This is a genomic window from Mesorhizobium sp. M0601, from assembly GCF_040320845.1.
GTDB lineage: Bacteria > Pseudomonadota > Alphaproteobacteria > Rhizobiales > Rhizobiaceae > Mesorhizobium.
Window position 1 is genome coordinate 56510 of record NZ_JAMYQK010000009.1, and the last position, 56651, is coordinate 113160.

Annotated in this window: 53 protein-coding genes and 1 tRNA gene (2 of these 54 running past the window's edge); 27 read left to right on the top strand and 27 right to left on the bottom strand. The window is 63.2% G+C overall.

The window, feature by feature from the left end; translation table 11 throughout:
- The 3 genes in view from NKI41_RS11410 to NKI41_RS11420 are tightly spaced (at most 2 nt apart) and all read right to left on the bottom strand, a layout consistent with a single transcriptional unit that may run on beyond the window.
- On the bottom strand, positions 1–99 hold the 5' portion of the coding sequence (locus NKI41_RS11410; RefSeq protein ID WP_352683028.1) for an ABC transporter ATP-binding protein. Its footprint begins 900 nt before the window's first position; 99 of the gene's 999 nt are visible here — the first part of the coding sequence; it begins with the start codon at positions 97–99; the stop codon falls past the left edge of the window.
- 2 nt (positions 100–101) lie between these two features.
- Positions 102–1100 carry an ABC transporter permease gene (locus NKI41_RS11415; RefSeq protein ID WP_352683030.1) on the bottom strand — a complete coding sequence of 333 codons (999 nt, stop codon included), beginning with the start codon at positions 1098–1100 and terminating at the stop codon, positions 102–104.
- Positions 1100–2086, bottom strand: coding sequence for an ABC transporter permease (locus tag NKI41_RS11420; protein WP_352683032.1), 987 nt, complete (start codon positions 2084–2086; stop codon positions 1100–1102). Before NKI41_RS11420 ends, NKI41_RS11415 begins: the two co-directional genes overlap by 1 nt.
- Before the next feature lie 314 nt (positions 2087–2400).
- Here NKI41_RS11420 and NKI41_RS11425 point away from each other — a divergent pair, with 314 nt between their 5' ends.
- The 5 genes from NKI41_RS11425 (at position 2401) to NKI41_RS11445 (ending at position 8794) form a co-directional block, all read left to right on the top strand.
- Positions 2401–4011 carry an ABC transporter substrate-binding protein gene (locus tag NKI41_RS11425; RefSeq protein WP_352683034.1) on the top strand — a complete coding sequence of 537 codons (1611 nt, stop codon included), beginning with the start codon at positions 2401–2403 and terminating at the stop codon, positions 4009–4011.
- 60 nt (positions 4012–4071) lie between these two features.
- The gene (locus tag NKI41_RS11430) at positions 4072–5256 is read left to right on the top strand and encodes an LLM class flavin-dependent oxidoreductase (RefSeq protein ID WP_352471360.1); all 1185 of its coding nucleotides are present in this window, start codon (positions 4072–4074) and stop codon (positions 5254–5256) included.
- A gap of 9 nt (positions 5257–5265) precedes the next feature.
- Positions 5266–6303, top strand: coding sequence for an ABC transporter substrate-binding protein (locus NKI41_RS11435; RefSeq protein WP_352683036.1), 1038 nt, complete (start codon positions 5266–5268; stop codon positions 6301–6303).
- A 46-nt stretch (positions 6304–6349) separates the two neighbouring features.
- Positions 6350–7528 (top strand): acyl-CoA dehydrogenase family protein, encoded by a 1179-nt coding sequence (locus tag NKI41_RS11440; RefSeq protein ID WP_352683037.1) that lies wholly within the window; start codon positions 6350–6352, stop codon positions 7526–7528.
- A 93-nt stretch (positions 7529–7621) separates the two neighbouring features.
- Positions 7622–8794, top strand: coding sequence for an FAD-dependent oxidoreductase (locus NKI41_RS11445; RefSeq protein ID WP_352683039.1), 1173 nt, complete (start codon positions 7622–7624; stop codon positions 8792–8794).
- A 36-nt stretch (positions 8795–8830) separates the two neighbouring features.
- On the opposite strand, the gene NKI41_RS11450 is transcribed toward NKI41_RS11445, so the two are convergent.
- Together NKI41_RS11450 and NKI41_RS11455 are read right to left on the bottom strand one after the other, a co-directional pair.
- Positions 8831–9922, bottom strand: coding sequence for a rhodanese-like domain-containing protein (locus NKI41_RS11450; protein WP_352540164.1), 1092 nt, complete (start codon positions 9920–9922; stop codon positions 8831–8833).
- A complete protein-coding gene (locus NKI41_RS11455; RefSeq protein ID WP_502893705.1) occupies positions 9919–11280 on the bottom strand; it encodes an LLM class flavin-dependent oxidoreductase in 1362 nt (453 codons plus the stop codon). The genes NKI41_RS11450 and NKI41_RS11455 overlap by 4 nt, the downstream gene beginning before the upstream one ends.
- A 181-nt stretch (positions 11281–11461) precedes the next feature.
- Between NKI41_RS11455 and NKI41_RS11460 the strand changes: the two genes are divergently transcribed.
- The gene (locus tag NKI41_RS11460) at positions 11462–12901 is read left to right on the top strand and encodes an FAD/NAD(P)-binding protein (protein ID WP_352683041.1); all 1440 of its coding nucleotides are present in this window, start codon (positions 11462–11464) and stop codon (positions 12899–12901) included.
- Between the two features lie 80 nt (positions 12902–12981).
- On the opposite strand, the gene NKI41_RS11465 is transcribed toward NKI41_RS11460, so the two are convergent.
- Positions 12982–14577, bottom strand: coding sequence for an ABC transporter substrate-binding protein (locus NKI41_RS11465; RefSeq protein WP_352683043.1), 1596 nt, complete (start codon positions 14575–14577; stop codon positions 12982–12984).
- Positions 14578–14673: 96 nt separating this feature from the next.
- On the bottom strand, positions 14674–16269 hold the full coding sequence (locus NKI41_RS11470) for an ABC transporter substrate-binding protein (RefSeq protein WP_352683045.1): 1596 nt from the start codon (positions 16267–16269) through the stop codon (positions 14674–14676).
- Between the two features lie 342 nt (positions 16270–16611).
- Between NKI41_RS11470 and gcvA the strand changes: the two genes are divergently transcribed.
- On the top strand, positions 16612–17622 hold the full coding sequence (gene gcvA, locus NKI41_RS11475; RefSeq protein WP_352471368.1) for a transcriptional regulator GcvA: 1011 nt from the start codon (positions 16612–16614) through the stop codon (positions 17620–17622).
- A gap of 31 nt (positions 17623–17653) precedes the next feature.
- On the opposite strand, the gene NKI41_RS11480 is transcribed toward gcvA, so the two are convergent.
- The 9 genes from NKI41_RS11480 to NKI41_RS11520 form a co-directional block, all read right to left on the bottom strand.
- Positions 17654–18514, bottom strand: coding sequence for an NADPH-dependent oxidoreductase (locus NKI41_RS11480; RefSeq protein ID WP_352471369.1), 861 nt, complete (start codon positions 18512–18514; stop codon positions 17654–17656).
- Between the two features lie 68 nt (positions 18515–18582).
- On the bottom strand, positions 18583–19659 hold the full coding sequence (locus NKI41_RS11485; protein WP_352683048.1) for an LLM class flavin-dependent oxidoreductase: 1077 nt from the start codon (positions 19657–19659) through the stop codon (positions 18583–18585).
- Positions 19660–19732: 73 nt separating this feature from the next.
- Positions 19733–21088 carry an LLM class flavin-dependent oxidoreductase gene (locus NKI41_RS11490; protein ID WP_352683050.1) on the bottom strand — a complete coding sequence of 452 codons (1356 nt, stop codon included), beginning with the start codon at positions 21086–21088 and terminating at the stop codon, positions 19733–19735.
- Positions 21085–22266, bottom strand: a complete 1182-nt coding sequence (locus tag NKI41_RS11495) for an acyl-CoA dehydrogenase family protein (protein WP_352471374.1) — start codon at positions 22264–22266, stop codon at positions 21085–21087. Before NKI41_RS11495 ends, NKI41_RS11490 begins: the two co-directional genes overlap by 4 nt.
- Before the next feature lie 4 nt (positions 22267–22270).
- Positions 22271–22612 (bottom strand): DUF3088 domain-containing protein, encoded by a 342-nt coding sequence (locus NKI41_RS11500; protein WP_352683052.1) that lies wholly within the window; start codon positions 22610–22612, stop codon positions 22271–22273.
- A 7-nt stretch (positions 22613–22619) separates the two neighbouring features.
- Complete coding sequence (locus NKI41_RS11505) at positions 22620–23975, bottom strand: LLM class flavin-dependent oxidoreductase (RefSeq protein WP_352683054.1); 1356 nt, start codon at positions 23973–23975, stop codon at positions 22620–22622.
- Between the two features lie 13 nt (positions 23976–23988).
- A complete protein-coding gene (locus NKI41_RS11510) occupies positions 23989–25164 on the bottom strand; it encodes an acyl-CoA dehydrogenase family protein (protein WP_352683057.1) in 1176 nt (391 codons plus the stop codon).
- Positions 25165–25188: 24 nt separating this feature from the next.
- Positions 25189–26655, bottom strand: a complete 1467-nt coding sequence (locus tag NKI41_RS11515) for a SidA/IucD/PvdA family monooxygenase (RefSeq protein WP_352683059.1) — start codon at positions 26653–26655, stop codon at positions 25189–25191.
- A gap of 615 nt (positions 26656–27270) precedes the next feature.
- A tRNA-Leu gene (locus NKI41_RS11520) sits at positions 27271–27355 on the bottom strand.
- Positions 27356–27811: 456 nt separating this feature from the next.
- Between NKI41_RS11520 and NKI41_RS11525 the strand changes: the two genes are divergently transcribed.
- Entirely contained in the window at positions 27812–28399 is a 588-nt protein-coding gene (locus tag NKI41_RS11525; protein WP_352471381.1) for a YqaA family protein, read from the top strand.
- Between the two features lie 29 nt (positions 28400–28428).
- Positions 28429–28947 (top strand): disulfide bond formation protein B, encoded by a 519-nt coding sequence (locus tag NKI41_RS11530; protein ID WP_352471383.1) that lies wholly within the window; start codon positions 28429–28431, stop codon positions 28945–28947.
- A gap of 151 nt (positions 28948–29098) precedes the next feature.
- On the opposite strand, the gene NKI41_RS11535 is transcribed toward NKI41_RS11530, so the two are convergent.
- Positions 29099–29656 (bottom strand): HNH endonuclease, encoded by a 558-nt coding sequence (locus NKI41_RS11535; protein WP_023677956.1) that lies wholly within the window; start codon positions 29654–29656, stop codon positions 29099–29101.
- Positions 29657–29785: 129 nt separating this feature from the next.
- The gene (locus NKI41_RS11540) at positions 29786–30427 is read right to left on the bottom strand and encodes a DNA-3-methyladenine glycosylase family protein (RefSeq protein ID WP_352471385.1); all 642 of its coding nucleotides are present in this window, start codon (positions 30425–30427) and stop codon (positions 29786–29788) included.
- Positions 30428–30549: 122 nt separating this feature from the next.
- Here NKI41_RS11540 and gluQRS point away from each other — a divergent pair, with 122 nt between their 5' ends.
- Complete coding sequence (gene gluQRS, locus NKI41_RS11545) at positions 30550–31425, top strand: tRNA glutamyl-Q(34) synthetase GluQRS (RefSeq protein ID WP_352471387.1); 876 nt, start codon at positions 30550–30552, stop codon at positions 31423–31425.
- A 127-nt stretch (positions 31426–31552) separates the two neighbouring features.
- The gene (locus tag NKI41_RS11550) at positions 31553–32443 is read left to right on the top strand and encodes a DMT family transporter (RefSeq protein WP_352471389.1); all 891 of its coding nucleotides are present in this window, start codon (positions 31553–31555) and stop codon (positions 32441–32443) included.
- On the opposite strand, the gene NKI41_RS11555 is transcribed toward NKI41_RS11550, so the two are convergent.
- Positions 32410–33264, bottom strand: coding sequence for a YihY/virulence factor BrkB family protein (locus NKI41_RS11555; protein ID WP_292656768.1), 855 nt, complete (start codon positions 33262–33264; stop codon positions 32410–32412). The genes NKI41_RS11550 and NKI41_RS11555 overlap by 34 nt on opposite strands.
- A 57-nt stretch (positions 33265–33321) precedes the next feature.
- On the opposite strand from NKI41_RS11555, the gene NKI41_RS11560 reads away from it, so the two are divergent.
- The 7 genes from NKI41_RS11560 (at position 33322) to NKI41_RS11590 (ending at position 38876) form a co-directional block, all read left to right on the top strand.
- A complete protein-coding gene (locus NKI41_RS11560) occupies positions 33322–34188 on the top strand; it encodes an SDR family oxidoreductase (protein ID WP_352471390.1) in 867 nt (288 codons plus the stop codon).
- Between the two features lie 23 nt (positions 34189–34211).
- The gene (locus tag NKI41_RS11565; protein ID WP_023677950.1) at positions 34212–34403 is read left to right on the top strand and encodes a twin transmembrane helix small protein; all 192 of its coding nucleotides are present in this window, start codon (positions 34212–34214) and stop codon (positions 34401–34403) included.
- Positions 34404–34428: 25 nt separating this feature from the next.
- Entirely contained in the window at positions 34429–35010 is a 582-nt protein-coding gene (locus tag NKI41_RS11570; RefSeq protein WP_352615986.1) for a cob(I)yrinic acid a,c-diamide adenosyltransferase, read from the top strand.
- A 25-nt stretch (positions 35011–35035) separates the two neighbouring features.
- On the top strand, positions 35036–35839 hold the full coding sequence (locus NKI41_RS11575; protein WP_352540182.1) for a rhomboid family intramembrane serine protease: 804 nt from the start codon (positions 35036–35038) through the stop codon (positions 35837–35839).
- Positions 35840–36047: 208 nt separating this feature from the next.
- The gene (locus NKI41_RS11580; RefSeq protein ID WP_352615988.1) at positions 36048–36797 is read left to right on the top strand and encodes an electron transfer flavoprotein subunit beta/FixA family protein; all 750 of its coding nucleotides are present in this window, start codon (positions 36048–36050) and stop codon (positions 36795–36797) included.
- Between the two features lie 156 nt (positions 36798–36953).
- Complete coding sequence (locus NKI41_RS11585; RefSeq protein WP_023677946.1) at positions 36954–37883, top strand: electron transfer flavoprotein subunit alpha/FixB family protein; 930 nt, start codon at positions 36954–36956, stop codon at positions 37881–37883.
- Between the two features lie 114 nt (positions 37884–37997).
- Positions 37998–38876, top strand: a complete 879-nt coding sequence (locus NKI41_RS11590; RefSeq protein ID WP_023677945.1) for a 3-hydroxybutyryl-CoA dehydrogenase — start codon at positions 37998–38000, stop codon at positions 38874–38876.
- An 8-nt stretch (positions 38877–38884) separates the two neighbouring features.
- On the opposite strand, the gene NKI41_RS11595 is transcribed toward NKI41_RS11590, so the two are convergent.
- Positions 38885–39523: an NrsF family protein gene (locus NKI41_RS11595; RefSeq protein ID WP_352683061.1), complete on the bottom strand. Its 639-nt coding sequence runs from the start codon at positions 39521–39523 to the stop codon at positions 38885–38887.
- Position 39524: 1 nt separating this feature from the next.
- Positions 39525–40067: a sigma-70 family RNA polymerase sigma factor gene (locus NKI41_RS11600; protein WP_023677943.1), complete on the bottom strand. Its 543-nt coding sequence runs from the start codon at positions 40065–40067 to the stop codon at positions 39525–39527.
- Between the two features lie 201 nt (positions 40068–40268).
- Between NKI41_RS11600 and NKI41_RS11605 the strand changes: the two genes are divergently transcribed.
- The 3 genes from NKI41_RS11605 (at position 40269) to NKI41_RS11615 (ending at position 44108) form a co-directional block, all read left to right on the top strand.
- Positions 40269–41276 carry an iron ABC transporter substrate-binding protein gene (locus NKI41_RS11605; protein WP_352683063.1) on the top strand — a complete coding sequence of 336 codons (1008 nt, stop codon included), beginning with the start codon at positions 40269–40271 and terminating at the stop codon, positions 41274–41276.
- 169 nt (positions 41277–41445) lie between these two features.
- Positions 41446–43029, top strand: coding sequence for an ABC transporter permease (locus NKI41_RS11610; protein ID WP_352683065.1), 1584 nt, complete (start codon positions 41446–41448; stop codon positions 43027–43029).
- Positions 43026–44108 (top strand): ABC transporter ATP-binding protein, encoded by a 1083-nt coding sequence (locus NKI41_RS11615; RefSeq protein ID WP_023677939.1) that lies wholly within the window; start codon positions 43026–43028, stop codon positions 44106–44108. The genes NKI41_RS11610 and NKI41_RS11615 overlap by 4 nt, the downstream gene beginning before the upstream one ends.
- Positions 44109–44130: 22 nt before the next feature.
- Here the strand turns inward: NKI41_RS11615 and ugpC are convergent, their stop codons facing one another.
- The 4 genes from ugpC to ugpB form a co-directional block, all read right to left on the bottom strand.
- Complete coding sequence (gene ugpC / locus NKI41_RS11620; RefSeq protein WP_352452447.1) at positions 44131–45198, bottom strand: sn-glycerol-3-phosphate ABC transporter ATP-binding protein UgpC; 1068 nt, start codon at positions 45196–45198, stop codon at positions 44131–44133.
- Positions 45199–45205: 7 nt separating this feature from the next.
- The gene (gene ugpE, locus NKI41_RS11625; protein WP_352616000.1) at positions 45206–46054 is read right to left on the bottom strand and encodes a sn-glycerol-3-phosphate ABC transporter permease UgpE; all 849 of its coding nucleotides are present in this window, start codon (positions 46052–46054) and stop codon (positions 45206–45208) included.
- Between the two features lie 8 nt (positions 46055–46062).
- On the bottom strand, positions 46063–46947 hold the full coding sequence (gene ugpA / locus NKI41_RS11630) for a sn-glycerol-3-phosphate ABC transporter permease UgpA (RefSeq protein WP_352683133.1): 885 nt from the start codon (positions 46945–46947) through the stop codon (positions 46063–46065).
- 81 nt (positions 46948–47028) lie between these two features.
- Positions 47029–48339, bottom strand: a complete 1311-nt coding sequence (gene ugpB / locus NKI41_RS11635; protein ID WP_352683067.1) for a sn-glycerol-3-phosphate ABC transporter substrate-binding protein UgpB — start codon at positions 48337–48339, stop codon at positions 47029–47031.
- 294 nt (positions 48340–48633) lie between these two features.
- On the opposite strand from ugpB, the gene NKI41_RS11640 reads away from it, so the two are divergent.
- Positions 48634–51066, top strand: a complete 2433-nt coding sequence (locus NKI41_RS11640; protein ID WP_352540335.1) for a bifunctional diguanylate cyclase/phosphodiesterase — start codon at positions 48634–48636, stop codon at positions 51064–51066.
- 2 nt (positions 51067–51068) lie between these two features.
- Here NKI41_RS11640 and tlpA read toward each other — a convergent pair whose 3' ends face one another.
- Complete coding sequence (gene tlpA / locus NKI41_RS11645; protein ID WP_023677933.1) at positions 51069–51752, bottom strand: thiol:disulfide interchange protein TlpA; 684 nt, start codon at positions 51750–51752, stop codon at positions 51069–51071.
- Positions 51753–51787: 35 nt separating this feature from the next.
- Between tlpA and argH the strand changes: the two genes are divergently transcribed.
- The 3 genes from argH (at position 51788) to lysA (ending at position 54750) form a co-directional block, all read left to right on the top strand.
- On the top strand, positions 51788–53188 hold the full coding sequence (argH, locus tag NKI41_RS11650; protein ID WP_352540187.1) for an argininosuccinate lyase: 1401 nt from the start codon (positions 51788–51790) through the stop codon (positions 53186–53188).
- Between the two features lie 71 nt (positions 53189–53259).
- Entirely contained in the window at positions 53260–53466 is a 207-nt protein-coding gene (gene lptM, locus NKI41_RS11655; RefSeq protein ID WP_352540188.1) for an LPS translocon maturation chaperone LptM, read from the top strand.
- A gap of 15 nt (positions 53467–53481) precedes the next feature.
- Positions 53482–54750, top strand: coding sequence for a diaminopimelate decarboxylase (gene lysA, locus NKI41_RS11660; RefSeq protein ID WP_352540189.1), 1269 nt, complete (start codon positions 53482–53484; stop codon positions 54748–54750).
- Positions 54751–54760: 10 nt separating this feature from the next.
- On the opposite strand, the gene NKI41_RS11665 is transcribed toward lysA, so the two are convergent.
- On the bottom strand, positions 54761–55063 hold the full coding sequence (locus tag NKI41_RS11665; protein ID WP_352471409.1) for an ArsR/SmtB family transcription factor: 303 nt from the start codon (positions 55061–55063) through the stop codon (positions 54761–54763).
- Positions 55064–55113: 50 nt separating this feature from the next.
- Here NKI41_RS11665 and NKI41_RS11670 point away from each other — a divergent pair, with 50 nt between their 5' ends.
- Both NKI41_RS11670 and NKI41_RS11675 read left to right on the top strand, forming a co-directional pair.
- Positions 55114–56055 carry a threonine/serine dehydratase gene (locus NKI41_RS11670; protein ID WP_352540190.1) on the top strand — a complete coding sequence of 314 codons (942 nt, stop codon included), beginning with the start codon at positions 55114–55116 and terminating at the stop codon, positions 56053–56055.
- A 212-nt stretch (positions 56056–56267) separates the two neighbouring features.
- Positions 56268–56651 carry the beginning of a TIGR02302 family protein gene (locus tag NKI41_RS11675; RefSeq protein ID WP_352683070.1) on the top strand. Its footprint extends 2232 nt past the window's final position, so 384 of the gene's 2616 nt are visible here — the first part of the coding sequence; it begins with the start codon at positions 56268–56270; its stop codon lies off the right edge, out of view.

A 56651-nucleotide genomic window follows, 5' to 3' on the forward strand; every position in this document is an offset into this window, starting at 1 on the left:
CGTCTCGCCCTCACCGACCTCGAAGCTCAGCCGGCTGACCGGCTCGGTGGTCGGGAAGCGAACCGTCAGATTGTCGATCCTGAGCAAAGGAGCCGCCATCTCTATCGCTCCTGTGAGAAGCGCGGGTTGAGCGCGTCGTTGAGGCCGTCACCGATCAGGTTCAGCGCCAGCACGGTAAAGACGATCGCCAGTCCCGGAAGCGCTGTCAGATACCAAGCGGTGCGGATCAATTCCCTGCCCGCTCCGATCATCGAGCCCCAGCTGACGACGTTGGGATCGCCGAGGCCCATGAAGGACAGCGCCGATTCCATCAGGATCGCGGTCGCCACCATCACCGACGAGGTCACGATCAACGGCGGCAGCGCATTGGGCAGGATCTCGCGGAAGATAATGCGGGCATGGCCGTAGCCGAGGCTGCGGGCGGCCATGACGAAATCCTTCTCGCGGATGGCCCGGAATTCGGCGCGGGTCAACCGCGCCACCGTCGGCCAGGTGATGACGGCGATCGCCACTGTCACGACAGGCGCGGTCGGCTGCGCGATCGCCACCATGACGACCAGTAGCACGAAGCTCGGTATGGTCTGAAAGATCTCGATCAGGCGCACCAGCAGGTCGTCGATCCAGCCGCCGAAGTAGCCGGCGGCGGCGCCGACCAGGATGCCGAAGCTGAGGCCGAGCGCGGTCGCCACCAGGCCGACGAACAGTGAAATCCGCGCGCCATGCAGAATGCCGGAAAGCACATCGCGGCCCATGGAGTCCGTGCCCAGCGGGAAGGCTGGGTTCTGGCCCGGCCACAGGAAGGGCCGCGCCACCATCGATAGCGGATCGGCCGGATAGAGGACTGGTGCCAGCAGTGCGGCCAGCACGACCAGTGACAGGAACACAACGCCGAACATGGCGTTGGGATTGCGCAGGAAAACCTTCAGCGCACGCCCGCCAGCGGCTATCGGCACCGACGCTGCCGAAGCGGAGCGTGCGTCGGGCGCGTGGAGATTGCTCCAGCTCTTTGCCTCGGGCTCAGGCGGTGCCGCAGGCCCGCGGGCATCGGCATGGAGACGGCGGGAACGGGCATCGCCCGCGGCGAAATCGGTGGAAGCCATCAGCGTACTCCGATGCGGGGATCGAGCCAGGCGTGCAGAAGATCGACGGTCGCGTTGGCGATGATGACCAGCAGCGACGACAACAGCAGGATGCCGAGCAGCACGGTGAAATCGCGGCCCATGACCGCTTCGAAGGCGAGACGCCCGAGGCCGGGCCAGGAATAGACAGTCTCGACAACCACGGCGCCGCCGAGCATGCCGCCGACATGCATGCCGGCCATGGTGGTAATGGGGATCAGCGCGTTGCGCAGGACATGGCGAATGGTGATGAAGGCCGGCGGCAGGCCCTTGGCTGCGGCGGTGCGCACGTAGTCCTGCGACTGGACCTCCAGCATCGCCGCTCGTGTCAGCCGCGCATAGATCGCCACGTAGAACAGCGCCAGCGACAGTGCCGGCAGGATCATGTAGCGCGCCCTGTCCCAGAGCCCGGCAAGGCCGGTCAGGTTGCTGCCGATGGTTCCCGAGCCGCCGCTCGGCAGCCAGCCGAGCTTGACCGAAAACAGCACGATCAGCATCAAGCCGATCCAGAAACCCGGGATTGAATAGAACAGCAGCGAAATAACGGAGAGCACACGATCCGGCAGGCGCCCGGCAAACACCGCCATCACCGATCCAAGGGCGAGGCCGAGCACAATGGCGACGGCCAGAGCCACCGCCATCAGCACTAGCGTGCCGGGCAGCCGCTGGCCGATCAGGTCGGCGACCGGCATGCCGTAGCGCGGCGAAAAGCCGAGGCTGAAATGCGCCAGATTGTAGAGATAGTTGAACAGCTGGACGAGAAGCGGATTGTCGAGCCCGAAGCGCTGGCGAAGCGCCGCCATCGTTTCGACAGTGGCCGAGCCAGCCTCGCCGGCCATGACATCGGCGGCATCGCCGGGCGCGAGCTGCAGCAGGAAGAAGTTCAGGATGACGATGCCCAGAACGGTCGGCACCGCCTGGATGGCGGTGCGCCGGAAGGTTCTGCCAATGCGCGTCAGGGTCGACATCGTTTTCGCTATCCCGGCTGTGGCTGACGATGCGGGTTTGCTGTTTCCCGGAAAGTTCCGCGCTTTTTAGTTGACAAGATTTATAGACATTGTCAAACCTGATTTAAGAAATTTTATCCTGCAAATGGCTTCATTGCAGAATAGAATTTTATTTCATACTACAAACTTAGCTGTTTGAAGTATGAAATCTTAAGCGCGGGAGCAGGTCGGCCAAATCTTTTCGCAAACGGGCCCGCTCTTGGAACGACGGATTTTTAGCCTGGTGGCCGACGATCGGCCGATCGGGTCCGGCAGCAAAAAAGGACCAGGACGCTATGTCTCATTTCCTCAGTCCGAACCGCCGCAGGTTCCTCGGCATCTCGGCGGCCGCGCTCGGAGCGACCCTGTTGCCTGCATCGCGCAGCGCCTACGCCGCCGAGCCGAAACAGGGTGGAACGGCGACGCTGGTGCTCTCGGCTGAGCCGCCTGTGCTGACGACCATCGCCCACACGGCATTCAATTCGGTCTACGTCTCGGCAAAGACCACCGAGGGCCTGCTGACCTATTATTTGGATCTCACGCCGCGCCCATCCCTGGCCAGACAATGGTCAGTCAGTGGCGATGGGCTGCAATACACCTTCAAGCTGCGCGAAGGCGTGAAGTGGCATGATGGCCAGCCGTTCACCGCCGCCGACGTCGCCTATTCGATCACCACGATCAGAGAGGTTCATCCGCGCGGCCGCAACACCTTCCTCAACCTTGTAGACATCCAGACGCCGGATCCGCTGACCGTAACGCTGGTTCTGTCGAGGCCGGCGCCTTACCTGATCACGGCCCTGGCTGCGGCCGAAACGCCAATCGTGCCGAAGCACCTCTATGACGGCACAAAGGCAGCCGAAAATCCGGTCAACGTCGCTCCGGTCGGCACCGGCCCGTTCGTCTTCAAAGAATGGGTGCGCGGCAGCCACATCGTTTACGAACGCAATCCTGACTACTGGGACGCACCGCGCCCCTATCTCGACCGGTTGATCGTGCGCTTCATCCCGGACGCTTCGGCGCGCGCGCTGGCGCTGGAGACCGGCGAGATCGATCTGGCGCCGGCAACGCCGATTCCGTACAGCGATTTGCAGCGTTTTGAGACGCTGCCGCATATCGGCTTCGAGAAGCAGGGCTACCAATATTCCAATGGCATCAGCCGGGTCGAATTCAACCTGGAGAAAGCCTATTTCCAGGATGTTCGCGTCCGCCGTGCCTTCGCCCATGTCATCGACCGCAACGTCATCCGCGAGACGATCAACTATGGCTATGGCGAAACCATTCCAGGCCCGATCAACCCCAATCTGAAGAAGTGGTTCGTCGCCGACCTGAAGACCTATCCGGTCGACACGGCCGCCGCCGATAAACTGCTCGATGAAGCAGGCTTGCCGCGCGACGCCAACGGTACCCGGCTCAAGCTTGTCCACGACTATGTCCCGAGCGGCGAAACCTACAAGCGCGGCGCCGATTACATCAAGCAGGCATTGGCCGCGGTCGGGATCGAGGTCACCGTGCGCAGCCAGGATTTCGCCACCTACACCAAGCGCATCTACACCGACCGCGACTTCGACTTCACCTTCAACGGCATGAGCAATCTGTTCGACCCGACGGTAGGCGTACAGCGCCTCTACTGGTCGAAAAATTTCAAACCCGGCGTGCCGTTCTCCAACGGTTCGAAATACAGCAATGCCAAGGTCGACGAACTTCTTGAAGCGGCCGCCGTCGAGGTCGACCACGAAAAGCGCTTCGAGCAATGGGCCGCGATCCAGCAGATCCTTGTCGAGGACCTGCCCGATATCGGCATCGTCAGCCAACCGGAAATCACCCTCTACAACAGGCGCATAGCCGGTCACACGGTGGGCGCCGAGGGCAATGCCGGCTCCCTCGCAACCGCCCATATCGTCGCCTGAGCCCTGACCCGTGCGCGGTCCTTCGCACGGGTTCCCTTCCTCCACCCGAGAAAGTTCGCCATGACGCTCGCCCACAAGCCTGGTTCCATCGTCGGCACGCCCTTCTTCAAGGCGCCGACCGACTATCCGGACAGCCCGCTGTCGAAAGCGCTTCAGCAGCCGGTGCTGCTCGGGCTATTCTTGCCGATCCAGGCCGGTGGCTGGACCAACTCGACCTTGCCGCGCTCGACCGACTGGCGCTTCGACTACAATCGCGACCTGACGTTGAAGGCCGAGGAGCTTGGCTTCGACCTCGTCTTCGCGCTCAGCCAGTGGCTGCCCAAGGGCGGTTATGGCGGTGTCTTCAACGGCCAGGCGCTGGACAGTTTCGTCTCCGTCGCGGCCATGGCCGCGATCACCAAGAAGATCATGCTGATCTCGACCATGCATGTTCTCTACGGCCCGTGGCACCCGCTGCATCTGGCGAAATTCGGCGCCACACTCGACCACATCTCCGGCGGCCGCTGGGGCATCAACGTCGTCACCGGCCATCGCGCCGTCGAACATGAAATGTTCGGCTGGAACCGCATCGAGCACGACCGCCGCTATGAACTCGCCGCCGAGTTCGTCGAAGTGCTGCAGCGACTGTGGCAGGACGACGAGAATTTCTCATTCTCCGGAGAATCGAGCTGGAAGCTCAATGGCGGCTTCGTCACGCCCAAGCCGAATTATGGACGGCCGATCCTGGTCAATGCCACCGGCTCCGACGCCGGCATTTCCTTTGCCGGCCGTTATTCCGACATCGTCTTCGTCACCAGCCCGGCCGGCTCCGACATCGCCAGCGCGCTGGAAGCGCTGCCGGCGCATACGAAGAAGGTGAAGGACGCAGCCCTCGGCGTCGGCCGCACCGTGCGCACGCTGCTCAACCCGCTGGTCATCAGCAGGCCGACCGAGAAGGAGGCCTGGGCGGTCGCCGATGAGATCGTCGCCCATGCCGACAGCCGCACGCCGAAAGGCTTCCAGACCTTCAACAGCGATGCCCAGGCCTGGAAAGGACGCGAGGGCCGCGACGATCCCTACGCCAAGGTCGGCGGCAACATTTATCTCATCGGCACGCCCGAACAGATCGTCGACCAGTTCGTCAAGTTGAAGGACGCCGGCATTGACGGCCTGCAGCTGTCCTTCTTCGATTTCAAGCCTGACCTCGAATTCTTCGGCGAGAACATCCTGCCGCTGATGAAGCAGGCCGGCCTGCGCAACACCTAAGGAGCCATCATGACCGCGACTGCGATCTCCGAAATCTGGTACACACGCTGCCCGGTGCCGACGCCTGTCGGGCTCGCCGCACAGCTCGGGCTTCTCGACGAGACCTTTCGCAAGGAGGGGATTGAATTGAAGTCGATCATCGATTCGCCCAATCGCGACATCCGCCAGAGCCATTTCAACCACACGCTCGACTGGTCGTTCCGCCACGGCGGCAACGTGCCGCCGATCCGCGCGCGGTCCGAAGGGCGCAAGACGCGTCTCGTCGGCATCACCTGGACCGACGAATTCCAGGCAATCATCGCCCTGCCCGGTTCCGGCATCAGGACAATCCAGGACCTGAAAGGCCGTCGCTTCGGCATCGCCCGGCGCCCCGAGGGAATCGTCGACTTCATGCGAGCGACGGCGTTGAAGGGACTGGTCTCGGCGCTCTCGCTCGAGGGCCTTGGCTATGGCGACGTCGAGATCGTCGACATAGCGCTGGCCGACAGCGTGCTCGACAGCCAGGAAGGACCGTCGCTGTTCGGCCTCAAGCGCAAGCAGGCCTATGGCGAGGAAGCCGCAGCCCTGATCCGCGGCGAGGTCGACGCCATCTATGTCAAGGGCACGGCCGGCATCAATGTCGCCAATCTGATCGGCGCCATCCAGGTCGTGGAATTCGGCTTCCACCCCGACCCGAACATCCGCATCAATTCCGGTTCGCCGCGCGTGCTGACCGTCGATGAACTGCTGGCGGAACAACGCCCCGATCTGGTCGCGCGACTGATCGAGACCATCCTGCGCGCCAGTGCCTGGGCCGAGGCGCATCCGGAAGAGACGCAGCGCTTTGTTGCCCGCGAAGCCGGGGCCACCGAGGAACAGGTGCTGGCCGCCAATGGCCCGGATGTCCATAAGCATCTCGGCCTCGGACTGCAGCCTGAGCTCGTCGCAGCGGTTTCCCACTACAAGAATTTCCTGCGCGACTGGGGCTTCCTCGCCGGCGATTTCGACGTCGAGGCCTGGGTCGATCGCCGGCCGCTCGATCTGGTGAACATTCGCGCCGCCGCCTGAGAGAAAGCCAACGTCAATTGCCGAGTTTCCGCAACTCCTCGAGAAAGTGGCCGGCCTTGCCGACGACTTCGCGCTGACCGCCGCGCATCACGACGCGACCGGGGAATTCCCATTCGCCAATTTCGACCGGCTTCACCAGGCGGGGCTGCTTGGCCTGGTCACGGTGCGCGAACATGGCGGCTTCGGTGGCGGGCTGACGGAAGCACAGGCGGTGATCGCCGAGATTGGCCGTGGCGAGCCGTCGACGGCGCTGGTGCTGGCCATGCACTACAACAGCCAGTATGCGATGCGGAAATCCGGAAAATGGCCGCGCCATCTGGTTCAGCGGATTGTCGAGGCCGGCCGTCTTGGCCCTGCTTTGATCAACGCCGCCCAAGCCGAGCCGCGGATTGGCTCGCCCGCCCATGGCAAGCCGCCCGAAACCATTGCCCGGCGCGACGGCAATGTCTGGCGGATATCCGGCCACAAGAACTACGTCACCGGCATTCCTATTCTGAAATGGGTGAACTTGCTGGCGCTGACCGACGAGCCGCAGCCCCGCCTGGCTTCATTCCTGGTGCCGACCGACGCGCCTGGATTGCGTGTCGAAAAGACATGGAACGCCGCCGGCATGCGGGCGACGGCCAGCGACGACATCATTCTGGATAATGTTGCGGTTCCTGCCGAAGACATCACCGAGGCGCAGCCGGCATCCGAGCCGCTGAGGCGCGAGGAAGGCGCGACGGCGTTCTTCTTTTCGCTGATCGGCGCTGTCTACCACGGTGCCGCCCGTGCTGCCCGTGACCGGCTTGTCTCCTTTGTCAGCACGCACGCGCCGGCAAGTCTTGGTGCGCCGCTGTCGACCGTGCCGCACATCCAGGCAGGGCTCGGTGAGATCGAGGTCAGGCTTGCGAGCAGCACGCGGCTGCTGCGTTCGCTCGCCGAAGATGTCGACGCCGGCCGGCCTGTGGGCACCGACGGCATGACGGTCAGGCATGTCGTCATCGACAATGCCGTTGCCGTCACCTCGCTGGCGCTGGAGCTTGCCGGCAATCCAGGCCTTAACAGAGATTTCCAGCTTGAGCGCCACCACCGTGATGCGCTGACCGCCCGTTCCCACGCACCGCAGAACCACATGATCCGCACGATCGCCGCCAAGGCGACGCTCAGCCGCCATATCGCCCGGCAGTTGGCCGAGACGCCGGCTATTGCCGCGGGCAAGCCCAAGCTCGCGGCGGTCGGTTGAGCGCCATGACAACAGAACATGTCGAAGTCGCCATCATCGGCGGAGGCCCCGGCGGCCTGACACTGGCGCAAGGCCTGAAGAAGAACGGCATCAGTGTCGGTCTTCGAGAAGGACCGCGCCCGCACCGACTATGTCCAGGGTTTTCGTCTGCGCATCCGCCAGCGCGGCATCGATTCCCTGATCGCCAATTTGCCGCCGGAACTCTACGACGCTTTTGTCGCCACGCTCGGCCAGGCGCCGGATCGCAACATCCTGCTCGACGAGAATTTCAACATCCTGGGCGAGGATGCCTGGGGCGGCGGCAACGCGCCGGGCGAGGCCGACGACACGCATATCGAAAAATCGGTAAGCCGTATCACGCTGCGCCAGGTGCTGTTGTCCGGCCTCGACGGCATCATGCGCTATGGCAAGGTCTTCTCTCGCTACGACGAGCAGCCGGATGGTTCGGTCGTCGCGCATTTCGAGGACGGCTCGGCAATCCATGCCGACGTGCTGGTCGGTGCCGACGGCGCCCGCTCGCGGGTGCGCCAGCAACTGGTACCGCATGCGCGAAGCTTCGACACCGGCGTCAGGCGTCTGGCCGGCAAGATGACGCTGCATGCCGCAGCCCTTCACCAGATCTCGCCGCTGCTACTCGACTACAATGCCGGCGTCAGGCCAACCGAAGGTCATGGGCTTATGGTCACCAGCCACAGGGTCAATGTCGACGCATTCCGAAAGCATGGACTGATCGGGCTGGACGACGCCACCCACAAGGATTTTTCCGGCTTCCATTTCAACAACACCACCAGCTATGTCTGGTGGAACACCGCCTATGAAAAGGACGAACTTGCCACAGACGACGCGCTGGCAAAGCTCTCCGGTTCAGAACTGATTGACCTGCTGATCTCGAAGATCGCCCACTGGCACCCGGAAATCCTCAACCTCATCCGCTACACCGACCCATCGACGGTGGCGCTGCTTCATGTCCACAGCTCCGAACCTGTCGATCCCTGGCCGACGAAACCGGTGACGCTGCTTGGCGATGCCATCCACGCCATGACCTATTTTCGCGCGCTTGGCGGCAACACCGCGATCTACGACGCCGGGCTGCTGGTGCCAGAGCTGGTGGCCGCCAAACGCGGCGACAAGCCGCTTCTCCAGGCGCTGTCGGAGTATGAGGCCAAGATGCTGGAGCACGGCGCCAAAGCCGTGCGGTCTTCGCTGACGGCGATGCAGAAGAACGTGCTGGCGGGCCGTCGCCGCCAATCGGAAGCCGCCGAATAGTGGCCCCCGAAAAAATCGCCTGACAGTGCTCCTGCCCTACGCCGCTTCCACCAGGCTGGTCGACTGGAAGTCGTACAAGAGGATCGCGATCTCGAAGCCGCGCCGCTGCAGCCAATGCGCCGTCGTCGCCGCGCGGACACCGAGCAGATCGTCGATCAGCACGACGCGGGCGCCGCGCACGGCGATGGTGCGATAGGCGACACCGAGCAACTGCCCGCCCTCAGACGCGATCGACCCCGGAATATGCGCTTCGGCGAACTCGTCGGGCGTGCGCACGTCAAGCAGGTAGGTCGTCCGCGTTTCGTCCTTCGCCCAGTTTGCGGCCGTGGCCGCATTGATGCGGGGAAAGCTGTCGCCTTCGGCAAGCTTTGCGATGTGCTCCCCGGCGAAACGCTTGGCATCCTCGCTTGCCGGACCATAGATTGCGGTCTTGCCGGTTTCGAGTGCAAGACCGGCCTCGCGCCATGCCCTGGTGCCGTCGTGCAGATAGGCGACCCGGTTGGGCACGCCGGCATCGATCAGTGTCTGCGCCCCGATGATGGCGCGCGGCAGGCCGGCGCAGGAGACGACAACCTGCGTCTCCGGTGAACGCACCAGGTCGGCGAAGCGTAGCACCAGCTCGGCGCCCGGCACGCTGATGGCGCCCGGCACATGGTCCTTTTCGAACTCCGCCACCGTGCGGCTGTCGAGCACCACCACGTCGGCGCCTCGGCCTCTGAGCACCGCGAGCTCTTCAACGCTGACGACCGGGGTCCCCTTCTCGTCGCGGATCGCCAGCGAAAAATCGACGCCCGGCGTATCGAAGGTCGGCAGGTCTTCAACGCCGCTTTGCGTCCATTCCGGAATTCCACCGTTCAGCGAAAACAGCTGGGTACGGCCATACCCCACCAGTCGTTCGATAAGTTGCTCGGCAACGCCGCTGCCGTCGTCCGCCAGCACGGTGCGCACCGATTTGCGCGGGATGAAGCGGTCGATCTCGGCCTCGACCTGAGCCGCGGGCAGGTTGGTGGCGAACAGCGGCGATGCGTATCCGACAGTCGCGCTGTCGCGAATGTCTAGCACCGCCAGTTCTTCGCCATCCGCCAGCCATTGGCGAAACATTTTCGAATCGATCGTCCTGTCGCTCATGATGCTTTCCTCTCTTGCTGTTCAGCGGCGCCACGGATCGGACGCGCAAGGCCGAGGTTCTCGCGCAACGTCCCGCCTTCGTAAGCAGTCCGGAACAGACGCCGCCGCTGCAGCTCCGGAATGACGAGGTCGACAAAATCGGTGAGGCCCGTCGGCAGGATCGGCGGCATGACGTTGAAGCCGTCCGCCGCGCCACCGGCGAACCACTCCTCCATCATGTCGGCCACATCCTTTGGCGTGCCGACGATCTGGAAATGGCCGCGCGCGCCGGCAACGGCGAGATACAATTGGCGGATGGTCAGGTTCCGGCTCGCGGCCAATTCGGAAACGACTTTCAGGCGGCTCTTCACGGCATCGGAACTGCCCAGTTCCGGCAACGGTCCGTCGAGTGAATGGCCGGAAAGATCGACACCGCCGAGCAATCCTGAAACCAGCGCCACACCAACCACAGGATCGACCAGGCGCTGGATCGCATCGAACTTGTCCTCGGCCTCCGTGCGCGTCGGTGCGACGACCGGGAAGACACCGGGCATGATCTTCAAGCTGTCGGCGGAGCGGCCAAACGAGCCCAGCCGGCCTTTCAGTTCGCCGTAAAAGCCGCGCGCCGATTCGATGGTCGGGTGGGCGGTGAAAACCACCTCCGCCGTCCGCGCCGCCAAGTGCTGGCCGGCATCGGACGAGCCCGCCTGGACGATGACGGGATGGCCCTGCGGTGGGCGAGCGACGTTGAGCGGTCCCTTGACGCGGAAATGCCGGCCGGCATGGTCCGGGGCGTGGATGCCGCGCCGGTCGATGGCGATCCCCGAAGCCTTGTCGGCGACGAAGGCATCGTCGTCCCAGCTGTCCCAAAGCTTCTGCGCGACAGCGACGAATTCCTCGGCGCGGGCGTAACGGTCGGCATGAACGGGATGCTGGTCGAGGCTGAAATTCGCCGCCGCCGGCGCATCGGCTGAGGTGACGACATTCCAGCCTGTCCTGCCGCCGCTGAGATGATCGATCGAAGCGAACAGCCGCGCCAAGTGGAACGGCTCCCAATAGGTGGTCGAGGCGGTCGCAACGAGCCCGATCCCTTGCGTGATGGTCGAGAGCGCCGACAAAAGCGTCAGCGGCTCGAAATGCACGACATGGCCGGTGCGCTCGAAGGTGTCGATCGGCTGCTCGCCATTGCGCGCGCTGAGGCTGTCGGCCAGAAACACCATGTCGAACAGGCCACGCTCGGCAGTGCGCGCGGCGTCCGCATAGTGCTGGAAGCTCAGGCCCGGATTGGCAGGCACATCGGGATGGCGCCAGGCAGCGACATGGTGGCCCGGTCCGCGAACAAAGGCTCCAAGCCTTATCTTTCGATTTTCAGTCATCAGCGGTTCTCGGGCTGGTCGCAAAGGGCGTTCCTATCTAGCGCCTGCCAAACCCGCTGAGTGAAAGAATGCCTTTCGTCAGCTGGCAATTATTGTTTTTTGACATCGGGTTACGGGAAAGCACGATGATCGTTGCCGGGGCGATGGGCTGGAGCCACGACCACCGGCATCGCAAAGGTTCTTGATGCTTCATACCCCTTCCTCCCCGCTACGTTCGATCCCTCGTTCAATCATCATCGTTGGCGGCGGCTTTGCCGGCGCGGTTACCGCGATCAAGCTGCTCGACCGTTCAACTGAGCCGCTGGCAATCACCATCATCGAGCGCCGGGCCGAGCTCGGTCGCGGCGTTGCCTATAGCACCGTCGATCCACAACACCTCGTCAACGGCGCGGCGCGCATCTTCTCGCTGCATCCGGACGATCCCGATCACCTCGTTCGCTGGCTTATGGGGAATGGGCCGGAGCACGGCTGGACACCGCCCGAGGATGTCCCGGACTCAAGCCCGCCGCGCTGGCTGTTCGGCAGCTATGTCCAGTCGGAACTGACGAGAGCGATCAGAGAAGCAGATCCGCGTTCTTCGCTGCGCCACATCAAGGCATCCGCCGTCGACATGCTGACGGGTCCGTCCGGGGTATGCGTCGGCACCAGCGATAGCCAGCAATTGCTGGCGGATGAGGCGGTACTGGCAACCGGGGTGTTCCAGAGCCAGCCGTCCACCACGGAAGCAGCCGTCGTCGGCGATCCCCGTTATGTCGCCAATCCCTGGGATTCGGCGGCGCTCGATCGGCTCGCCGGCAGCAAGGAACTGCTGCTGATCGGCTCCAGCCTCAGCATGGTCGACGTCGTCGCCAGCATGGAAGCGCGCGGCTTCAAGGGCGGTTATCGCGTCGTGTCGCGGCGCGGACAGATCGTCGAACCTCGGCGCAACGCGGAAGCGTGGCGCGATTTCCTCGCCGGGCGGCCGCTGCCGAAAACCACCAGGGCGCTTCTCGCACTGGTCAAGGCCGAACGCCGGGCAATCGAAACCACCGGCCTGGACTGGCAAGGGCTGCCGCTGACGATCCGGCCGTGGATCCTGGCCTTGTGGCAAGGCGCCGCCGACAGGGAGCGCTTGAAGTTCGCACGCCATCTGCGCGCCTTCTGGGATGTCACCGCGCACCGCGCGGCGCCACCGAGCTTTGAGCGCGTGGCACTGGCGCGAAGCCAAGGCCGTTGGACGGGTGGAGCGGGACGGGTGCTGGCACTCCATCCGCAGGCAAACGGCATCGTCGCTGAAATCCGCTGGCGTGATACCGGCGCGGTCGAACGGCTGCGCTTCGACGGCGTCGTCAACTGTCGCGGCCATCAGGAGCATGATTGGCGGCGGATCGCCGATCCATTCGTCCAGAACCTGCTCGAGAACGGCATCGTCAGGCCGCATGCGACCGGCCTCGGCATCGACGCGACGCATGACTGCCAGGTGATTTCCCGTGATGGCGAGACCCATGGCAATCTGTTCGCCATCGGCCATCCGCTGCGCGGCGTCGCCTGGGAATCGAGCTCGATCGGCGAACAACTGGCGCAGGCCATAGCCCTTGCCGGCCTTCTAGTCGGCGCCAGCCCAAGGCTGCGTGCTTTGGCCTGAAGTTACCAGCTTTGCGAAATGGAAGAAACGAAAACGGCCGCAGCTCTATGCGGCCCTTCTCTCATGATTGCCCGGCCGATTTAGGCGTTCGGGTCGAGATAGGCGTCGGCGAAATTCGCTGACAGGCCTTCGGCGCCAGGCGCGTAGTTCTTGACGGTTTTGCGGGCGATGATGATGGTCGGTGGCGCGATCAGATTGATGATCGGCAACTCGTCGGCGATGATCTCCTGGAACTTGAAGAAGAGTTGCTTGCGCTTGGCCTCGTCTAGCTCGACCGATGCGGCTTCCAGCAACCGGTCAACCTCCGGGTTCTCATAATGCGCGCCGTTGGAGAACGGCAGCCCTTTCTTGATGTTCTTTGACCAGTAGAGCCGCTGCGCCCCGGCGCTCGGGTCGAAGATGTTGCCGCAAGATTCGGTCGACAGGTCCCAAGTGCGGTCGGTGTAGATGGTTTTGACATAGGTGCCGAAGTCGAACTTCTGGATCTCGGCGTCGATACCGATCTTGGCCAGCGCCTGCTTGAGGAAGTCGGCATAGCCCCACGGATTGTAGGGATTGTTGGTGAGCCTTAGCTTGAAGCGGATGCCGTCCGCTCCTCGCTTGAAACCGGCCTCGTCTAACAGTTTTTCCGACAGCGCCGTATCGACGGTCGCGGCCTTCACGTCGGGATCGAAATACTTCTTGTTGACGACGCTGATCGGTGTCGGCGACACTTGGCCATAGCCGTAGAACACGATGGCGTTGACCGCATCGAGATCGATCGCATGTGCGATTGCCTGGCGGACTTTTTTCTCCTTCAGGATCGGGTTTTCGAGGTTGATGATCAGTTGGTGCAGCGGGCCGCTATAGGCGAAGACCGTGCTGTCGACGACGAATTGGGGCAGCGCCTTGAAACGCTCCAGATCGGCGAAGGCCACCGGGTTCGGTCCGATGTCGACCTCGCCCGTTTCGAGCGCCGCGGCGCGCGCGCCCGGATCGGTGATGAAGCGGAAAATGATCCGGTCGAGATAGGGTTTAGGCGCATCCCAATAGGTCGGATTCTTTTCGACGAGGATGTGGCTGCCCTTTACCCATTCCTTCAGCACGAACGGCCCGCTGCCGATGATCTGCTCGAAGGACGGATCGTCGGCCGGCTTCAGCTTCTCGTAAATGTGTTTGGGCACGACAGGCGATTCCGTCGCGGCCAGCCCCGAAATCAGGGCGGCGGATGGCTTCGACAATTTGATCTTCACGATATGCGGGTCCGACGTGTCGATGTCGGTGACGTTCTGGAAGGTGATGCGCCCGCGCGGATGCGCTTCGCGCAGCCGGGAGATAGAAAAGGCCACGTCCTCGGAGGTCAAATCATGGCCATCGCTGAACTTCACCCCCTGGCGTAGCTTGAAGACGTATTCGAGCCCGTCGTCGCTGATCGACCATTCGGTGGCCAGTTGCGGTCGCGGATTGAGATCGTAGTCGTAGGCGAGCAGGCCGTCGAAAATCTTCGGACCGATGGTGGCCGGTCCGCCAGCGCTGGTGTTGATGGAAACGATCTGGTTGGGCTCGGGATAGTAGACGAAGTTGAGCGTGCCTCCGGCCACCGGCTTTGCGTCTTCTGCGAATGCCCCGGCGGGAAGTCCAGCACTCGCGCCGGCCAGCAGCAGGAACTGATTGAACAGGCGTCGATTGATGGTCATGGTCGGTACTCCGAATTGCGCGATTTATCTTTAATGGAGAAAAGTCGGGATCGTCGTTTTCACGCGCCGGTCCCAACCAGAGGGCTTGCAGAACGCTTAGGCGTTTGGCGCGAGCCATATCTGCGCGAAGCTGTTGTTGATCCCCTGAGCGCCGGGCGCAAAATCCCGGACCTTGTTGTTGGCGACGATCTGGGCGCCGGCGGCGACCAGATCGACCGACACCACGTCGTCATGGATGATGTGCTGGAATTTGTACCAGAGCTCGCGCCGCTTGGTCTCGTCGGGCTCGATTGCCGCGGCTTCGAGGATCTGGTCGACCTCGGGGTTTGCGTAGTGGCTAGCGTTGGAGAAGACGAGGCCGATCTTGAAGTTCTTCGACCAGTAGGCGCGCTGGACGCCGAGCGTCGGATCGAAGGTGTTCGACAGCGACTCGACCACCAAGTCCCAGGCGCGGTCGGTGTAGACGGTCTTCAGGAACGTCGACAGGTCAAGCTTGAGGATCTCGGCATCGACGCCGACCGTCGCCAACGACTGCTTGATGAAATCGGCATAGGACGCCGGCAGGAACGCGTTGTAGGCAAGCCGGAGCTTGAAGCGCGTCCCATCGGCGCCACGCGGATAGCCGGCGTCGTCGAGCAGCTTCTCCGCCAGTTTGGTATCGGGCTCGCGCGCCTTGATGCTGGGGTCATACCATTTGGGCAGCGCCGTGCTGATCGGGCTCGGCGATACCTGCGCATAACCGTAGAGCGCGATGTCGACCAGCTTCTGCAGGTCGATTGCGTGGGCGATGGCAAGGCGCACATCGCGCTTGGTCAGGATTTCGTTCTCGTAATTGAAGAACAATTGCTGCTGTGGGCCGGAATAGGCGTAGGTGTTGGTGTCGACGACCAGAGCGGGGTTTGCCTTCAGCCGTTCGATGTCGGCCAGCGGCACGGGATTGGCGCCGATATCGATCTCGCCGGTTTCAAGAGCCGCCGAACGCGCGGCCGGGTCGAGGATGACGTGCAGGACGATGCGGTCGAGGTAGGGCCGAGGCGCGTCCCAATAATCCGGATTGCGGTCGAAGATCAGATGGCTGCCGGGCACCCATTCCTTGAGAATGAAGGGACCGGTGCCGATCGTCTGTTCGAGCTTCGGCTGTTCCGCCGGCTTGAACGTTTCGTAGACGTGCTTCGGCACAATCGGTGATTCCGAGCTGCTCAGTGCCGTGATCAGATAGGGCGCCGGCTTTGAAAGCACGATGATGGCGGTGTGCGGATCGGGCGTCTCGACCACGGTCACGTTTTGGTAGGTGATGCGGCCGCGCGGATGCGCCTCCTTCAGCCGGAAGATGGTGAAGGCAACGTCTTCCGACGTGAAGTCCTTGCCGTCATGCCATTTGACGCCGTCGCGCAGCTTGAAGGTGTAGCGCAGGCCGTCATCGCTGATCGACCACTCCGTCGCCAGCAGCGGTTTCGGGCTGAGGTCATAGGCGAAATCAAGCAGACCTTCATTCACCTTGGGACCGATCGCCTGGCCGGTGCCCGACGAGGTGTTGATGGCAATCAGCGACGTGGGGTCGGGATAGTAGGCCCAGTTGAGCGTGCCACCCTGGACCGGCGTTCCTTCGGCAGCGAAGGAAACCCCGGGCAATGCGAAGCTCGCACCGCCAAGCAACAGCAGCTGGTTGAAATGACGACGATTGACAGACATGGCCTTGAGCTCCGGAAAACGGCTACGATGGCATCCGGCGGCCGAACACACTCCGGCGCCTCGACGCGATGATCCCTGCCACGCCGCAAAACCGGAAGAATGATTTTCTATCGTCTGCCGAAAGCACCGCTTCGCACGACCGTTTCATTCCAGGATCTGGCAAAGCTGCTCGACGCCCAAATCAGCGCTCCGATCTTATTTCTACAAGAATTGTAGACATTACGATTTTTTAGATTTCCGTTCCCGCTGCCGCGACGCTGCGGCAAACGAAATTTTCCACCGGGCACTTTGGCGCAAAGCCCGCCCTCGTCGCGCCCAGCCTGAACGTGTTGAATGCGCTCCATGGTCGATCTCATTCGCGCAAAATCAAGGAAGCTGCGGCCGACGCTGGCGAGGCTTCCGCCGCTGACGTCGCTTCGCGCTTTTGTCGCAACCGCCCGCCACCTGAGCTTTACGCGGGCGGCCGAAGAGCTCCATGTGACGCCTGCCGCCATCGGCCAGCAGATCCGCCTGCTCGAGGATCACCTCGGTCAACCGCTGTTCCATCGCAACCGTGGCGAGCTTCTGCTGACGTCGGCCGGCCAGGCGCTGATGCCCGGCCTCACCGAGGCTTTCGACGTCGTTGTCGAGTCGGTCGCGCGGATTTCCGGCGACGAGGAGGATGCGCCGATCAAAGTGTCGGTCGCGCCCTCCTTCGCCAGCAAATGGCTGATCCCGCGCCTCGACGCACTGCGCGACGCGGTACCCGGCCTAGAAGTGCTGGTCGACGCATCGACCAGGCTTGCCGATTTTGCCAGCGAAGACGTCGACTGCGTCATCCGCTACGGGTCGGGCGCCTATAGCGGCCTGCTGACGGAACGGCTGTTTTCGGAAGCGGTGCTGCCCGTCTGCAGCCCGGAATTTGCTCGCATGCACGGTCTCTATCGCGGGCCGGAGGGGCTGCGTGACGCACCGATCCTGCATGAGGACGGTCCGGAACGCGATCCAAGCTGCCCTGACTGGAAGGGCTGGCTGAGATCCAACGGCCTGTCCGGCCGCTTTGTCGAGGGCGGTATACGGCTTAGCCAATCGTCACTGGTGCTCGACGCAGCTGCTGCCGGCAAGGGCATCGGTCTCGGCAAATTCCGGCTGGCCGAGCCTGACCTCGCCGCGGGGCGTCTGGTCAGTCCATTCGGCTCACCGCAGCCGGTCGAGTTTTCCTATTATTTTGCGACGACGCCGCACAAGGCGAAGCTGGAGACGGTCGAGCGCTTTCATGGCTGGCTGAAGGCCGAGGCGCGCCAGCTCGGCGCTCTCGACGTCCCACCGCCGGCGGCGCTTCCGGCGCGCATCGCCATTATCGCGGCCGAATAGCCTCGCCGCGGTCTCGCGAGCAGGCGCGCGCCTATTTGAGCTTGAAGCCCAGCGCTTTGAGCACTTCGCCCAGGCGATCACGGCCTTTCAGCGCTGCTTTGCTGCCGATGCGGTTCGAAACCAACTCTGTCCAGTCCACCACAGGCATCGCCTGCTCCTGCTGGAATAATCGAAGCCTCTGGTTGTAGGCTGCAAGATCGTCCGGATCGGGCTCTGATCGATAGCGCTCGCGGTGCAGCACCGCAGCCTGCGGCAGTCTGGGCTTGATGTCAGTCGCAGCCAGGAGATCGGGATAGCCGACGGTCAGGCCGAACACCGCCACGGTTTCCGGCGGGAGGCCGAGTTCGCGCGCCACCTCCTGCGGATGATTGCGCATCGCGCCGATGTAGCAGGAGCCGAGCCCGAGCGCGTCGGTCGCCACCACGGCGTTCTGTGCGGCAAGTGCGGCGTCGATCACGGCCAGCAGAAAGCTCTCCTGATAATCGAGCCCCTCGCCCACCCGGCCGTTTGCCTCGGCAATGGCGCGCAGCCGCGACAGGTCGGCCAGCCAGACCAGCAGCAGCGGCGCCTGCTCGATATGGCGATTGATCGCCGCCAGTTCGGCAAGCCGCGCCTTGCGCGCCGGATCCTCGACTGCGATGACGCTCCACGCCTGGAGATTGGAAGAAGTCGGCGCCGACTGGGCGGCGGCGACGATCAGTTCCAGCGTCCCTTCGGGAAGAGGCTTGGCGAGATAATTGCGGACCGAGCGATGCGAAAGGATCGCCTCGAGGGCTTCGTTCCAGCTTCCGGTATGCGCGCTTTGCGGCGCTCGATAACGCCGCCGTAGCGCCGCTTCACCACGCAGGTCAGCGTCGGAAGGGCGGATGCTGAAGGCGGCCGGCTGTGACATCGTCTTCCCTACTGGCAATCTGGCTTATTCGGTGTTCTGACGACCCCAGGTCATTCAAGAAGCGCGGCTTAGGCCCCGTTGCGCAAAAGCGGAAGCAACTGATCGCCTTGCCGCTTGATCTCGGAAAGATACGGCGTGTCCGAGAGCACGAAATGCGTGATGCCCAGATCCCGGTATCTGCCGAGCGAGCGGGCGACGTCGGCGGCCGAGCCGACCAGCCAGGTGGTGCCAGCGCCGCCGCCGCCATATTTGCCCGGCGCAGTATAGAGATTGTCGTCCAGCACCTCGCCGCGCGCGTGCAGATCGAGCAGACGCTGCTGGCCCACCGCTACCGCCCGACCGTGATCGTTCCAGCCGGCTCCCTGGCCCTTGGCCATCTCGTCGACCTTCGCTTCTGCATCCGCCCAGGCCTGCCCAGCGGTGTCGCGGACCAGCGTGGTGACCCGCAACCCGAACTCCAGAGGCGGGAGGTCTCGGTCGAGTTCCCTGCTCAAGGCTTTGAGCCGCTCGATCCGCTCCCGGACGCCGTCGAGCGGCTCACCCCAAAAGAGCTGGACATCCGCCTCGCTGGCCGACACCCGCTCCGCCGCCTCCGACGCGCCGCCGAAGTAGAGCTTGGGATGGCGACGATCGCCACGGACATGGATGCGGGGCATCACGGTAGAGCCAGTGACCTGGAAGTGCTCGCCCGCAAAGGTCACGTTCTCTTCAGTCCAAAGTCTGCGAACCAGGCGGATGAACTCTCTGGTACGGGCATAGCGATGTATCTGGTCACCTTCGCTGTCGCCATAAGCAGCGAGGTTGTCCTTGCCTGACACTATGTTGATACGCACGCGACCGGCGGTCAGCTGGTCGAGCGTGGCTACGGCGGATGCGAAGTGCGCCGGCCGCCAGTACCCCGGGCGGATCGCGATGAGCGGCTCGAAGGAGGTGGTCCGCGCGGCGAGCGAGGCCGCGACAGTAAAAGTGTCGGGCCGACCCCAGCCGGTACCGATCAGCGCGCCCTTCCAGCCGTATTCCTCAAGCGCCTTCGCGTGGCTGGTCAGCGTCTCCAGGCTGTTGTGGTCCTCGACGGCCGGCTCGCCGCGGTGACCGGGATCGACCTGGTTCGGGATGTACCAAAGAAACTCGGTATCAGCGCTCATTGTCGGGCCTGTATTTTGGCCGGGCATGAGGTCAATGGCAGGACCTTCCCCTCCGTTGTATTTTGATGACCATTCAATGGGTGGCCTCATGCAGCGCTGGCGCCTTGTGCGGCTGCGGTGCAAAGCGGCTTTCGGGTCTGGCAAGCCCGAGATGGTCGCGCAGCGTGCGCCCCTCATAGTCGGTGCGGAACAGGCCGCGCCGGCGCAGGATCGGCACCACCGTATCGACAAAGACCTCCAGTCCGGTCGGCAGCACGTCCGGCATCAGGTTGAAGCCGTCGGCGGCGCCGGCGACAAACCATCTTTCGATATCGTCGGCGATCTGCTCGGGCGTGCCGACGATGGTGCGGTGGCCGGTGCTGCCGTTCAGCGCCCGGATCAGCTGGCGAACGGTGAAATCGTTGCTGCGCGCGAGCGCGAGCGTGGCCTTGAAGAAGGTGTGGCCGCCATTGGGGGGCAGTTGAATCCCTTCTGGCAGCTTCTCGTCGAGCTTCAGCCGCTCGCGATCGATGCCGAGCACGCCGGACAGCCGGCCAAGGCTGTAGTCGAGCGGGATGCGGTCCCAGAGCTCTCCTTGCCGCCGCTCCGCTTCGGCCTCGGTGCTGCCGATGATGGTGGCTAGGCCGGCGAGGTTGAGCGGCACGCCGCCGGTGCGGCCATAGGCGACGGCACGCGCCTTAAGTTCCCGCGCATAGCCGAGCGCTTCCTCGAAAGACTGCGATGCGGAAAACACAGCTTCGGCGTGGCGGGCGGCGAGGTCCTTGCCGTCATCGGACCCGCCGGCCTGGACGACCACCGGATGCCCTTGCGGCGAACGCGGCACATTGTGCGGCCCGTGCACCGAGAAATGTGCGCCCTTGTGGTCGATGGCGTGAACCTTGGTTGCATCGACGAAGCGCCCGCTGGCGACATCACCGATGAAGGCATCGTCCTCCCAGCTGTCCCACAATGCCTTGACGATGTCAGCGAATTCCGCGGCCCGCTCGTAGCGCCGGCCATGATCGATGGCACCGTTGAGGCCGAAATTGCGGGCCGAGGCGGGATCGGCCGTGGTGACGATGTTCCAGCCGATGCGTCCGCCGCTGACATGGTCGAGCGTCGCGAAGCGCCTGGCGATATTGTAGGGCTCGTTGAAGCTGGTTGAAGCGGTGGCGATCAGGCCGATGCGCTCGGTTGCGGCGGCTACCGTCGCCAGCACGATGGTCGGCTCCAGCGACGTGATCGGACGATAGTCAATGCGGTCCGATATCGCCGCCTGGTCGGCAAGGAATACGGCGTCGAGCTTTGCGCGCTCTGCGATCTTCGCCACCTGCACATAGTGGTCAACGGTGAAGGCGGCATAGGGGTCGACGCCGTCCATCCGCCATGCCGCCGGCGAGAAGCCGGCATGCAGGATGTTGACGTTGAGATGGAGCTGCCGGCCGCTCATCGAAAGACGCCGGGCTCGGGATATGCGCCGGTCAGATACCAGGTGCCGACGGTGCGGGTCTTGTATTCGGCAGGGTTGTGCAAGGTGTGAATGCGTGCGTTGCGCCAGAAGCGGTCGAAGCCGTATTTGCGCACCGCCGAGCGGGCACCCATGACCTCGAATATCTCGGTCGTGACTTCGAGCGCAACATCGCCTGCCAGCACATTGGCCGCGGCGACGGCAACCGCCGCCTCACCGCGTTCTTGCTCGGTCAGCGCCTTGCCGCGCGCGATCGCATGATCGATCGCCGCCGCCGCGCGATCGGCCAGCGCCGTCGCCGCCCGCGTCTTGACCCACAGCTCGCCATACTGCCGCTTGATCCATGGATCGTCGATATGGCGCTCGACGCCGGAATACATCCACGGCCGCGAACTGTTGAGCGTATAATCTCGCGCCGCCAGCAGCGCGCCCTGGGCCGTGCCGACAAAGACATTGAGCAACACGCTCTGCTGCTGCAGCGGGCCGATGGTGCGGATTGGCAACGACGCGTCGACCCAACCGCGCACCAACTCGCTGTCGTGGATCCTGACGTCCTTGTAGGCGACCTTGCCGCTGCCGGTCTGCGTCTGGCCGATGCCGTCCCAGTCATCGAGAACGGTGATGCCTTCACGGTCCGCGGGGATCGCTGCAAACTTCCTCTCGCCGCTGCTCTCGTCCTCCCACGAGGTCGAAAGATAATCGGCAACATGCGAGCCGGAGGCAAAGGGTTTGAAACCATTGACGATCGTCCACTCGCCATCCTTGCGGCCGAACAGCGTTTTGGAAAAGCTGTTGCCGGTGTTGCCCCAGAACCAGTCGCCGGCAGCCGAACGCCGAAGCAGATCGGCTGAACGCGGCTCGTCCGAGTTGAGCCTGGCGGCGATCAATGCGCTGAAATGGTAGCCATAGATATGGCCGATCGAGCCGTCGACCTTGGCGAACTCGCGGCCGATCTTCAGCGCCGTCGAATAGGGTTCGCCGGCGCCGCCGAATTCCTTGGGAATGACGATGGTGAGCAGGCCGCTCTCCTTGAGCAGCCGTATCTGCTCGACGGGCCTGCCGCCAAGTTGGTCGCGCTCGACCGCGTCGCGGGCAAAGATCTCGCGCAGCTCGGCCGCCTTGGCGATCCATGGATTGGAGGTATCAGGATCGAAGGTCATGCTGTCACTCATGCAGATGCGGAAAGCCGTGGCGCTCGGCAAGCAGTGCAAGAATGCGCCTGGTGTCATCGGCGAAGACCTTGCCCTTGGCCGTCGGCAAGTCGGCGGGCGGATTGCTGCCGATGATCAGCACCGGCAGCGACTGGTGCCGTTCGCCGAGCGCGTCGATCACCTTGCCTCTCGGCCTCGAAAACGGCACGCGCTCAACGTCGAGTCTGGCGGCGAGATCGGGAAAGGCTGCGAGCAATCCCTCAACCTGGTTGCAATAGGGGCAGACGAACGTCTGGCCCGGCTGATTTGGGTCGGCGAAACCCGGCTGGATGAGAAAGAGCGTGTCGCGCGCCATTGCCGGCCTATTCCGCAGCTGCCGCGGCATGCCGCGAAAAACGGTTTGCCGGTCGCTTCAGGCCGAGATTGTCGCGCAAGGTGCTGCCCTCATACTCGTCGCGGAACAGGCCACGGCGGCGCAGTTCCGGCACCACCAGCTCGATGAAATCCTTCAGGCCGCCGGGCATGATCGGCGCCATGATGTTGAAGCCGTCGGCGCCGTAATTCTCGAACCGCTCTTCCATGGTGTCGGCGATCTGTTGCGGCGTGCCGACCACCTGCCAGTGGCCGCGGGCGCCGGCGATGCGCAGATAAAGCTGCCGGATCGTCAGGTTCTCGCGCCACGCCAGATCGATCACCAGCGCTTGCCGGCTCTTGCCGGCATTGGTCTCCGGCAAATCCGGCACCGGCCCGTCGAGCGGATAGGCGCTGAGGTCGAAGCCGCCGGCCAGCGCCGAGACCAGACCGAGGCCGACTTCCGGCTGGATGAGATCCTGCAGCTGTTCGAACTTCCCCCGCGCCTCGGCTTCAGTGCGGCCGACGACCGGGAAAATGCCTGGCAGGACTTTCAGGTCATCCTCCGAGCGGCCATATTTGCCGAGCCTGCCCTTGACGTCGGCATAGAAGGCGGTGGCTTCGTCGAGCGTGATCTGCGCGGCGAAAATCGCTTCCGCGGTACGAGCCGCCAGCTCTTTGCCCGGACCCGACGCGCCGGCCTGGACCACGACCGGACGACCTTGCGGCGTTCGCGGCGTGTTCAGGGGACCACGCACCTTGAAGTGCTGGCCCTTGTGGTTCAGCACATGCAGTTTGTCCTTGTCGAAATAGCGCCCGCTTGCTCTGTCGCGCGGGAAGGCGTCATCCTCCCAGCTGTCCCACAGGCCGAGCACGACATCGGCGAATTCCTCGGCGCGGTCGTAGCGCTCGCCATGCTGGATATGCGTCTCGTGACCGAAATTGAACGCTGCCTCCGGATCGGAAGAGGTGACCAGATTCCAGCCTGCGCGCCCGCCGCTCAGATGGTCGAGCGACGCGAACTGGCGGGCCAGATTGTAGAGATCGGAAAAACTGGTCGACGCCGTGGCGATGAGGCCGATGTTCCTGGTCACAGCCGACAGTGCCGACAGCAGCGTGATCGGCTCGAACGGATAGACGCCGCTATGCGCCTTGCGGCTGGCGGCCTCGAGGTTGCTCAGCCGCGCCGCGACGCCATCGGCAAAGAAGATCGCGTCGACTTTGGCCGCTTCCGCCAGCCGGGAAAGTTCGACGTAGTCGCCGAGGCTGGTCCCCTCGCCTGCCGCTGGATGGCGCCAGGCCGCCACATGGTGACCGGTGAAGAGCAGAAACGCTCCCAGCTTGAGCTTGTCCTTGCGCCTGGCCATTTTTTTCGCCTCCTCAGCGGTACAGTCCGCCGGCCGGGAATTCCCCGGTCAGCAACCAGGTGCCGATCGTGCGCTTCTTGTATTCGGCCGGATTGTGCAGCGTGTGCGTGCGCACGTTGCGCCAGAACCTGTCGTAGCCATTGGCCTTGGTGGCTGAGCGGGCGCCCATCACCTCGAAAACCTCGCTCGACGCGTCGAGGCCGATTTGTCCGGCGTAGACATTGGCGGTGGCGAGATCGATCGCCGTCTGCCCGCGCTGCTCCAGGGTCAACGCCTCGCCTTGGCCATAGGCGGCATCGAGGCCGCATGCTGCTACATCGGCCAGTTCGGCCGCCGCGAGCGTGCGGATATAGAGGTCGCCATATTTGCGTTGCACGAACGGATCGTCGGTATGTTTCTCATAGCCGGAATAGACCCAGGGGCGCGATTGCGAGACCGTATAGTCGCGGCCTTCGCTCAGCGCTCCTTGCGCGCTGCCGACGAACAGGTTGAGCAGGACCGCCTGCTGGAACAGTGACGTCAGCGTCTGGAACGGCGTCAGCGGCACCGCGGGCGAGCCAATCAGTTCGTCGTCGCCGACATGCACGTCCTTGAACGTGACCTTGCCGCTGCCGGTCTGCCGCTGGCCGACACCATCCCAGTCATCCTCGATGACGATGCCCTCACGGTCAGCCGGGATCGCTGCCGCTAGTCGATCCTGGCCGTCCTCCCAGGCAACCTGGATGTAGTCTGCGATGTGTGAACCGGAGGAGAACGGCCGAAAGCCGCTCAGGATCCAGCCCGTGCCGTTGCGCCTGGCCGTCGACGTCTTCGACATGGCGTTGCCGGAATTGCCCCAGACCCAGTTCTCCCTTGCCGAGCGTGTCAGCAGCCGGTCCCTCTGCGCCTCCGTGCCACGGAACAGCACGCCATTGAGCGGCAGATGATGGTATCCGTAGAGATGGGCGAGCGAGCCGTCGGTGCGGGCGAATTCGCGCACGACGCGCAGCACCGACAGCCAGGGTGCGCCCTTGCCGCCATAGCGCTTGGGAATCTGCGCCGACGGCAGGCCGCTTTCCTTCAGCAGGCGGATTTGCTCGACCGGCCGCCCGCCGGCCTTGTCGCGCGCCACGGCATCCCGATCGAAGATATCGCGCAGTTCGACCGCCGTGGCGACGAACGGATCAGAAAGGTCAGGGCTGAAGGTCATCGGCGCTTGTCCATCGAAAAATGCCTATTCCGCCGCGATGGTCTGCGCCGGCTGCCAGACGGAAGCGGCATAGGCGTCTTCGCCGAACTCGGCCGGATGGCTCCCGGTTATGCGGCTCTCATGGCTGTCGAGATCGGCGAGGAAGAGATCGCGGCTAATGCGCGCCACCACGGCCGGTACATCGCGCCTGATCGACGGAACATCGCCAATCGGCAGGCCGAAACTGACGAAGCCGCCGGGATTGAAAACATGGATATTCTTCAGGAACGGTGCTTCGCCCGGCGCCTTCTCGAGGAATTCATGGCCGAGGCCGAGATAGGGATGGGCGCCGAAAAATTCATCCAGCTCTGCTTCCGGCGGCGCGTACTGGTCTCGCCATAGCCGGATGGTGGCGGCGAAATCGGCGAACTCAGGCTTGCGCGTCGGGTCGGCGAAATAGCCGGTGCCGGCGACGACGAAGTCGAACGCAAACGTCTCGCCTGCGATATCGGTGACGACCTGGCCGTCTTCGACATCCGCATTTGTCCAAGGGGCACCGAGATAGAGATGAAAATTCTGGTGCCGCACCGCCCGCTCCACCGCATCGAGCGGCGGCGTTGAACCGGCCTCGCGGAAGCGCAATGCCTGGCGCCAGCGCACCGCATCGGGCAGCCGAGGATAATTGTCATAGGCGCCGGGATAGCTTCGCACGCGGTTGATCGGCACACTGGCAATGCTGTTGCGGCGGGCAAAGAGACGCACCGATTTCGCGCCGGCCTCAAGGGCAGCTCCGGCCGCATCGAATGCCGAAGCCGCCGACCCGACGACAGCGATTGCCTTGCCCTTGAGCGAGGCAAAATCGATTGCCGCTGAACTGTGTGCGACAAGGCCCCGCGGCAAGGCGGCAAGTACCGCCGGTATCACTGGACCGCCGCTGCCGCCAAAGCCATTGGCCAGAATGATTTTGCGCGCCGTTTCGACCGATGGCGTGCCGTTGGCTCCGAGGTGGAGGCGAAAATGCCCGCCATCCGGCTCGATGCGAATGAGACGCGTGCCGTAACGAATGCCGATGCCGAGAAAGTCGCGATACCATTTCAGGTAACTCGCCCAATCCGTCCGCGCGATGCGGTCGAAACCGGCATAGGCTTCCACACCATGACGGGCTTCATACCATGACTGAAAGCTCAGGCCTGGCAGACCGAGTTCCGGTCCCGGCAGCCCCTTCGGCGTTCGCAGCCGGTTCATCCGTGCATGAGTGAACCAGATGCCGGCCTTGCTTTCATCCGGTGCCGCGTCGACGACAGTAACCTTGCCGATGCCGGCACGCCTCAACGCGAAGGCAAAGGTCGCCCCCGTCTGCCCACCGCCAACGATGAAGACATTGTGGTCGATGCCTTCCCGGTCCGGCACCCAGTTCTGCGGATCGGGGCCGATCAGCCGGAGCGTCTCCCGGGCGTGGTGATCTGGATCGGTCGGTAAGGCCATTTCGGTCCCGGCTGAAGTTGAGCTCATCAAACTCCGCCTCGGTCGGCAAACAGTCCAGAAATGTTCGCTTTGATTGGTCGGTAGTTTTTTTCACTTGCATTGCGACGACGCGCTTTCACAGCCGACGAATGGGCGGCGCGTGTGGCCTCCCTGAAGCCGGAGCATCTTTTTGATATTGCAGCGGGCTCAAGCGCACTGGTCATTTTATTTCTTACGGCTCACGCGTAATGCGCCGACGCAGTCGGGCATTGGTGTCGAGCACATCAGCGGCGTCGCGTGGTCAGCGGGATCAAGCTTGATCTTGGTCGACCGACATGGGTGACGTCCGCCATCTGAAAGACGGCAGATCGCGGATACACCAGCAACGGTCCTCGCAGGATAGGACAGCGCAGCTACTCAACAGGCGTCCCAAGAGGCCCGTCGGCTACTCCATCGCAGGAACGAAAACCAGAAGAGTAGCGGACCTTTCGTGTGCAGTTTTTGCACACGATCTCTCATAACATATTGATTTTATGTATTGATCTGTCCCATCCATCACCGGACATTGCGGAGTATCCTGGTGGAGGTGGGCGGCCGACACGATTCGAACTCTGGCGCGACAGGTGAAATGACTGCCGTTCTCAAAGTTTGTTGGCCGATAGTTGGTGCGGGTGGTCGGGCTCGAACCGACACTCCTTTCGGAACTGGATTTTGAATCCAGCGCGTCTACCAGTTTCACCACACCCGCAAGGCGCTAACTCATTTACCTCTCAACGCTCTCATGCTGCACCTACGCAGAGGGTGGCAGTTCGAGAATTAAGCGGCTCTTAACTCCTAACCCATTGACCTCCAATCCTATTACCCTGCGGGCTGACGGTAGACGCATCCTGATTTTGAGTCGAGCGCGTCTACCAATTCCGCCATAGGGGCTCAGGCCGGGCGGCCTGGATGGGCGCGGACTATACGGTTGGAGGCCTGTTCGTCAACTGGCCAAATCCCGACATCTGGGCTCGCTCAAGCCTCAGCCTTTCGATTTCGTGAAGCAGCTGCCATTGTGCAGCGCGGAAAATCTTTCTAGACAGGCGGCGCATGTCATTGAAGCGCACCTCGTCCGACGAGGTTGATGCTGGGCGCTTCCAAGTCTTGTTTGTACATGTCGTGATCCCAAGACCGCTTCTGGTTTGGGCGTGCATTAGGAGTGCCGATGCTTCGCGGACTTTACGACTGGACCTTGTCGCTGGCGGCGAGCAAATCCGCCGAATGGTGGCTGGCCTTCATCGCCTTCGTCGAGAGCTCGGTGTTCCTGGTGCCGGCCGACGTCCTCTATCTGCCGATGGCGCTGTCGCGGCCGGATCGCGCCTATCGTTACGCGCTGGTCGCCACCGTCGCCTCGGTGCTGGGCGGCATCGCCGGCTGGTTCATCGGCCATTATGCCTATGATGCGATGGCGCGGCCGATCCTCGAATTTTATGGCAAATATGACGAGTTCGAGGCGATGCGCGTCTCATCGGGTGTTGGCTTCATCATCCTGATGCTGGTCACCTCCGGCCTCGCCCATCTGCCGCCGATCAAGGTTGTGACGATCCTGTCGGGCGTCATCGGTGTTCCTTTGCTGCTGTTCATCGTGCTGGCAATCGTGGCGCGCGGTGCTCGCTTCCTGTTTCTCGCGTGGCTCTTGCGCCGCTATGGCGAGCCGATCCGCCACTTCATCGAAAAGCGCCTTGGCCAGATTGCAGGCGCCGCCGCCGCCGCCCTGATTTTGCTCTATATCGTCGTCAAATACGCCGTCTGAACGGCATCGAACCGAATGGACTGAGCCCGATGACAGCGACCGTGAATACCGATACCGGACGCCAGCGGCTGCGCACCGCCCTGTTCCTCGCTGTCGCCATGGCCGCCACGGTCGGCTCGGCGCTGGCCTTCCAGTATCTCGGCGGCTACATCCCCTGCAAGCTCTGCCTCGAGCAGCGCACGCCTTACTACGTCGGCGTGCCCTTGATGCTGCTGGCGGTGCTTGCGTCGGCTCTTCAGGCGCCAGCCTGGGTAAGCCGTGGCCTGCTGGCCATTGGCGGCCTGCTGATGCTCTACGGCGGCTATCTCGGCGTTTATCACTCCGGCGTCGAATGGGCGTGGTGGCCAGGCCCGACCGATTGCACCGCAGCCGCCGGGCCGGTGGACACCGGCGGCAAGGGCGTGCTCGATGCGCTCGACAAATTCGTCCCGCCCTCCTGCGACAAGGCGGCGCTCCGCATCCTCGGCCTGTCGCTGGCCGGCTGGAACGCCATCGCCAGCTTTGTCCTGGCAGTCGTAGCCTTCCGCAGCGCCTTCGCCCGCGACTGATTTAGCGCGACACGAGATCATCCAAGAATTCGGCAGGCTGAGTCGGGTGGAGTGATTGCCGAGAACCGAAGCGGAGCGGACATTGGTCCGTGAGCATCGGAAGCGCAGAAAATCGCTTCAGACGGCCAGCCTCCCGAATTATCGGATGATCTCACGGCTCGAGTTCGACATCCCAGTACAGATAATCCATCCAGCTTTCGTGTAGATGGTTGGGCGGGAACAGCCGGCCGTTATTATGCAAATCATGCACCGTCGGCTGGTAGGGCTTCTGCAGCGGCCACATCTTGGCGTGGGCCGGCATCATGCCGCCCTTCCTCAGATTGCAGGGCGAGCAGGCAGCGACGACATTCTCCCAGGTCGTGGCGCCGCCGCGATGGCGAGGAATGACATGGTCGAACGTCAGATCGTCCGGCGTGCCGCAATATTGGCATTGGAAACGGTCACGCAGGAAGACGTTGAAACGGGTAAACGCCGGATGCCTCGACGGCTTCACGTAAGCCTTCAGGCTGACGACGCTCGGCAGCTTCATCGAAAAGGTCGGTGAAGAGACGGCGTGTTCGTATTCGGCGACGATGTTCACCCTCTCGAGGAACACCGCCTTGATGGCATCCTGCCAGGACCAGAGCGACAGGGGGTAATAGCTGAGCGGACGGTAATCCGCGTTCAGCACCAGCGCTGGAAGCCCATCCGGAGATACGGCAACCGTCACGTCGTTGACCTCCTTCACCCTAGAACCGGTCGGCGCGGATACTGTAAGCCCGACATGACAGGGATGTGAAGCGGATTGTCGATCATGCCGGGTCTCAAAAACGCATGATTTCAATGCTTTTTTGCGGATTCAGGCCGGAGGCGCGGCATCCCTGCCCTTCAATTCGCGATAATAAGCCCAGAAAAGCCGCGATGCGACACCGCGCCACGGGCTCCATGATTCGGCAAGCCGGATCAGCATTTTCTCCGGCGGACGCGGGTCGATGCCTAGTGCATGGCCGACCGCGCTCTGCAATGCAACGTCGCGCGCCGGAAAGATGTCCGGGTGTCCGGCGGCAAACAAAAGGTAGACTTCAGCCGTCCACGGGCCGATCCCCGGCACCCTGGTCATGGCCGCGATCGCCTCGCTTGCATCGAGCCGACAGAGGTGATCGAGGTCGAGCCCGTCGGCCACCGCCCGGGCGACGGCAAGCAGGCCGCGCTGCTTGGGTCGCGACAGCCCGGCCTCGCGAAAGATCACCTCGTCGGCGGCAAGTATCGCCTGCGGCGTCAGCGGATCGAGCAGTCTCGTCAGCCGGCCGAAGATGGCGTCGGCGCTCGCGCGGGACACTTGTTGCGAAACGACGATGGAAGCAAGGCTCCTGAACCCCGGCTCCGATAGCCTGAGCGGCACCTCGCCGGCCATGCCGCGCACTCTTTCCAGGCGTGGGTCGAGTAAGCATAGCCTATCCAGCCCTTGCGCAATGTCGTCGAGACTGGCGATGCGTTGCATGTCTGCTTGTTCCAAAATCAAAAGTGCCGCACGCTTCGTCACGTGTCCCTCTGGACGCACGACGCCACCGGCGCAAAGTAGCAATTGGCGAAAGCGCCACACAACCCGATTGCCGCCGGACAATGACACTGCTGACATTCCGCTTCGCGCCGAGCCCGAACGGCGAACTGCATCTCGGCCATGCCTATTCGGCGCTGCTCAATCAGAAATTGGCAAAGGCGACGGGCGGACGCCTGCTGCTGCGCATCGAGGATATCGACACGACACGCTGCACGCCGGAATTCGAGGCAGGCATTTTTCGCGACCTGAAATGGCTGGGGCTTGGCTGGGAGGAACCGGTGCGCCGCCAGTCCGAGCATTTTGCCGAATATCGGGCGATGCTCGAGCGGCTGATCGAGGAAGAACTTGTCTACCCGGCCTTCATGAGCAGAAGTGAGATCCGCGCCTTCATCGCCGACAGCGAGAAGCGTGGCCGCGACTGGCCGCGCGACCCGGACGGCGTGCCGCTCTATCCTGCCGCCGACAAGGCGTTGACGGCGAGCGAACGCAAGCGGCGCCAGGCCGAAAATGTGCCATTTGCCTGGCGGCTGGACGTCGATGCGGCAATAGCGCGCGCCGGCAAGGACCTGTCATGGGCCGAATACACGAACGAGACGCTCTCCGCGACGCGTCGTGTCGAAGCCCATCCGCAGGATTGGGGCGACGTGGTCGTGGCGCGCCGCGAAATCCCGACCAGCTATCACCTCGCCGTCACCATGGACGACGCGCTGCAGGGCGTCAGCCATGTCGTGCGCGGCCAGGATCTCTATTCCGCGACCAGCGTGCAGCGGCTGCTTCAGCAACTGCTTGGCCTGCCGCAGCCGGCCTATTTTCACCATCGCCTGATCCTCGGCCCGGACGGACGAAAGCTGTCGAAGAGTCTTGGCGATACCGGCCTTGCCGCCCAGCGTAAGACGGGCGCATCGCCGGACGATGTGAGGCGGCTGGTCGGTCTCTAGCGGCGCCAAAGGCATTCCTTGAATGGAATTGAGCCTATGGATCAACGGTTTGGTTTTGCCTTCCGCTCGGAACGGCATTAGAGCAAGCGCGACAATCAGTCCTCACCGACGCGTGGCCTCCGGAAAAATGCACAGCCTCAAGCGGTTCATCCCCGCCTCTTTCGTCGTCCTGTGGGCGACCGGCTTCATCGGCGCGCGCTATGCCATGCCGTGGGCGGAGCCCTTTACTTTCCTGGCCGCGCGCTTTGTCCTGGCCGCAATCCTGCTTGTCGCTTTGATGGCCGCACTTGGTTCGAGCCGCGCCACCCGCGACGAGGCGCTGCACGCGACCGGCGCCGGCATCCTGATGCATGGCGTCTATCTCGGCGGCGTGTTCTGGGCCATCCACCGGGGCATGCCCGCTGGGCTTTCAGCCCTGATCGTCGGCCTGCAGCCGCTGATCACGGCAGTGCTCGCCGGCAGGCTTCTCGGCGAGGCCATCCTGCCGCGCCACTGGGCCGGTCTCGGCCTCGGGCTGATCGGTGTGGTGATCGTGCTCTGGCCGAAGCTCGGCGCGCTCGGCGGCGGGGTGACGGCCGAAACACTGGGCGCCTCACTTGTCTCGGTGCTCGGCATGAGCGCCGGCACGATCTGGCAGAAGCGCTTTGCTTCCGGCGGCGATCTGGTGGCTGCCACGTTCTGGCAATATGTCGGCGGCGCATCTGTAATGGCCTTGGCCTCGCTAGCCTTCGAGACGCGAACGGTCATCGTCAATGGCGAACTGATCTTCGCCATGGCCTGGCTCGTGCTGGTGCTGTCGATCGGCGCCATCTTCCTGTTGATGGTGATGATCCGCGACGGCGAAATGTCGAAGGTCGCCTCGCTGTTTTACCTCGTGCCGGCCGTCACCGCGGTCATCGCCTGGGCATTGTTCGGTGAGCACTTGAGCCCGCTCCAGATCGCCGGCATGGCGATCGCGACGCTCGGCGTCGGGCTGGCGACGGCTCAGCCGCCGACGCGGGCACGCGCCTCTAAATAGCGGCTGATCGCGGCGTTGAGCTCGCCACCGAGGATGAAGATCGCTGATACGATGTAGAGGAAGACGACGGCGATCATGATCGAGGCGAGGCCGGCATAGGTCGTCACATAGGACGAGAAATGATCGAGATAGGCGGCGAAGATGGTCGACCCGATGAGCCAGCCGACCAGCGTGAAGATGATGCCAGGCACGATCGAAACGAAGCGGCGCTTGCCGGCCGGCAACCAGAAATGCACGGCGAACAGGCCGCCGATGATGACGACCGAGGCGATGACGTAACGCCACAGCGTGATCGTGCCCATGTAGGGCTTTATCCATTCGAAATGCGACTCGGCCAGCCGTGCCAGCAACGGCGCGAAGACCAGCAGCACGCTGATGGCCAAAAACCCGGCCGTCGCGATCAGCACGAAGATGATGCTCTGCACCCGCCGGTAGATGATGCCGCGCGTTTCCGAGACACGATAGGCCCGGTTGAGCGAGGTGCGCAGCGCCTCGATGCCGTTCGAGGCGAAATATCCGGCAAGCACGATACCGTAGGTCAACAGGTCACTGCGCCGGACGGTAAGCACGTTGAGCACCTCGCGCGCGATCGGTTTGGCGATCTGCTCGGGCCATGTGTCGAACACAAGGTGCACGGCGGTGTCGGCGAAAGCCTGCGCGCCGAAAAAACTCGCCAGCGTCGTAGCGAAGATCAGGAAAGGAAAAAGCGCCATCAGCGCGGTGATCGCCAGATGGCTGGCCATTGCCCAGCCGTCGTCGGTGTTGAAATGGCCGAGCGCGTCGTAGAGGACGCGTTTGAGGGCTACGATCTTCCGCAACAAGAACCGCGTTCCCTTCGATTGTCCCGACGCCGCGAATATGGGAAGGGTTTGCGGTAAATGACAACCCTAGGTCAAACCACCATTCCTCCCGGAGAAGAGTTGCGCACCATCATTGTCACAGGTGCCTCTTCCGGCATAGGCGCCTATTGCGCCCATGCTCTTAAGAGGGAAGGCTGGCGGGTGTTCGCAACGGCCCGAAAGCCCGAAGATATCGCCGCGCTCGAGGCCGACGGCATCGAGGCCTTTTATCTGGACTACACCGAGCCCGGATCGATCGAGGCGCTGGTGGCGTCGGTGCTGGAACGGACCGGCGGCCGGCTCGGTGCGCTCTTCAACAATGGCGCCTACGGACAACCCGGCGCCGTCGAGGACCTGCCGGTCGAGGCTTTACGGCAGCAGTTCGAGGCCAATGTCTTTGGCTGGCATGATCTCACTCGCCGCGTCGTACCGGTGATGCGCCGTCAGGGCCATGGTCGTCTCGTTCATTGCTCATCGATCCTCGGCCTCGCGCCGGTGCCTTTTCGCGGCGCCTACTCGGCATCGAAGCACGCTATCGAAGGGCTGATGCTGTCCCTCTATCAAGAACTCCGGGGTAGCGGCATCCATGTTTCGCTGATCGAGCCGGGGCCGGTGAAATCGAAGATCGCCAGCAACAGCCTCGCATGGTTCCTGGCGAATATCGATCACGAGAATTCCGTTCATCGCCTCGCCTATGCGGCGCAACTCAAACGGCTGCGGGCCGGCGGCAGCACATCGCGGCTGAAGCCCGGGGCGGAGGTGGTTTATGCCGCCTTGCACCATGCGCTTCTGTCGCGGCGCCCGCGCCCGCATTATGTGGTAACAGTGCCGGCCAGGATCGGTGTGATCCTTAAACGCATCCTGCCGGCTTCTGCACTCTACCGTCTGCTCGCCAATCGCGCCTGAACGCAATTCAACTGGAACACACCATGGCAACCGTCTTCAACATCCTCGCCGTTCTTGTCATGGTCGCAGTGGTGATCGTGCTGATCCGCGGCCTCATCAACATGATGCGCGGCGGCTCCAGCATGACCTCCAACAAGCTGATGCAGACGCGCGTGCTCTTGCAGTTCGTGGCCTTGGTGCTGATCATGCTGGCGGTGTATTTCACCCGTAAGTGACGCAGCACCAGCCGGGAGGTACCCCGTGGTCAAGCTCAACAAGATCTACACCCGCACTGGCGACGATGGCACCACCGGTCTCGGCTCCGGCGAGCGGCGGCTGAAATCCGACCTTCGCATCGACGCCTACGGCACGGTCGACGAGGCCAATGCCTGCATCGGCATGGCCCGCATTCATACCGCGGCAGTAAATCCGGCGATCGATGCGATGCTCGGCCGCATCCAGAACGACCTTTTCGACCTCGGCGCCGATCTGGCAGTCCCCAATAATGGCAAGCCGCTCGACTACGAGCCGTTGCGCATCATCGCCTCGCAGACCGACCGCGTCGAACAGGACATCGATCTCCTCAACAAGGACCTTGAGCCGCTCAAATCCTTCGTGCTCAACGGCGGTACGCCGGCAGCGGCTGCCCTTCACCTCGCCCGCACGGTGGCCCGCCGCGCCGAGCGCATCATGGTTGCGCTGTCGCAAGATCCAGACGAGCACGTCAACCGCGAGGCGATAAGATACATCAACCGTGTCTCGGACTTTCTGTTCGTCGCCGCACGCGCGGTCAATGACAACGGAAATGCCGACGTGCTATGGGTTCCCGGCAAGAACCGCTGAATCTGCCGGAACCGGGAGAGGCCTGATGTTTATCCCGCTTTATGACACCAACCGGCTGCGGCACATCAAGCTGCAATATGTGACGATCAGCCTGATCGCGCTCAACGTGCTGATCTACTTTGTCACCACATTGGGCGGCGAGGATTTCGCCAACGCCGCGGTGATGGGCCTCGGTTTCATCCCGTCGGTTGTGCATGACAGCGTCGAGCTCGCTCCGCAATTTGTCGTCATTCCGGAGAGCCTGAGCTATCTGACCTATTCCTTCCTGCACGCGGATATCTTCCACCTCGGCGGCAACATGCTGTTCCTGTGGGTGTTCGGCGACAATGTCGAGGATGCACTTGGCCATGTCCGCTACCTCGTCTTCTACCTGCTTTGCGCCATCGCCGGCGCTTTCCTCCAGGGTCTGGTTGCCTGGGATTCGCGGGTGCCGCTGATTGGCGCGTCGGGCGCCATCGCCGGTGTGGTCGCCGCCTATCTGATCCTATATCCGCGGGTGAAGGTATGGGTGCTGGTCTTCGCGCGCATCCCGTTGCGCATCCCGGCGTTCATCCCGCTGATCCTGTGGATCCTGTTCCAGATCTTCATGTTCTCCCAGGGGGGCGAGGATCAGGTTTCCTGGGCCTGCCATATCGGCGGCATCATCGCTGGAGCCGTGCTGGTGCTTGTCTTGCGCAGCCGCGGCGTACCGCTACTCGCCGGCGCAGACGAGGAGCCAGCCGTGGTCGCCGGTCCGGCGCCCGTAGCCGGGGAGCCGGCGCCAAGCGACCCACAACCTGCGCAGCCGGCGCCGCGCTGGGGCCGGGGAAGCGTTTCCGGTCCGGACTGAACCGATTTGAGTGCTTCGCAGAGGATCCGAGTGCGCCCCGGATATTGACGCGCGGGGTCGCCGCAACTACGGAAGCGCCACCCTACTGGCGTGGCGAAGACCAGAATTCCGTCCGGAATGTCGGCTTTCGACAACTATGAAGAGGTGCACGCTGCTATAGCGCGCCCGACGAGCGTGAAGAGACTATCGTGAAAGAGGTGACAGGCAAATGAAGATCCTTGTGCCCGTGAAGCGGGTTGTGGATGCGAACGTCAAGGTCCGGGTGAAGGCGGACGGTTCGGCGGTGGAACTCGCCAACGTCAAGATGGCGATGAACCCGTTCGACGAGATCGCGGTCGAAGAGGCGATCCGGCTGAAGGAAGCTGGCAAGGCCGAAGAGATCATCGTCGTGTCGATCGGGCCGCAGCAGGCACAGGAGACCTTGCGCACGGCGCTCGCCATGGGCGCCGACCGCGCCATCCTGGTCAAGACCGACGAGCAGACTGAGCCGCTGGGCGTCGCCAAGGTGCTGAAGGGCGTCGTCGAGGCAGAACAGCCCGGCCTTGTCATTCTCGGCAAGCAGGCGATCGACGACGATTCCAACCAGACCGGCCAGATGCTGGCCGCACTTCTCGGCTGGGCGCAGGGCACCTTCGCCTCCAAGATCGTGCTCGACGGTGACAAGGCCACGGTGACGCGCGAGGTCGATGGCGGCCTGCAGACGCTGGAACTGAAGATGCCGGCGATCGTCACGGCCGATTTGCGGCTGAACCAGCCACGCTACGCGTCTCTGCCCAACATCATGAAGGCCAAGAAGAAGCCGCTCGACGAGAAGAGCCCTGCCGATTACGGCGCCGACGTCAAGCCGCGGCTTAAAGTGCTCAAGACCGAGGAGCCGGGCGGCCGCAAGGCGGGCGTCAAGGTCAAGAGCGTCGCCGAACTGGTAGACAAGCTGAAGAACGAAGCCGGCGTGCTCTAAGGAAATCCGATGAGGCCCGGCCTGCAAACGGCCGGTTTCTCCGCTTCCGGTGCTCACGTACTGAAGTACGCTCCGCTCCGGTTCTCGAAACCAACCGTTTTCGACTCGGCCTGACCGGATTTCAGGAGCCTCGAAGACGAAAGTCAGGAAAACATCATGGCTATTCTTCTGATTGCCGAACACGACAACGCTGCGCTTTCCGACCAGACCGCCAAGGCGCTTTCGGCGGCGCTGCAGATCGGTTCGGACGTGCATGTGCTGGTTGCCGGCAAAGGTGCCAAGCCGGCAGCGGACGCCGCCGCCAAGCTCAAGGGCGTCACCAAGGTGCTGCTCGCCGACGCCGACGAACTGACCGAGCGTCTCGCCGAACCGCTGGCGGCACTCGTCGTTTCGCTTGCTGAGCCATACGAGACGATCATCGCGCCGGCGACCTCGTCGGGCAAGAACGTCGCGCCCCGCGTGGCGGCGCTGCTCGATGTCGCCCAGATATCTGAAATCATCGAAGTCGTGTCGCCCGACACCTTCAAGCGGCCGATCTATGCCGGCAACGCCATCCAGACGGTGCAGTCCAGTGACGCCAAGAAGGTCATCACGGTGCGTACCGCTTCCTTCCAGGCAGCGCCCGAGGGCGGTTCCGCGCCGGTCGAGACGGTCCAGGCGGCGGCCAATCCCGGCCTGTCGAGCTTTGTCGAGAACAAGCTCTCCGAGACCGACCGTCCAGAGCTGACCTCGGCCAAGATCATCATCTCGGGCGGCCGTGCGCTGGGCTCCTCCGAGAAGTTCCAGGAGGTCATCCTGCCGGTCGCCGACAAGCTCGGTGCGGCGGTTGGCGCATCTCGCGCCGCCGTCGATGCCGGCTATGCGCCGAACGACTGGCAGGTCGGCCAGACCGGCAAGGTGGTAGCGCCCGACCTTTATATTGCCGTCGGCATCTCCGGTGCCATCCAGCACCTTGCCGGCATGAAGGATTCGAAGGTGATCGTTGCCATCAACAAGGACGAGGAAGCGCCGATCTTCCAGGTCGCCGACTACGGTCTCGTCGGCGATCTCTTCGTCATTCTGCCGGAACTGCAAAAGGCGCTTTGACGCCTTCTGCCAAAGCGTATTAAATTCTGAGGGGTGGGGTAGACGAAGTCGCCCCGCCCTTTTAGTTTGCACTGCACAAAAAACGGGCCGCAAAGGCCTCGACGGGATCGGGTAATGAGCAAGATCGAAACGATCGGCATCATCGGCGCGGGCCAGATGGGTGGCGGCATCGCCCATGTGTCGGCGCTGGCGGGTTATAAGGTGCTGGTTTACGATATTTCCCCCGACCGCATCGAAAAGGGCATCGCTACGATCAGCGGCAACATGGCCCGTCAGGTCGGCTCCGGCAAACTCGAGGAAAAGCTGCGCAATGAGGCGATGGCGCGCATTTCGGCGGCACCGGCCATGGCCGACCTTGCGGGCGCCGATCTGGTGATCGAAGCAGCGACGGAGGACGAGACGGTCAAGCGCAAGATCTACGCCCAGCTCTGCCCGCAGCTCAACCCCGAGGCCATCCTGGCGACGAACACGTCATCGATCTCGATCACACGGCTGGCTTCGCAGACCGACCGGCCGGAACGCTTCATCGGCATACATTTCATGAATCCGGTTCCGGTGATGAAGCTGGTCGAACTGGTGCGCGGCATCGCCACCGAGGACCAGACCTTCGAGGCGGCAAAAACCTATGTGAAGCAGCTCGACAAGACGATCACCGTCTCGGAGGATTTCCCGGCCTTCATCGTCAACCGCATCCTGCTGCCGATGATCAACGAGGCGATCTACACGCTCTATGAAGGTGTCGGCTCGGTCGACGCCATCGATACCGCCATGAAGCTCGGCGCCAACCATCCGATGGGGCCGCTGCAGCTTGCCGATTTCATCGGGCTCGATACCTGCCTGTCGATCATGCAGGTGCTGCATGACGGGCTGTCGGATTCGAAATACCGCCCCTGCCCGCTGCTGGTTAAATATGTCGAGGCCGGCTGGCTCGGCCGCAAGACCGGGCGCGGCTTCTACGACTATCGCGGCGAGCATCCCGTTCCGACACGCTGATCGCCTCGCTACCAGCGCACAAAAAATCGTCCGCCGAGCGCCCCGAGCACGGCAAGGATGGCGACCGCGATCGTATACCAGGTGCCGACGAAAAGCGGCGAATCGTCAAAGCAATGAGCCGCATAGAAGGTCGCCGCCAGCCCGCCGGCAAGCAGGCCCGCGGCCGCACCGGCAAGCACCGGCCTTGTCGGCGCGCCATGGCGCAGCACCGCGAGAAAGACGGCAAGCGGGCCGATCCCGATCAACGGAATGAAGGTCAGGCAGATGACCATGTTCGTGCCGACCAGGCGCGTGCTCCAGTCGGACGCAGGCACGGCGAAGAGTTCGAGAATCACAGCCACAATCACCAGCAGCGGCGCGGCGACCATCCAGCTCACCGCCCGGCCGGTCGACGCACCGGGCGTCGACAGCCCACGCACCAGGACAAAGGCGCTGGCGGCAAGAGCAATCGTGAAGACGAATTTGGACAGGAACCGCATCGTGTGCATGGCGATCGCAATGTCGGGGCGCGGGCCGATCGTCAGCCAGAAAACCGCGGCCGCGATCACGATGGCCGCGCCGGCGGCAAGCCACCAGGCGGTGCCTAGCGGCAGCGCCTTGCTGCGGGCATCGGCGTCGAGCGCCTTGATGAAATCTTCGGTCCTCATGTTATTCCCGCCCCGCCCTGAACCGTTTGGCAATGGCGGCAAGCCCGCGGTGCAGTGACACCCGCACAGCCGTCTCGCTGATGCCGAATTTGGCCGCGGTCTCACCGATTGACCGGCCTTCGACCGATACGGCCGAGACGACGGAACGCTGTGCCGGCGGCAGGCTGTCGAGCGCCCGGTTGACGTCGCGCTCGCTCACCGTCTCCGATTCCGGCTCGGCAAAGGTCTCGGCGATTTCGTCGATCTCGATCTCGATCCGCCGACCGCGCCGCCGGAACGCATCGATCAGCTTGAAGCGGGCTATTGCATAGACCCAAGGCAGCACCGGCGCATCATGGCGCCAGGTGTGTCGTTTCACATGAATGGCCAGCAAGGTTTCCTGCACGACATCCTCGGGATCCACCCCGCCCTGCACGATCTTGCGCCGGGCAAAGCCACGAACGAGCGCGGCGATCCGGTGCAGAAAGTCGGCATAGGCTCTTTCGTCTCCGGCGATCGCGGCCCGCAACAGCCGTGAAAGCTCGGCTTCGTCCTTGCCGCTCACAAGAGTTCACTCCCCGATATTCGCGTCTCGGCGCTGATTTGTTACGTGGCCGGCGAAATAATGTCCAAGGCAAATTAGCTGAGCATCACGAAAGTTTGCTCCTTTTGAGCGATTGAGTGGGCCAGCAATGTTGACTGCGCTAGTCATGTATTGATAGGTGCAGCGTGCCAAGCCAAAGCAATCGAAATCGAGGACGACGCCATGAAATATGCTCTTTCCGCCCTTGCCGGTGCGACAGCACTTGCAATCAGCCTGATCGCCGGCCCGGCAATGGCAGAGGACGAGGGCATCGTCGTCTACAACGCCCAGCACGAAAACCTGACCAAGGCTTGGGCGGAGGGATTTACCAAGGAAACCGGCATCAAGGTTACCGTCCGCAATGGCGGCGACAGCGATTTCTCCAATCAGATCGTTGCGGAAGGCACCGCTTCGCCCGCCGATGTATTCCTGACGGAGAATTCGCCGGCCATGGCATTGGTCGAGGCGGCCGGCCTGTTCGCACCGGTCGACACCGAGACGCTGGCCCAGGTTCCGCAGGAGTACCAGCCGGCGAGCGGCAAATGGGTCGGCGTTGCCGCGCGCAGCACCGTCTTTGCCTACAACAAGACCAAGCTGAGCGCCGACCAGCTGCCCAAATCGCTGCTCGATCTCGCCGATCCGAGCTGGAAGGGCCGCTGGGCCGCTTCGCCCTCCGGCGCCGATTTCCAGGCGATCGTCAGCGCGCTTCTGCAGCTCAAGGGTGAGGCGGCGACGGCCGAATGGCTGAAGGCGATGAAGGCGAATTTTACCGCCTATAAGGGCAACAGCACGGTGATGAAGGCGGTCAATGCCGGCGAGGTCGAAGGCGGCGTGATCTATCACTATTACTACTACGGCGATCAGGCCAAGACCGGCGAGAACAGCAAGAACGTCGAGTTGCACTATTTCAAGCATCAGGATCCCGGTGCTTTCGTCTCGATTTCCGGCGGCGGCGTGCTGGCCTCGAGCAAGCACCCGAAGGAAGCGCAGGCTTTCCTGAAATGGGTCACCGGCAATCGTGGCCAGGACGTGCTGAAAACAGGCGATTCGTTCGAATACGCAGTCGGCAAGGGCGCCGAGTCCAACCCGAAGCTGGTGCCGCTGGCCGATCTGCAGGCGCCGAAAGTCGACCCGACGACGCTGAACTCGAAAAAGGTGACCGACCTGATGACGGCGGCCGGCTTGCTTTAGCCGGCGTTCGTCCTAAAAGGGCAACCGACTGCGCTCCTGTGGGAATTCGCTTTCCACAGGAGCGCTCTGTTTTCAAGATGGCATTTGCCTATGACCACAAGCTACCCGCGAGATTATCCGCCGCCGATCGTTTCCGCCTCCGGGCGGAGCTGGCGCAACGTCTGATCTGATGCAATCCGCGATCGATCTCGCACGCCCAGGCTTGCCGGCCGACGCCACGGCCGTGCGGGCACGTCGTTGGTCGGTCTCATGGATTGCGTTGGCTGCCGTCTTTGTCTCGCTTTTCGCGCTGCTGCCGCTTGCCTTCATCGTCTGGGTGGCGGTGCAGACCGGCTGGGAAACGGTGGCGGCGCTGGTGTTCAGGCCGCGCGTCGGCGAACTTCTGGTCAACACCAGCCTGCTGGTGGTTCTGGCGGTGCCGATCTCGATCGTGCTGTCGGTCACGCTGGCCTGGCTGACCGAGCGCAGCGATCTGCCGGGTGCCCGCCTATGGTCCTGGCTGTCGGTGGCGCCGCTCGCCATTCCGGCCTTCGTCCACAGTTACGCCTGGATCACCATGGTGCCCAGACTGCACGGCCTGTGGGCCGGCGTGCTTGTGTCCGTCATCGCCTATTTCCCGTTCCTTTATCTGCCGGTGGCGGCGGCATTGCGACGGCTTGATCCCGCTCTCGAGGATGCAGCGGCAGCCCTTGGTCTCGGCCCGTGGCGTGTGTTCAGGCGTGTCGTGCTGCCGCAGCTCCGGCTCGCCATTTGCGGCGGCTCCCTGCTGGTCGGCCTGCATCTCCTGGCCGAATACGGGCTCTATGTCTTCATCCGCTTCGACACCTTCACCACCGCGATCGTCGACCAGTTCCAGTCGACCTTCAACGGTCCCGCCGCCAACATGCTGGCCGGCGTGCTGGTGACCTGCTGCCTTGTGCTGCTCGGGCTGGAGGTGCTGGTGCGCGGCGAGGAGCGCTATGCCCGCGTCGGTTCGGGTGCTGCGCGCCAGCAGCAGCGCACGAGCCTTGGGCGCGCCACCATTCCTTGCCTGCTGCTGCCTGCCATTACCACGCTGCTGGCGCTCGGCGTGCCGTTCGCCACTATCGGCCGCTGGCTCATGGCCGGCGGCGCCGATGTCTGGCGGCTCGACGAGATCGGCCTGGCGCTTGGCCAAACGCTGTTCCTGGCAATTGCCGGCGCGCTGCTCGCCACCGTCGCGGCAATGCCGATGGCGTGGATTTCGATCCGCGCGCCGGGGCGGCTGCAACGCGTCCTGGAGGGCTGCAACTATATCGTCGGCGCGTTGCCCGGCGTTGTCATCGCCCTGGCGCTGGTCACCATCGCCGTGCGTATCGCCATGCCGCTCTACCAGACCCTGTTCACCATCCTGGTCGCCTATGCGCTGATGTTCCTGCCGCGCGCCCTGATTAGCCTCAGGGCGTCGATCGCACAGGCGCCGGTCGAGCTCGAACGCGCCGCCTCCAGCCTCGGCCGGTCGCCGCTCAAGGCGCTGTGGTCGACGACCATCCGCCTGTCGGCGCCCGGCGCCGCAGCCGGCATGGCGTTGGTCGCTCTGGGTATCATGAACGAATTGACCGCAACCCAGATGCTGGCGCCCAACGGCACCCGCACGCTGGCCATGGCGTTCTGGTCCTATAGCGGCGAGATCGACTATGCGTCGGCGGCGCCTTACGCCCTGATCATGGTGGCGATGTCGCTGCCTTTGACCTGGTTGCTCTACGTCCAGTCGAAGCGGATGGCCGGGCGATGAGCTTTCTCGAGCTGAGCGGCATCCACAAGCACTACGGACCCGTCGCAGCACTTGCCGGCGTCGACCTCAGCGTGGCCAGCGGCAGCCGTACGGCAATCGTCGGGCCGTCCGGTTGCGGCAAGACCACCTTGCTGCGGCTGATCGCCGGCTTCGAGGCGCCGGACCAGGGCCGCATCGTGCTCGATGGCGAGGTGCTGGCCGATGGCGACACGGCCGTGCCGGCGCATCGCCGCGGCATCGGGCTGGTGGCGCAGGACGGCGCTCTATTCCCGCATCTGAGCATCGCCGCCAATATCGGCTTCGGCATGGGCCGTCACGAGGAAAAGCGCAGCGAGCGCATCGCCGAGCTCGCCTATGTCGTCGGGCTGGACAAAGGAATCCTGAAACGCCGTCCGCACGAACTCTCCGGTGGCCAGCAGCAGCGCGTCGCGCTCGCCCGCGCCATGGCCATGAAGCCGCGGCTGATGCTGCTCGACGAGCCGTTCTCGGCGCTCGACACGGGCCTGCGCGCCTCGATGCGCAAGGCCGTGGCCGAGCTCCTTGAAACCGCCGGCATCACCACCATCCTGGTCACCCACGACCAGGCCGAGGCGCTGTCATTCGCCAGCCAGGTCGCGGTGATGCGCGACGGCAAATTCTCGCAGGTCGGCACGCCGCGCGAGCTCTATTTCAAGCCGAAGGACAGGATGGTCGCCGAGTTCCTTGGCGACGCCATCGTCCTGCCGGCAAGGATCGCCGATGGCTTCGCCATCTCGCCGCTCGGCCGCATCGCTGTCGACAGCTCGGAGCGGCGCGACGTCGCCCGCATCATGCTGCGGCCGGAGCAGGTGTTGCTGAAACGCACATCGCGTGAAGGCATGTCCGGCACGCCGGACATGCTGTTCGGCGAGGTGACAGAATCGGAGTTCGCCGGCTCGATGTGCACCATCGCGGTGCGTCTGTTGAACAGCCCCGATCCGCCCGACGCCGCCGCTATCGGCAATACGCCGTTGATCCTGCGCAAGCCGGGCATGGACGCGCCGGCGATCGGCGAGATCGTCCGGCTGACCGTGTCGGGCAAGGCGCATGTGTTTGCCTGAACGGTTTTGCGCAAGGCCGACTTCAATCGACCCGTTTGCCCGCCTGATCGAACCAATGCAGCTTTTCGGACCTGGCCACGACGCGCAATTGGTCGCCTGGCTTGGCGCTGGCGCGGCCTGAGACGCGCACGACGATGCGGCTGCCGGCTGCCACGCAATGGAGAAAGCTTTCGGCACCGACCGGTTCGACCGCTTCCACTGTTGCCGGCAGCGCGAGCGCGCCGGCCGGCGCCTCTGCCGCGAAGGTGATGTCGGCGTCCTCCGGACGAAAGCCTAGCGTCACTGCCTTGCCCTGTCGAGGCGCCAAGCCAATCACAGTACCGTCCGCCAATACCGAGCTTGGGGAGGCCCCTGTGAGCGCCAGCAGATTCATCGGCGGTGCGCCTATGAACGAAGCGACGAAGGTCGAGGCCGGTTTCTCGTACACATCAAGCGGCGCGCCGGTCTGCTCGACCAGGCCGGCGTTCATGACGACGAGGATGTCGGCCAGCGTCATCGCCTCAAGCTGGTCGTGCGTGACATAAACCGAGGTGACGCCAAGCGAGCGCTGCAGATTCTTGATCTCGATGCGCATCTGCCCGCGCAATTTCGCATCGAGGTTGGACAGCGGTTCGTCGAACAGGAAGACCTTCGGGTTGCGCACGATGGCGCGACCCATGGCGACGCGCTGGCGCTGACCGCCGGAAAGCTCGCGCGGGCGCCGGTCGAGCAGCGCCGAAAGCTCCAGCACCTTGGCAGTCGAGCGTACCCTGCTGTCGATCTCGTCATTCGGCGTGCCGCGGTTGCGCAGGCCATAGGCCATGTTGTCATAGACCTTCATATGTGGGTAGAGCGCGTAGTTCTGGAACACCATGGCGATGTCGCGCTCGGTCGGGCCAATGGCGTTGACCACCTTGCCGTCAATTGCGACTGTACCGGCAGAAATCGTCTCCAGCCCGGCGATCATCCTCAGCAGCGTAGACTTGCCGCAGCCGGACGGGCCGACCAGCACGCAAAGCTCCTTGTCGGGAATGGCGATGGAAACGCCCTTCACGGCCTCGACGCCGCTGGGATAGATTTTCCTGACATCCTTCAGATCCACGGTCGCCATCGGCTTCTCACTTTTCGGATTCGACCAGACCGCGCACGAACCAGCGTTGCATCAGCACGACCACCAGGATCGGCGGCACGATGGCCAGCATTGCCGTGACCATCACGAGGTGCCATTGGGTGTCGGCATCGGCGAAGGAAACCATCTTTCTCAGCGCGATGACGATGGTGTTCATGTCGTTGCTGTTGGTGACGAGCAGCGGCCAAAGATACTGCGTCCAGCCATAGATGAAGAGGATCACGAACAGCGCGGCGATGTTTGTCCGCGACAGCGGCACCAGAATATCGAAAAAGAAGCGCCATGGCCCGGCACCGTCGACACGCGCCGCCTCGACCAATTCGCCCGGTATGGTCATGAAGAACTGGCGAAACAGCAGCGTTGCGGTGGCCGAGGCGATCAGCGGGACGATCAGGCCGGCATAGGTGTCGATCATGCCAAGATCGACCATCACCTTGTAGGTCGGCAGGATGCGCACCTCGACTGGAAGCATCAAGGTGATGAAGATCAGCCAGAAGAAGGTCATGCGCAGCGGAAAGCGAAAGAACACGATCGCGTAGGCCGACAGGATCGAGATGAAGATCTTTCCCACCGCAACGCCGAGCGCCATGATCGTGGTGTTGAGCAGCAGCCTGCCGACGCTGACCCCGCCGATACGACCGATGCCGCCGAATAGCGCCTCGCTGTAATTGTTCCATAGCTGGCCGCCGGGCAAGAGCGGCAGGGGCGGCCTGAGGATCGTTTGCAGCGTGTGCGTCGAGGCAACGAAGGTGTAGTAGATCGGAAAAGCCACGATCACTATGCCGAGGATCAGCACGGCATGGGCGATGAAGGTGCGGAGCGGGGACTGGCCGATCATCGCTGCCCTCAGCCGTAGTGGACTTTGCGTTCCACATAGCGGAACTGGATTGCTGTGAGCGCGATGACGATGGCCATCAGGATGACCGACTGCGCCGCCGAGTCGCCCAGGATCAGATTGACGAAGCCGTCATTGTAGACCTTGTAGACCAGCGTCTCTGTCGTCTTGCCCGGCCCGCCGCCGGTGACGGCATGAACGATGCCGAACGTGTCGAACAGGGCATAGACGGTGTTGACGACCAGCAGGAAAAAGGTTGTCGGCGCAAGCAGCGGGAAGACGATGGTCCAGAAGCGCTTGGTTTCGCCGGCGCCGTCCATGGCCGCCGCTTCGATCAGCGTTTTCGGCACCGCCTGCAGGCCGGCGACGAAGAACAGGAAGTTGTAGCTGATCTGCTTCCAGGCAGCAGCCGACACCAGCAGGATCATGGCGTGGGTGCCGTTGAGCAGCGGGTCCCATACGACGCCGAGGCTTCTCAGCAAATAGGCCAACGAGCCGATCGAGGGATTGAACAGGAAAAGCCAAAGCATGCCGGCAATCGCCGGCGCCACGGCGTAAGGCCATATCAACAGTGTGCGGTAAAGGCCTTTGCCGCGCACGGCCTTCTCGGCCATGACCGCGAGCAGCAGGGCCACAACCATGGCAACGATCGCGGTCGCAAGAGAGAACACTACTGTGACCTTGATCGAGTTGAGGTAGGCCGGATCGGCCAGCACCTTCCGGAAATTGGCAAACCAGACGAACCTGCTCTTCAGCCCGAATGGGTCTTGCCTGAGCATCGACTGGTACAGCGCCTGACCGGCCGGCCAGTAGAAGAAAACCAGGGTGATGGCGAGTTGTGGCGCCACCAGCAGGTAGGGCAGGATCTTGTTGGGAAAGACGACGCGTGGAGACAGGCTGATTTCCCTCGCTATCCAGGTATCGCCCGCGCGAGCTCGCGTGGGCGATATTCCAACCGACTAACTGAGATAATCCCGTCAGTTCTCCAGCGCTTCCTTGATCGCCGCGTTGCCGCGCGCAACCGCATTGTCGAGTGCCTGCTGGGCGGTTTGCTGGCCGGCCAGCATCTTCTCCAGCTCCTCGTTCTGGATATCACGCACCTGCGGCAGATTCGGCAGGCGCACGCCCTTCGAATTGTCGGTCGGCGACTTGCCGATCATCTGCAGGATGGGTGTCTCGCGGCCGGGGTTCTTGTCATAGAAGCCTGATTTCTTAGTCGCCTCGTATGCCGCAAGCGTCACTGGCAAATATCCCGACTTCTGGTGCAGATATTCCTGCACATCGGTCTTGGACAGATAGGCAAAGAAGGCCGCGACGCCCTTGTATTCCTCGTCCGACTTGTTGCCGAACACCCACAGGCTGGCACCGCCCGGCGTCGTGTTCTGCGGGGCACCCTTGGCGTCACTGTCGTAAGGAAGCTGGCCGATGCCATAGTTCATGCCGGACTTGACGATATCGCCGAGGCCGCCCGACGATTCGGTGAAGATGCCGCATTCGCCGGCGAGGAATATCTGCTTGGCTTCGGAGGTGCGCCCGCCATATTTGAATGTGCCGTCCTTGGCCAGGTCAGCGAGCGCCTGGAAGTGGTTGACGAAAATCGGCGCATTGATCTTGAGTTCGACATCACCGCCGACCAGGCCATTCTGCTGGGTGGCCCAAGGCACGTCATTCCACGCCGCGAAATTCTCCAGGTGGATCCAGGTCAGCCAGGTCGAGGTATAGCCGCAAGGGGCGGCGCCGCTCGTCTTGATCTTCTTGGCAGCTTCCCACACCTCGTTCCACGTCTTGGGCGGATTGTTCACGTCGAGGCCTGCCTTCTGGAAGATGTCCTTGTTGTAATAGAGGATCGGCGAGGAAGAGTTGTAGGGGAACGATAGCATGGTGCCGTCCGGCTTCGAATAATAGCCGACGATGCCGGGCAGATACTGGCTCTTGTCGAAAGTCATCCCGGCGCCGGTCATCACATCGGCCACCGGCTTTATCGCACCCTCGGCCGCCATCATCACGCCGGTGCCGACGTCGAACACCTGGAGGATATCTGGCGCTTGCCCGGCACGAAAGGCAGCGATGCCGGCATTCAGCGTCTCCGGATAGGTGCCCTTGAACACCGGAACGAGCTCATAGTCGCTCTGGCTGGCGTTGAAATCCTTGGAGATCTTGGCGACGACCTCGGCGTTGGCGCCGGTCATGGCGTGCCACCAGCTGATCTGCGTGACGGCGAAGGCGGAGGTGGTGGAAAGCAGGGTCACGGTGGCGGCGATACCGGCCGCAAAGCCGAAGAACTTCATGTTTCATCTCCCGTTTGTCATTGGCGAAAGGGGGCACCTCCGCAAAGCCAATATGTGGCGCTGATGACAATGGGACAACGGTTTTGTTGCGGATCAATGAACACCATTTCTTCCTAAAGTGCACTCGCTACCGAAAGCGCGGCGTCAGAAACGACATCACCGCCTTTTCGGCGCGGCATCGGTTTTCCCCCGAAAAGACCCGCCTCATGGCCCGCGGGTTAACCATTCGTTAAAATCTCCAAGAGCTAATCCGTCACACCTCCCCTGTTAGTTTTGGCAGACCGAGTGAACAGGATGCTGACGGTCTATAATTGTATCGTAAATCAGCACGACCTGAGACTGGTTGCGCTCGCTGCACTCGTCTGTGGAATTTCTTGTTTCTCAGCAGTTAATCTCCTTAAGCATGTCGGCCGATCGACCGAGCGAAACCGGCTTGTCTGGCTGATGATCGCCGCGGCCTCGACCGGGTTCGGCATATGGGCGACGCATTTCATCGCCATGACCGCGTTTACGCCGGGAATACCGAACGCATACAATCCGGGATTATCCGCCTTTTCGCTTGCCGCCGCCGTTATCATGACCGCGCTTGGGATGTGGGTCGCCACCTTGCGCCGCGGCATCGACCATTTCCTCGTCGGTGGCGCCATTCTGGGCGGCGCCATCGCGACGATGCACTACATCGGCATGGCAGCTTTCGAGGTCGAAGGCCGGCTCGTTTGGAACCTGCTCCTTGTCGCGATATCGCTTCTGGCCGGCGTAAGCCTCGCGGCACTGGCGCTTCTTGTCGTCTTGCGCCGCCCGTCAGCGCTCGCGACTCTCGGCGGCGCCGCGCTTTTGACGCTGGCCATTTGCAGCTTGCATTTCATCGCGATGGCCGCGGTGTCGATCATTCCGGATTCCTCGATTGAAATATCCGAACATTCCATCGAGCCCATTTCCCAGGCCTTTGCCGCAGCGGTCGCCAGCCTGGTAATCCTTGTGCTGTCGGGTGCCGCGCTGTGGATCGATCTGCGCTTTCGCCACCAGAAGCTCGAGGCCGATCGCATGCACGATCTCGCCAATGCGGCGGTGGAAGGTCTGATCGTTTGCGATGGCACCCGCATCGTCAGCGCCAATGACAGTATGGCGAAGCTGACCGGAACAGCGACAGCCACCCTGAACACGATGCAACTCGGCGAGCTTTTCGACGGACAGAGCGCAGCCGATATGTCCGGCTTCGGCGAACAGGCGCAGGAAGCGAAGTTAAGGGGCAGCGACGGCGCGAGAATTCCTGTCGAGCTGATCGCCAGGAGAATCACCTACTGCGGCAGGCCTCATACGGTGCTTGCCGTTCGCGACATCCGTGAGCGCAAGAAGGCAGAACAAGAGATCCTCCGCCTCGCGCATTTCGATCCGCTTACCGGGCTTGCCAATCGGCGGAGCTTTTCTTCCCGGCTGGAAGCAGAATTCGCGTCGATGGATCGTGGCGGCAAGGATGGATATCTGGCGCTCCTGCTGCTTGACCTCGACCGGTTCAAGCAAGTCAACGACCTCTACGGCCACAGCGCCGGCGATGCTATGCTGCAGAAGCTGGCGCACTGCATTTCCGGCATCCCGCGCAACGGACAGATGCTCGCGCGTCTCGGCGGCGATGAATTTGCCATCATAGCTCCGAACCTCCCCGACCCCCTGGCCGCAGGCCGGATAGCCGAGGACTTGCTGGCGGCGATCCGGGAGGAAAACAGGGTTTCGGTCGGCTCCGGCCTCGTCTCGGCCAGCATCGGCATTGCCTTCTTTCCGCTGGATGCCGAAGACCAGGCCGGCCTGATCAGCCATGCCGACACGGCACTCCATCGCGCCAAAACCGAAGGCAGGGACACTTATCGGTTTTTCGAGATGGCCATGGGCACCGCGGCCCGCGACAAGCGCGTGATGGAGCATGAATTGCGCCAGGCGATCGCCCGCAAGGAGTTCCACCTCGTCTATCAGCCGCAGAAGGAGATCCGCGGCGGCAGGATGATCGGCTTCGAAGCCCTGGTCCGTTGGCAGCACCCTGAGCGGGGTGACATTTCTCCGGCCGTTTTCATCCCGGTGGCCGAGGACAGTGGCGCTATCGCGCAGATCGGCGACTGGGTGCTGACGACGGCTTGTAACGATGCTGTTCGCTGGACAAACCCGCTGATGGTCGCCGTCAACGTCTCCGCCGTGCAACTTCACAATCCGAATTTCAGCCGCAAGGTGCACGACGCATTGACGAGATCCGGCCTGGCCCCCGGCAGGCTCGAACTGGAGATCACCGAAACGGCCCTGGTGAAGGACATGCCGCGCGCGCTGGCAACCTTGAGGCAGGTCAAGGCGCTTGGCGTGCATGTGGCGATGGACGATTTTGGCACCGGCTATTCTTCGCTGTCCAACCTCAGCGCCTTTCCCTTCGACAAGATCAAGATCGACGGGTCGTTCATCAAATCGGTCGACAAGAACGCCCAGTTCGCGGCGATCGTTCGCGCCGTGCTGGGGCTTGGACGCGGTCTCGGCCTACCGGTTCTGGCAGAAGGCATCGAGACGCCGGGTGAATTGCAATTCCTAGACGCCGAGGCTTGCGAGATCGGGCAAGGCTACTACCTCGGCAAACCGGCTCCGATCGAGACATTCGGGGAACTGACGGGCGTGGCCGCTCCGGCAATCCGCACCGCCAGCCGACGCGGCGCAAGCATTGCCGTGCTCAAGCCGCGCCTGCGCACGGTCTGAGCCTATCCCGGCTGAAGCGCCGCCTCGACCAGACGCTTGGCATCCGGCCCCGACCATTCGGCCGGGCCATTCATATGGGCGATCAGGCAGCCTTGCCCATCGATCAGCATGGTGACCGGCAGACCGAGCGCCAGGCCGCGCGTCTTGACGTCGTTGAACAGCGCCATCGTGGCATCGCGATAGTAGCCGAGCGACTTGACGCCGGTGTCCTCCAGGAACTTCTTCGGTTTGGCATCGTCGCCGGCATCGACGTTGACGGCAACAACCTGAAACGCATCGCTGCCCATCTCCTTCTGCAGCGCATCGAGCGCGGGCATTTCGGCGCGGCAAGGTGCGCACCATGTCGCCCACAGATTGAGCAGCACCGTCTTGCCGGCATGATCGGCGATCGTCGTCGGCTTGCCGTCGGGGCCGTTGAAGGCAAGGCTTTTCAGCGATTGCGGCGGATCCGCCGGCAAAAGCGCGGCAACCTGGCCGGTGGCAGCGGCGGCGATCTTCTTGGCACGGTCGGTCTTGGCGGCGCAGGCGACGTCGTCCTTGCCGCCGCCGGCGGCCACTTGCGCGGGCGCCTTGTTGCCAGAACTGCTTTCCCTGACATATACCGCGACCGCGCCGGCCAGCACGCCCGCAACCAAAGCGGCGAGGATGAGACGCAAAGCCGGGAAAAATCTATTGCCGTCTGCCATTTTTCAAAAACTGCTCCGGAGCACGGGTTATAGCGATGAACGACAAGAAGGCCAGCAACCAGATGTGGGGCGGACGTTTTGCCTCGGGTCCGGCCGCAATCATGGAAGCGATCAACGCATCGATCTCGTTCGACCGCAAACTCTATGCGCAGGATATTCGCGGCTCGATCGCCCATAGCCAGATGCTGGCGCAAACGGGCATTATTTCGGCGGCCGACCAAAAAAAAATCGCTCACGGGCTGAACACGATCCTGGCAGAGATCGAGGCTGGTACATTTGAGTTTTCGACCAGGCTGGAAGACATCCACATGAATGTCGAGGCCCGTCTGGCCGAGCTGATCGGCCCCGCCGCTGGCCGCCTGCATACCGCCCGGTCGCGCAACGACCAGGTGGCGGTCGACCTCAGGCTGTGGGTCAAGGACGAGTGCTTTCGCGTCACCGAGGCGCTGAAGGGCCTGATCACGGCGTTCCTGGATCGGGCCGAGGAGCATGCGGCAACGGTGATGCCGGGCTTCACCCACATGCAGGCGGCGCAGCCGGTGACCTTCGGCCACCACTGCATGGCTTATGTCGAGATGTTTGCACGCGACCTGTCGCGCGTCCGCGATGCGATTGAGCGGATGGATGAAAGCCCGCTCGGCGCCGCCGCCCTCGCCGGCACCAGCTTTCCCATCGACCGGCACCAGACGGCGAAGGCGCTTGGCTTCCGCGAGCCGATGCGCAATTCGCTCGACAGTGTTTCGGACCGCGATTTCGCGCTCGAGTTCCTGGGCTTGGCGGCGATCTGCGCGACGCATCTGTCGCGGCTGGCCGAAGAGATCATCATCTGGTCGACGCCGCAATTCGGCTTCGTCAGGCTATCGGATAGTTTCTCGACGGGTTCGTCGATCATGCCGCAGAAGAAGAACCCGGACGCTGCCGAACTGGTGCGCGGCAAGACCGGCCGCGTCACCGGCCATCTCGTCGGCCTGCTGACGGTGATGAAGGGCATGCCGCTGACCTATGGCAAGGACATGCAGGAAGACAAGGAATCCGTCTTCGACGCGGCCGAGACGCTCGACCTGATGCTGGCGGCGATGACCGGCATGGTGCGCGATATGACGGTGAACACTGCCGCGATGAAGAATGCGGCCGGCGCCGGCTATTCGACTGCGACCGACCTCGCCGACTGGCTGGTGCGCACGCTCGGCCTGCCGTTCCGCGAGGCGCACCATATCACTGGTCGGGCGGTGGCGCTGGCCGAGGAGAAGAAGGTCGGGCTCGACAGGCTTTCGCTGGAGGATCTGCAGTCCATTCACCCCGGTATCGGCGCCGACGTGTTTTCGGTTCTTGCCGTGCAGAATTCTGTAAAGAGCCGCACGAGCTTCGGCGGCACCGCGCCGTCCGAGGTGCGCAAGCAGATCCGCTACTGGAAAAAGCGGCTCGCCAAGGCGTAAGACGCGGGGTGCAATGGCCGCAAAACTCGGCTAGAAGCGGCTGCGGGCAACAGTTTCGGACGGATGGCACGATGACCAGAAGCAGGATTTTGGTGACGCTGACGCTGCTGGCGGCAATGGCCACCGTTGCGGCCTGCGGCAGGAAGGCTGCGCTCGACACGCCGTACGCGGCAGCCGTGCAGGCCCGCAAGGACGCCGAGAAGGCCAAGCAACCCTTGCCGCCGGAGCCGGAAAAACCTGTCGAGGACAAGAAATTCATCCTCGACCCGCTGCTCTGATTTCGGACCAATCTCGTGAACCATTTCGACTACCGCGACGGCGCGCTGCATGCCGAGGACGTGGCGATATCAGACATCGCCGCCAGCGTCGGCACGCCGTTCTACTGTTATTCGACGGCGACGCTGACCAGGCATTTTCGCGTCTTCACCGAGGCCTTTGCCGGGCTCGATGCTCTCGTCTGCTATGCCATGAAGGCGAATTCCAACCAGGCCGTGCTGAGGGTGCTGGCAAGGCTCGGCGCCGGCGCCGACGTGGTCTCGGAGGGCGAATTGCGCCGCGCTTTGGCGGCCGGCATCCCGGCAAGCAAGATCCTGTTTTCGGGCGTCGGCAAGACCGCGCGCGAAATGGATTCTGCGCTCTCGGCCGGCATTCTCTGTTTCAACGTCGAATCCGAACCGGAGCTGGAGCTGCTGTCGGCCCGCGCCACCGCGCTGGGCAAGATCGCGCCGATCTCGCTGCGCATCAATCCGGATGTCGACGCCAGGACGCACAAGAAGATTTCGACTGGGAAGGCCGAGAACAAGTTCGGCATTCCGTGGCAGCATGCGCGGAAGGTCTATGCGCGCGCGGCTGAGCTGCCGGGCATCAAGGTCACCGGCATAGACACCCATATCGGCAGCCAGATCACCGAATTGCAGCCCTTCGACGACGCCTTTGCGCTGCTGGTGGAGCTGGTCGGCGCCTTGCGCTCCGACGGTCATGCCATCGAGCACATCGATGTCGGCGGCGGCCTTGGCATTCCCTACCGCGTCGACAACAACCCGCCGCCTTTGCCCGATGCCTATGCCCGGATCGTCAGGAAACATGTTGCCAAACTTGGGCTGAAGGTAATGTTCGAGCCAGGCCGGCTGATCGTCGGGAATGCCGGCATCCTGGTGTCGGAAGTAATCTTCGTGAAGGAGGGCGACGCCAAGAACTTCCTCATCGTCGACGCCGCGATGAACGACCTGATCCGGCCGACGCTTTACGACGCTTTTCACGACATCAAGCCGGTGGCGCAGCAGCCGGCCGCTGCACCACGCATGAAGGTCGACGTCGTCGGCCCGGTTTGCGAGACCGGCGACTATCTCGGGCTCGACCGTGACCTGCCCCGGCTGAAATCCGGCGACCTGATCGCTGTCTCCACCGCCGGCGCCTATGGCGCCGTTCAGGCCGGCACCTACAATACCAGGCTGCTGGTACCGGAAGTGCTGGTCGACGGCGACCGCTTCCACGTTGTGCGTCCGCGCCAGACCTATGACGAGCTGATCGGACTGGACTCGGTGCCGGACTGGTTGGAGTAGAACTCTGCAGCTACAGCCGGTGCTGAATGAGCGCCCTGATTTCGGCGATTCTGTCCTCATTCCGGCGATAGAATATCCACTGCTTGATGCGCTTGCTGCGCAAAAGCCCTGCCTGGGTGAGCACGCGCATATGCTCGCTGAGCGTAGCCTGGGTGATCCCCAGCCTCTCCGCCATCAGCAGCGCGCAGACGCCGTCCTCGACCAGATCGCCGTCCGTCTGCGGCGGAAAATGCGCCCGCGGGTCCTTGAGCCAATCGAGGATCTGGAGCCTGCGCTCGTTGGCAATCGCTTTGAAAACGTCGACCTCTTGCATTTAGGCACTTTGCCAAGTTACTAAGTAATGTCAACTCTGGGAGTGAAAGCATGCTGCACGGCCACACGATCACACGCGAGCGCATTGCGGCGATAGAACCCCGCATCCGGCCCTTCGTGCGCCACACGCCGGTGCTGCGCGTCGACATGGCCGATTTCGGCCGCCCGCCTCTGCCTGTCGACCTGAAGCTTGAGTGCTTGCAGCATTCCGGCTCGTTCAAGGCACGTGGTGCGTTCACCAATCTCCTCGAACGGCCGGTTCCTGCGGCCGGCGTCGTCGCCGCGTCGGGCGGCAACCACGGTGCCGCCGTCGCCTATGCCGCCATGCGGCTCGGCCACAAGGCGACCATCTTTGTTCCCGAAGTGAGCCCGCAGGCCAAGCTGGACCGCATCCGCGGCTACGGCGCCGAGTTGATCGTCGGCGGCGCCCGTTATGCCGAGGCGCTGGCCGCCAGCGAGAGCTTCGCCGAAAGATCCGGCGCGCTGCAGATCCACGCCTTCAACCAGGAGGAGACGCTGGTCGGGCAAGGCACGCTCGGCCTCGAGATCGAGGCCGACCTGCCGAAGCTCGACACCCTGCTGGTCGCCGTCGGCGGCGGCGGGCTGGTCGGCGGCATCGCTGCCTGGTTTTCCGGCCGCATCAGGATAATCGCGGTCGAGCCGGAGGGTGCGCCGACGCTTCATCGCGCCTTCGAGGCGGGCCGACCCGTCGACGCGCCGGCTGAGGGCATCGCCGCCGATTCGCTCGCGCCAAAGCGTGTCGGCGAAATGATGTTTCCTATCGCCGAGGCATTCGTCGAGCGCTCGATCCTGGTCGGCGACGACGACATTATCGCCGCCCAGGCGGCGCTGTGGGACCGCGTGCGAATCATCTCCGAGCCGGGCGGTGCGGCCGCCTTCGCGGCGCTCCTGTCCGGCCGCTACGCACCGGCTGCAGGCGAGCGCGTTGCCGTACTGGTCTGCGGCGCAAACGCCAATCCGGCGAAATTCTGACAATATCCGGGGCATTATTGTTCACGTTTTGGGGAACCGCCTCGCCTTCGCCGTGTTTGTTGGTATCCTTAGGGCGATGTGCATCCGCTTGGACGCACGGAGTACGCGCTAAGATTTTAGGTCTTCGCATCGTGCTTCCCGAAAATCGACTTTTCGGGCCCATGCGATAGATTCGTGAGGCCTGGGCTATCCCGCCCGGCCAGGAAGGGCCGATGACACAACGACCCATTTTCACCAGCGATCGCAGTCTGGCCAGGCGCCTTGCCTTGAGCCGGCTGGGGACGCAGGTCTCGATAATCGTCGAACGCGGCTGGCCATTGCTGCTGCCACTGATCATCGTCGCCAGCCTGTTCCTCAGCATTTCGTGGCTCGGCCTGTTCCCATTTTTGCCCGATCTGGCGCGGATCGGTCTTATCACGGCATTCGGCGTCGCAGCGCTTGCCGCACTCTATCCACTGCGTTTCTTCCGCACGCCATCCAGTGCCGAGGTCGACCGCCGCATCGAGGCGGCCAACCGATTGCTGCACAGCCCGGTGCAGGTCCAGACCGATCGCCCGAGCGGCAAGGAAAGCATTTTTTCGCAAGCCCTGTGGCGC

Excerpts from the sequence above, each read along its gene's own strand:
- NKI41_RS11415 (WP_352683030.1), bottom strand. The coding sequence starts at position 1,100 with ATGGCTTCCACCGATTTCGCCGCGGGCGATGCCCGTTCCCGCCGTCTC.
- NKI41_RS11420 (WP_352683032.1), bottom strand. The coding sequence starts at position 2,086 with ATGTCGACCCTGACGCGCATTGGCAGAACCTTCCGGCGCACCGCCATC.
- NKI41_RS11425 (WP_352683034.1), top strand. The coding sequence starts at position 2,401 with ATGTCTCATTTCCTCAGTCCGAACCGCCGCAGGTTCCTCGGCATCTCG.
- NKI41_RS11430 (WP_352471360.1), top strand. The coding sequence starts at position 4,072 with ATGACGCTCGCCCACAAGCCTGGTTCCATCGTCGGCACGCCCTTCTTC.
- NKI41_RS11435 (WP_352683036.1), top strand. The coding sequence starts at position 5,266 with ATGACCGCGACTGCGATCTCCGAAATCTGGTACACACGCTGCCCGGTG.
- NKI41_RS11450 (WP_352540164.1), bottom strand. The coding sequence starts at position 9,922 with ATGAGCGACAGGACGATCGATTCGAAAATGTTTCGCCAATGGCTGGCG.
- NKI41_RS11460 (WP_352683041.1), top strand. The coding sequence starts at position 11,462 with ATGCTTCATACCCCTTCCTCCCCGCTACGTTCGATCCCTCGTTCAATC.
- NKI41_RS11465 (WP_352683043.1), bottom strand. The coding sequence starts at position 14,577 with ATGACCATCAATCGACGCCTGTTCAATCAGTTCCTGCTGCTGGCCGGC.
- NKI41_RS11470 (WP_352683045.1), bottom strand. The coding sequence starts at position 16,269 with ATGTCTGTCAATCGTCGTCATTTCAACCAGCTGCTGTTGCTTGGCGGT.
- gcvA (WP_352471368.1), top strand. The coding sequence starts at position 16,612 with ATGGTCGATCTCATTCGCGCAAAATCAAGGAAGCTGCGGCCGACGCTG.
- NKI41_RS11480 (WP_352471369.1), bottom strand. The coding sequence starts at position 18,514 with ATGTCACAGCCGGCCGCCTTCAGCATCCGCCCTTCCGACGCTGACCTG.
- NKI41_RS11485 (WP_352683048.1), bottom strand. The coding sequence starts at position 19,659 with ATGAGCGCTGATACCGAGTTTCTTTGGTACATCCCGAACCAGGTCGAT.
- NKI41_RS11490 (WP_352683050.1), bottom strand. The coding sequence starts at position 21,088 with ATGAGCGGCCGGCAGCTCCATCTCAACGTCAACATCCTGCATGCCGGC.
- NKI41_RS11495 (WP_352471374.1), bottom strand. The coding sequence starts at position 22,266 with ATGACCTTCGATCCTGATACCTCCAATCCATGGATCGCCAAGGCGGCC.
- NKI41_RS11500 (WP_352683052.1), bottom strand. The coding sequence starts at position 22,612 with ATGGCGCGCGACACGCTCTTTCTCATCCAGCCGGGTTTCGCCGACCCA.
- NKI41_RS11505 (WP_352683054.1), bottom strand. The coding sequence starts at position 23,975 with ATGGCCAGGCGCAAGGACAAGCTCAAGCTGGGAGCGTTTCTGCTCTTC.
- NKI41_RS11510 (WP_352683057.1), bottom strand. The coding sequence starts at position 25,164 with ATGACCTTCAGCCCTGACCTTTCTGATCCGTTCGTCGCCACGGCGGTC.
- NKI41_RS11515 (WP_352683059.1), bottom strand. The coding sequence starts at position 26,655 with ATGAGCTCAACTTCAGCCGGGACCGAAATGGCCTTACCGACCGATCCA.
- NKI41_RS11525 (WP_352471381.1), top strand. The coding sequence starts at position 27,812 with ATGCTTCGCGGACTTTACGACTGGACCTTGTCGCTGGCGGCGAGCAAA.
- NKI41_RS11530 (WP_352471383.1), top strand. The coding sequence starts at position 28,429 with ATGACAGCGACCGTGAATACCGATACCGGACGCCAGCGGCTGCGCACC.
- NKI41_RS11540 (WP_352471385.1), bottom strand. The coding sequence starts at position 30,427 with ATGCAACGCATCGCCAGTCTCGACGACATTGCGCAAGGGCTGGATAGG.
- gluQRS (WP_352471387.1), top strand. The coding sequence starts at position 30,550 with ATGACACTGCTGACATTCCGCTTCGCGCCGAGCCCGAACGGCGAACTG.
- NKI41_RS11550 (WP_352471389.1), top strand. The coding sequence starts at position 31,553 with ATGCACAGCCTCAAGCGGTTCATCCCCGCCTCTTTCGTCGTCCTGTGG.
- NKI41_RS11560 (WP_352471390.1), top strand. The coding sequence starts at position 33,322 with ATGACAACCCTAGGTCAAACCACCATTCCTCCCGGAGAAGAGTTGCGC.
- NKI41_RS11565 (WP_023677950.1), top strand. The coding sequence starts at position 34,212 with ATGGCAACCGTCTTCAACATCCTCGCCGTTCTTGTCATGGTCGCAGTG.
- NKI41_RS11575 (WP_352540182.1), top strand. The coding sequence starts at position 35,036 with ATGTTTATCCCGCTTTATGACACCAACCGGCTGCGGCACATCAAGCTG.
- NKI41_RS11580 (WP_352615988.1), top strand. The coding sequence starts at position 36,048 with ATGAAGATCCTTGTGCCCGTGAAGCGGGTTGTGGATGCGAACGTCAAG.
- NKI41_RS11585 (WP_023677946.1), top strand. The coding sequence starts at position 36,954 with ATGGCTATTCTTCTGATTGCCGAACACGACAACGCTGCGCTTTCCGAC.
- NKI41_RS11590 (WP_023677945.1), top strand. The coding sequence starts at position 37,998 with ATGAGCAAGATCGAAACGATCGGCATCATCGGCGCGGGCCAGATGGGT.
- NKI41_RS11595 (WP_352683061.1), bottom strand. The coding sequence starts at position 39,523 with ATGAGGACCGAAGATTTCATCAAGGCGCTCGACGCCGATGCCCGCAGC.
- NKI41_RS11605 (WP_352683063.1), top strand. The coding sequence starts at position 40,269 with ATGAAATATGCTCTTTCCGCCCTTGCCGGTGCGACAGCACTTGCAATC.
- NKI41_RS11610 (WP_352683065.1), top strand. The coding sequence starts at position 41,446 with ATGCAATCCGCGATCGATCTCGCACGCCCAGGCTTGCCGGCCGACGCC.
- NKI41_RS11615 (WP_023677939.1), top strand. The coding sequence starts at position 43,026 with ATGAGCTTTCTCGAGCTGAGCGGCATCCACAAGCACTACGGACCCGTC.
- ugpC (WP_352452447.1), bottom strand. The coding sequence starts at position 45,198 with ATGGCGACCGTGGATCTGAAGGATGTCAGGAAAATCTATCCCAGCGGC.
- ugpE (WP_352616000.1), bottom strand. The coding sequence starts at position 46,054 with ATGATCGGCCAGTCCCCGCTCCGCACCTTCATCGCCCATGCCGTGCTG.
- ugpB (WP_352683067.1), bottom strand. The coding sequence starts at position 48,339 with ATGAAGTTCTTCGGCTTTGCGGCCGGTATCGCCGCCACCGTGACCCTG.
- NKI41_RS11640 (WP_352540335.1), top strand. The coding sequence starts at position 48,634 with ATGCTGACGGTCTATAATTGTATCGTAAATCAGCACGACCTGAGACTG.
- tlpA (WP_023677933.1), bottom strand. The coding sequence starts at position 51,752 with ATGGCAGACGGCAATAGATTTTTCCCGGCTTTGCGTCTCATCCTCGCC.
- argH (WP_352540187.1), top strand. The coding sequence starts at position 51,788 with ATGAACGACAAGAAGGCCAGCAACCAGATGTGGGGCGGACGTTTTGCC.
- lptM (WP_352540188.1), top strand. The coding sequence starts at position 53,260 with ATGACCAGAAGCAGGATTTTGGTGACGCTGACGCTGCTGGCGGCAATG.
- NKI41_RS11665 (WP_352471409.1), bottom strand. The coding sequence starts at position 55,063 with ATGCAAGAGGTCGACGTTTTCAAAGCGATTGCCAACGAGCGCAGGCTC.
- NKI41_RS11670 (WP_352540190.1), top strand. The coding sequence starts at position 55,114 with ATGCTGCACGGCCACACGATCACACGCGAGCGCATTGCGGCGATAGAA.